General features: G+C 59.9%; 52 protein-coding genes, 2 tRNA genes, 1 pseudogene and 1 riboswitch (2 of these 56 running past the window's edge). Of the genes and pseudogenes, 29 read left to right on the forward strand and 26 right to left on the reverse strand.

Annotation, left to right across the window (positions count from 1 at the left end; genetic code table 11):
- Positions 1-392 carry the 3' portion of a 1-acyl-sn-glycerol-3-phosphate acyltransferase gene (locus CD58_RS23750; RefSeq protein ID WP_038436720.1) on the forward strand. It extends 775 nt beyond the left edge of the window, so only the last 392 of its 1,167 coding nucleotides appear in the window; its start codon lies beyond the left edge, outside the window; the stop codon is at positions 390-392.
- Between the two features lie 146 nt (positions 393-538).
- Here the strand turns inward: CD58_RS23750 and CD58_RS23755 are convergent, their stop codons facing one another.
- Entirely contained in the window at positions 539-820 is a 282-nt protein-coding gene (locus CD58_RS23755; protein ID WP_025215432.1) for a hypothetical protein, read from the reverse strand.
- A 231-nt stretch (positions 821-1,051) separates the two neighbouring features.
- Between CD58_RS23755 and CD58_RS29555 the strand changes: the two genes are divergently transcribed.
- Positions 1,052-1,258, forward strand: a complete 207-nt coding sequence (locus CD58_RS29555; RefSeq protein WP_025215433.1) for a hypothetical protein — start codon at positions 1,052-1,054, stop codon at positions 1,256-1,258.
- A 925-nt stretch (positions 1,259-2,183) separates the two neighbouring features.
- Here the strand turns inward: CD58_RS29555 and CD58_RS23765 are convergent.
- Positions 2,184-2,768, reverse strand: coding sequence for a YajG family lipoprotein (locus tag CD58_RS23765; protein WP_025215434.1), 585 nt, complete (start codon positions 2,766-2,768; stop codon positions 2,184-2,186).
- A 205-nt stretch (positions 2,769-2,973) separates the two neighbouring features.
- On the opposite strand from CD58_RS23765, the gene CD58_RS23770 reads away from it, so the two are divergent.
- The gene (locus CD58_RS23770) at positions 2,974-3,207 is read left to right on the forward strand and encodes a hypothetical protein (RefSeq protein WP_025215435.1); all 234 of its coding nucleotides are present in this window, start codon (positions 2,974-2,976) and stop codon (positions 3,205-3,207) included.
- Between the two features lie 737 nt (positions 3,208-3,944).
- A complete protein-coding gene (gene mqo, locus CD58_RS23775) occupies positions 3,945-5,453 on the forward strand; it encodes a malate dehydrogenase (quinone) (RefSeq protein WP_025215436.1) in 1,509 nt (502 codons plus the stop codon).
- A 120-nt stretch (positions 5,454-5,573) separates the two neighbouring features.
- Here mqo and CD58_RS23780 read toward each other — a convergent pair whose 3' ends face one another.
- Both CD58_RS23780 and CD58_RS23785 read right to left on the reverse strand, forming a co-directional pair.
- Positions 5,574-5,861 (reverse strand): PA4642 family protein, encoded by a 288-nt coding sequence (locus CD58_RS23780; RefSeq protein WP_025215437.1) that lies wholly within the window; start codon positions 5,859-5,861, stop codon positions 5,574-5,576.
- Positions 5,862-5,922: 61 nt separating this feature from the next.
- Complete coding sequence (locus CD58_RS23785; RefSeq protein ID WP_025215438.1) at positions 5,923-6,408, reverse strand: hypothetical protein; 486 nt, start codon at positions 6,406-6,408, stop codon at positions 5,923-5,925.
- A 314-nt stretch (positions 6,409-6,722) separates the two neighbouring features.
- Here CD58_RS23785 and dauA point away from each other — a divergent pair, with 314 nt between their 5' ends.
- Positions 6,723-8,444, forward strand: coding sequence for a C4-dicarboxylic acid transporter DauA (gene dauA, locus CD58_RS23790; protein ID WP_025215439.1), 1,722 nt, complete (start codon positions 6,723-6,725; stop codon positions 8,442-8,444).
- 8 nt (positions 8,445-8,452) lie between these two features.
- On the opposite strand, the gene CD58_RS23795 is transcribed toward dauA, so the two are convergent.
- Positions 8,453-8,926, reverse strand: a complete 474-nt coding sequence (locus CD58_RS23795; protein WP_025215440.1) for a WbuC family cupin fold metalloprotein — start codon at positions 8,924-8,926, stop codon at positions 8,453-8,455.
- A gap of 3 nt (positions 8,927-8,929) precedes the next feature.
- Positions 8,930-9,487, reverse strand: a complete 558-nt coding sequence (locus CD58_RS23800; RefSeq protein WP_025215441.1) for a hypoxanthine-guanine phosphoribosyltransferase — start codon at positions 9,485-9,487, stop codon at positions 8,930-8,932.
- A 176-nt stretch (positions 9,488-9,663) separates the two neighbouring features.
- Between CD58_RS23800 and upp the strand changes: the two genes are divergently transcribed.
- Entirely contained in the window at positions 9,664-10,302 is a 639-nt protein-coding gene (gene upp, locus CD58_RS23805) for a uracil phosphoribosyltransferase (RefSeq protein WP_018606486.1), read from the forward strand.
- Between the two features lie 2 nt (positions 10,303-10,304).
- Positions 10,305-11,579 carry a uracil-xanthine permease family protein gene (locus CD58_RS23810; protein WP_025215442.1) on the forward strand — a complete coding sequence of 425 codons (1,275 nt, stop codon included), beginning with the start codon at positions 10,305-10,307 and terminating at the stop codon, positions 11,577-11,579.
- A gap of 143 nt (positions 11,580-11,722) precedes the next feature.
- Here CD58_RS23810 and hemH read toward each other — a convergent pair whose 3' ends face one another.
- The gene (gene hemH, locus CD58_RS23815; RefSeq protein ID WP_025215443.1) at positions 11,723-12,748 is read right to left on the reverse strand and encodes a ferrochelatase; all 1,026 of its coding nucleotides are present in this window, start codon (positions 12,746-12,748) and stop codon (positions 11,723-11,725) included.
- Between the two features lie 13 nt (positions 12,749-12,761).
- A complete protein-coding gene (locus tag CD58_RS23820; protein ID WP_025215444.1) occupies positions 12,762-13,661 on the reverse strand; it encodes a TIGR01777 family oxidoreductase in 900 nt (299 codons plus the stop codon).
- A 196-nt stretch (positions 13,662-13,857) separates the two neighbouring features.
- On the opposite strand from CD58_RS23820, the gene CD58_RS23825 reads away from it, so the two are divergent.
- The 6 genes from CD58_RS23825 to CD58_RS23850 all read left to right on the forward strand — a co-directional run bounded on the left by CD58_RS23825 (position 13,858) and on the right by CD58_RS23850 (position 19,606).
- Positions 13,858-14,844: an NAD(P)/FAD-dependent oxidoreductase gene (locus CD58_RS23825; RefSeq protein WP_025215445.1), complete on the forward strand. Its 987-nt coding sequence runs from the start codon at positions 13,858-13,860 to the stop codon at positions 14,842-14,844.
- 171 nt (positions 14,845-15,015) lie between these two features.
- The gene (locus CD58_RS23830; RefSeq protein ID WP_025215446.1) at positions 15,016-15,978 is read left to right on the forward strand and encodes a YbgA family protein; all 963 of its coding nucleotides are present in this window, start codon (positions 15,016-15,018) and stop codon (positions 15,976-15,978) included.
- A complete protein-coding gene (locus tag CD58_RS23835) occupies positions 15,978-16,916 on the forward strand; it encodes a MerR family transcriptional regulator (protein WP_025215447.1) in 939 nt (312 codons plus the stop codon). Before CD58_RS23830 ends, CD58_RS23835 begins: the two co-directional genes overlap by 1 nt.
- A gap of 12 nt (positions 16,917-16,928) precedes the next feature.
- On the forward strand, positions 16,929-18,389 hold the full coding sequence (gene phrB, locus CD58_RS23840; protein ID WP_025215448.1) for a deoxyribodipyrimidine photo-lyase: 1,461 nt from the start codon (positions 16,929-16,931) through the stop codon (positions 18,387-18,389).
- A gap of 109 nt (positions 18,390-18,498) precedes the next feature.
- Positions 18,499-19,272: an SDR family NAD(P)-dependent oxidoreductase gene (locus CD58_RS23845; protein ID WP_025215449.1), complete on the forward strand. Its 774-nt coding sequence runs from the start codon at positions 18,499-18,501 to the stop codon at positions 19,270-19,272.
- Positions 19,273-19,300: 28 nt separating this feature from the next.
- Positions 19,301-19,606 carry a YkgJ family cysteine cluster protein gene (locus tag CD58_RS23850; RefSeq protein ID WP_025215450.1) on the forward strand — a complete coding sequence of 102 codons (306 nt, stop codon included), beginning with the start codon at positions 19,301-19,303 and terminating at the stop codon, positions 19,604-19,606.
- 129 nt (positions 19,607-19,735) lie between these two features.
- Here CD58_RS23850 and CD58_RS23855 read toward each other — a convergent pair whose 3' ends face one another.
- From CD58_RS23855 to hemA, 6 genes are all read right to left on the reverse strand, one after another.
- Positions 19,736-20,254: an acyloxyacyl hydrolase gene (locus tag CD58_RS23855; RefSeq protein ID WP_025215451.1), complete on the reverse strand. Its 519-nt coding sequence runs from the start codon at positions 20,252-20,254 to the stop codon at positions 19,736-19,738.
- 114 nt (positions 20,255-20,368) lie between these two features.
- On the reverse strand, positions 20,369-21,160 hold the full coding sequence (gene murI, locus CD58_RS23860) for a glutamate racemase (RefSeq protein WP_025215452.1): 792 nt from the start codon (positions 21,158-21,160) through the stop codon (positions 20,369-20,371).
- Positions 21,153-21,908 (reverse strand): molybdopterin-synthase adenylyltransferase MoeB, encoded by a 756-nt coding sequence (locus CD58_RS23865; protein ID WP_025215453.1) that lies wholly within the window; start codon positions 21,906-21,908, stop codon positions 21,153-21,155. The genes murI and CD58_RS23865 overlap by 8 nt, the downstream gene beginning before the upstream one ends.
- Positions 21,902-22,732 (reverse strand): peptide chain release factor N(5)-glutamine methyltransferase, encoded by an 831-nt coding sequence (prmC, locus tag CD58_RS23870; protein ID WP_025215454.1) that lies wholly within the window; start codon positions 22,730-22,732, stop codon positions 21,902-21,904. The genes CD58_RS23865 and prmC overlap by 7 nt, the downstream gene beginning before the upstream one ends.
- 14 nt (positions 22,733-22,746) lie before the next feature.
- On the reverse strand, positions 22,747-23,829 hold the full coding sequence (prfA, locus tag CD58_RS23875; protein ID WP_025215455.1) for a peptide chain release factor 1: 1,083 nt from the start codon (positions 23,827-23,829) through the stop codon (positions 22,747-22,749).
- Positions 23,826-25,115, reverse strand: coding sequence for a glutamyl-tRNA reductase (gene hemA, locus CD58_RS23880; protein ID WP_025215456.1), 1,290 nt, complete (start codon positions 25,113-25,115; stop codon positions 23,826-23,828). The genes prfA and hemA overlap by 4 nt, the downstream gene beginning before the upstream one ends.
- Before the next feature lie 172 nt (positions 25,116-25,287).
- Between hemA and CD58_RS23885 the strand changes: the two genes are divergently transcribed.
- The 8 genes from CD58_RS23885 (at position 25,288) to ychF (ending at position 32,208) form a co-directional block, all read left to right on the forward strand.
- On the forward strand, positions 25,288-27,012 hold the full coding sequence (locus tag CD58_RS23885) for a tetratricopeptide repeat protein (RefSeq protein ID WP_025215457.1): 1,725 nt from the start codon (positions 25,288-25,290) through the stop codon (positions 27,010-27,012).
- Between the two features lie 4 nt (positions 27,013-27,016).
- Positions 27,017-27,634 carry a lipoprotein insertase outer membrane protein LolB gene (gene lolB, locus CD58_RS23890; RefSeq protein WP_025215458.1) on the forward strand — a complete coding sequence of 206 codons (618 nt, stop codon included), beginning with the start codon at positions 27,017-27,019 and terminating at the stop codon, positions 27,632-27,634.
- A gap of 1 nt (position 27,635) precedes the next feature.
- Complete coding sequence (gene ispE / locus CD58_RS23895) at positions 27,636-28,487, forward strand: 4-(cytidine 5'-diphospho)-2-C-methyl-D-erythritol kinase (RefSeq protein ID WP_025215459.1); 852 nt, start codon at positions 27,636-27,638, stop codon at positions 28,485-28,487.
- Between the two features lie 37 nt (positions 28,488-28,524).
- Positions 28,525-28,599: transfer RNA gene (locus CD58_RS23900), tRNA-Gln, on the forward strand.
- 47 nt (positions 28,600-28,646) lie between these two features.
- On the forward strand, positions 28,647-29,588 hold the full coding sequence (locus CD58_RS23905) for a ribose-phosphate pyrophosphokinase (RefSeq protein ID WP_003171603.1): 942 nt from the start codon (positions 28,647-28,649) through the stop codon (positions 29,586-29,588).
- A 143-nt stretch (positions 29,589-29,731) separates the two neighbouring features.
- Entirely contained in the window at positions 29,732-30,334 is a 603-nt protein-coding gene (locus CD58_RS23910; protein WP_025215460.1) for a 50S ribosomal protein L25/general stress protein Ctc, read from the forward strand.
- Between the two features lie 166 nt (positions 30,335-30,500).
- Positions 30,501-31,085 (forward strand): aminoacyl-tRNA hydrolase, encoded by a 585-nt coding sequence (gene pth, locus CD58_RS23915; RefSeq protein ID WP_003185374.1) that lies wholly within the window; start codon positions 30,501-30,503, stop codon positions 31,083-31,085.
- A gap of 22 nt (positions 31,086-31,107) precedes the next feature.
- Positions 31,108-32,208: a redox-regulated ATPase YchF gene (gene ychF, locus CD58_RS23920; protein WP_025215461.1), complete on the forward strand. Its 1,101-nt coding sequence runs from the start codon at positions 31,108-31,110 to the stop codon at positions 32,206-32,208.
- Between the two features lie 9 nt (positions 32,209-32,217).
- On the opposite strand, the gene CD58_RS30880 is transcribed toward ychF, so the two are convergent.
- Positions 32,218-32,484 (reverse strand): hypothetical protein, encoded by a 267-nt coding sequence (locus CD58_RS30880; RefSeq protein ID WP_144238624.1) that lies wholly within the window; start codon positions 32,482-32,484, stop codon positions 32,218-32,220.
- A gap of 26 nt (positions 32,485-32,510) precedes the next feature.
- Between CD58_RS30880 and CD58_RS23925 the strand changes: the two genes are divergently transcribed.
- Positions 32,511-33,719 (forward strand): MFS transporter, encoded by a 1,209-nt coding sequence (locus tag CD58_RS23925; protein ID WP_025215462.1) that lies wholly within the window; start codon positions 32,511-32,513, stop codon positions 33,717-33,719.
- Positions 33,720-33,831: 112 nt separating this feature from the next.
- Here the strand turns inward: CD58_RS23925 and CD58_RS23930 are convergent, their stop codons facing one another.
- A complete protein-coding gene (locus CD58_RS23930) occupies positions 33,832-35,895 on the reverse strand; it encodes a calcium-binding protein (RefSeq protein ID WP_025215463.1) in 2,064 nt (687 codons plus the stop codon).
- A 304-nt stretch (positions 35,896-36,199) separates the two neighbouring features.
- Here CD58_RS23930 and CD58_RS23935 point away from each other — a divergent pair, with 304 nt between their 5' ends.
- A complete protein-coding gene (locus CD58_RS23935) occupies positions 36,200-37,324 on the forward strand; it encodes an IS481 family transposase (RefSeq protein WP_025213442.1) in 1,125 nt (374 codons plus the stop codon).
- 903 nt (positions 37,325-38,227) lie between these two features.
- Here CD58_RS23935 and CD58_RS23940 read toward each other — a convergent pair.
- A complete protein-coding gene (locus tag CD58_RS23940) occupies positions 38,228-38,815 on the reverse strand; it encodes a hypothetical protein (protein ID WP_025215464.1) in 588 nt (195 codons plus the stop codon).
- A gap of 3 nt (positions 38,816-38,818) precedes the next feature.
- Complete coding sequence (locus CD58_RS23945) at positions 38,819-39,262, reverse strand: DUF3592 domain-containing protein (protein WP_025215465.1); 444 nt, start codon at positions 39,260-39,262, stop codon at positions 38,819-38,821.
- 145 nt (positions 39,263-39,407) lie between these two features.
- Positions 39,408-39,603: riboswitch (cobalamin riboswitch) on the forward strand.
- A gap of 140 nt (positions 39,604-39,743) precedes the next feature.
- Between CD58_RS23945 and CD58_RS23950 the strand changes: the two genes are divergently transcribed.
- Genes CD58_RS23950 through CD58_RS23960 form a run of 3 tightly spaced genes read left to right on the forward strand, consistent with a single transcriptional unit; the run spans position 39,744 to position 42,558 of the window.
- Positions 39,744-40,757 (forward strand): ABC transporter substrate-binding protein, encoded by a 1,014-nt coding sequence (locus CD58_RS23950; RefSeq protein WP_038436722.1) that lies wholly within the window; start codon positions 39,744-39,746, stop codon positions 40,755-40,757.
- Positions 40,758-40,765: 8 nt separating this feature from the next.
- Positions 40,766-41,770, forward strand: coding sequence for an iron chelate uptake ABC transporter family permease subunit (locus CD58_RS23955; RefSeq protein WP_038436944.1), 1,005 nt, complete (start codon positions 40,766-40,768; stop codon positions 41,768-41,770).
- Positions 41,767-42,558, forward strand: a complete 792-nt coding sequence (locus CD58_RS23960) for an ABC transporter ATP-binding protein (protein ID WP_038436723.1) — start codon at positions 41,767-41,769, stop codon at positions 42,556-42,558. The genes CD58_RS23955 and CD58_RS23960 overlap by 4 nt, the downstream gene beginning before the upstream one ends.
- Positions 42,559-42,607: 49 nt before the next feature.
- On the opposite strand, the gene CD58_RS23965 is transcribed toward CD58_RS23960, so the two are convergent.
- From CD58_RS23965 to CD58_RS24000, 8 genes and pseudogenes are all read right to left on the reverse strand, one after another.
- On the reverse strand, positions 42,608-44,833 hold the full coding sequence (locus CD58_RS23965) for an OsmC domain/YcaO domain-containing protein (RefSeq protein WP_025215469.1): 2,226 nt from the start codon (positions 44,831-44,833) through the stop codon (positions 42,608-42,610).
- Positions 44,834-45,012: 179 nt separating this feature from the next.
- Complete coding sequence (metE, locus tag CD58_RS23970) at positions 45,013-47,301, reverse strand: 5-methyltetrahydropteroyltriglutamate--homocysteine S-methyltransferase (protein WP_025215470.1); 2,289 nt, start codon at positions 47,299-47,301, stop codon at positions 45,013-45,015.
- Between the two features lie 151 nt (positions 47,302-47,452).
- A complete protein-coding gene (locus CD58_RS23975) occupies positions 47,453-48,484 on the reverse strand; it encodes a sensor histidine kinase (protein ID WP_025215471.1) in 1,032 nt (343 codons plus the stop codon).
- A 9-nt stretch (positions 48,485-48,493) separates the two neighbouring features.
- The gene (locus tag CD58_RS23980; protein ID WP_025215472.1) at positions 48,494-49,954 is read right to left on the reverse strand and encodes an ATPase domain-containing protein; all 1,461 of its coding nucleotides are present in this window, start codon (positions 49,952-49,954) and stop codon (positions 48,494-48,496) included.
- Positions 49,951-50,385: a hypothetical protein gene (locus CD58_RS23985; RefSeq protein ID WP_025215473.1), complete on the reverse strand. Its 435-nt coding sequence runs from the start codon at positions 50,383-50,385 to the stop codon at positions 49,951-49,953. The genes CD58_RS23980 and CD58_RS23985 overlap by 4 nt, the downstream gene beginning before the upstream one ends.
- Before the next feature lie 219 nt (positions 50,386-50,604).
- A complete protein-coding gene (locus CD58_RS32010; protein ID WP_404942607.1) occupies positions 50,605-51,510 on the reverse strand; it encodes a methyl-accepting chemotaxis protein in 906 nt (301 codons plus the stop codon).
- A pseudogene (locus CD58_RS32015) lies at positions 51,505-52,767 on the reverse strand (HAMP domain-containing protein); the annotation flags it as partial. The pseudogene CD58_RS32015 and the gene CD58_RS32010, both read right to left, overlap by 6 nt.
- Positions 52,768-53,273: 506 nt before the next feature.
- On the reverse strand, positions 53,274-54,491 hold the full coding sequence (locus CD58_RS24000; protein WP_025215476.1) for an MFS transporter: 1,218 nt from the start codon (positions 54,489-54,491) through the stop codon (positions 53,274-53,276).
- A gap of 331 nt (positions 54,492-54,822) precedes the next feature.
- On the opposite strand from CD58_RS24000, the gene CD58_RS24005 reads away from it, so the two are divergent.
- The 3 genes from CD58_RS24005 to ggt all read left to right on the forward strand — a co-directional run.
- The gene (locus CD58_RS24005) at positions 54,823-56,880 is read left to right on the forward strand and encodes a methyl-accepting chemotaxis protein (protein ID WP_025215477.1); all 2,058 of its coding nucleotides are present in this window, start codon (positions 54,823-54,825) and stop codon (positions 56,878-56,880) included.
- A gap of 103 nt (positions 56,881-56,983) precedes the next feature.
- Positions 56,984-57,060: transfer RNA gene (locus CD58_RS24010), tRNA-Met, on the forward strand.
- Between the two features lie 182 nt (positions 57,061-57,242).
- A protein-coding gene (gene ggt, locus CD58_RS24015; RefSeq protein WP_025215478.1) for a gamma-glutamyltransferase crosses the window boundary here: on the forward strand, positions 57,243-57,249 show its beginning. The gene runs 1,835 nt beyond the window's last position; only the first 7 of its 1,842 coding nucleotides appear in the window; it begins with the start codon at positions 57,243-57,245; the stop codon falls past the right edge of the window.

The following is a 57,249-nucleotide window of genomic DNA, read 5'->3' on the forward strand; positions in this document are numbered from 1 at the left end:
CCTACACCAAGGTACCGGGCGAGGACGACGTGAGCATCGCCAAGGGCATCACCGGCTACAAGGGCCGGGTCCACGTGAACTTCGCCGCGCCGATCACCGAACTGTTCGAGGACACCAAGCAATTGGCCCTGGAGATGGACCGGCAGATTCTCGGCGGCTATCGCCTGTTCCCGGCGCATTACCTGGCTTACGCCCAATGGGCCGACGCCGACCCGCAGTTGCAGGTGCCGACGGCGGCCGAGGTGTTTGGTGCCGATGAACTGGCCAAGGCCGAGGAAGAATGGCAGCGCCGGCTGGATGCTTGCCCGCCGGAACACCGGCCGTTCCTGGTGCAGCAGTATGCGACGCCGGTGCGTAATCAGTACCGGGTCAAGGCGGGGCTGGCGTTGTAAGGCTGTGGCGAGGGGATTTATCCCCGCTCGATTGCGCAGCAATCGCAAAAAACAGATTTGTGCTTAATCTGGGGTTGGATTGGCCTTTTCAAGAGGGGCAGCTTCACGCCCAGCGGGAGCAAGCTCCCTCGCCACGGGCTATTTCATCAGAACTGCGTGCTGATCCAAGACATCAGCAGCGCCAACGCCAGGCAGGCAAAACCGAAACGATAGAAAAACCGGTTCATGCGCTGCGTGGCCAGGTCCAGCAGCGCTTCGAATCGCTCGTTGCCTCCGCGATTACGCGCTTCCAGGCAAGCCCGCGCCCGTTGTTCGCGGCGGCGCGTAGCGTGCAGCACCCAACCGCCAGGGCAGGCAAACAGCAACGCCAGCAGGTTGATCAGTTTGGCGGGGTGGGCAGCGAACAACGAAAGCACATGCAGCGACATCACAAACCTCAAGCGAAAAACGGGCAAGACACGCCCGGGACCTACGAGCAGGGCGCGGATTCTACCGAAAGCCTTCCGTCCTGCGCCGTTTTTTCCGACCAGTAACGATCCCGCCGCAGCGCTTGGTTCTTTTGTGACGAGGGGATTGAGCCTTGGGTTAATTTCGTCCGTCACGGTTTCGTCATCTGATTAGGCCACTCTGTCGCCCTTCAAACCTGCACGGAATCCGTCATGCTTCACGCCGAGAACCAGGATCGTCTCTATCTCATCAGCCCGAGCGAAGAACAACAGAACCTTGTTGGCAGTCTGTCCTTTAATGTGCAGGATCGACATTGGCTGGTGTATTGCGCCCTCGGTGGTCATCAGCATGCTGACTTGCCGGAGACTGATCTGCTGACTGGGATTAGTGTTTTGGAGCTGTATTCCCAGGCGGCATGAAGTCCGCGCTTACAGATGCCAGCGGGGAGTTGATCTTCCCGTTCCTGGACTGGATATCTCTTTGCGGTTGGGGTTTCTTGGTTTGTGTGTATATCCGTTGCTGCGGTAACGGCCACTTAGGGTTCCGCCCTTACGGCGGGTCACTTTCGAAAAGCGCGAAAGTAACCAAAGCGCTTTTGCCCCACCACTCGGTGCCTCGCCTAGGCTCGGCATACCCTCACTCCGGCATTGCTCCGTGGGCCGCCGCGAAGGGCCATCCATGGCCCAGCGCGGCTACCTCGGCATCCATGCCGAGGTGCCCACTGCGCAATGCCTACGTTCGGCCAGCGTGGTTAATGGGGCATCCAGATCAAGATCAAGATCAAGATCAAGATCAAGATCAAGATCAAGATCAAGATCAAGATCAAGATCAAGATCTAAAGCAGAGCAAGAACGGGGTATATATCCAGCATCTATGTGAGTGGACCACCGCTATCGCGAGCAAGCCCGCTCCCACAGGAGGAACGCGTTCATCCCCAAATCAGGTCGGCTATCAGGCCGCCTCGCGTGTGCTTTTGATCTCGGGCGCCCCGTTAAACCACGCTGGCCGAACGCAGGCATTGCGCAGTGGGCATCCCGGCATGGATGCCGGGATAGCCGCGCTGGGCCATGGATGGCCCTTCGCGGCGGCCCACGGAGCAATGCCTGCGTTCGGGCACACCGAGCCTAGGCGAGGTGCCGAGTGGTGGGGCTGAGCGTTTTGCTTACTTTTGCGCTTCTCAAAAGTGAGCCGCTGTAAGAGCGGAACCCTAAGTAGCCGTTACCGCAGCAACGGATATACACACGAACCCCACCCCAGAAAGCCGAGCAAAAAAAACGGCGCTTCCTCATCCCAGAAAAAGCACCGTTTTTCTTGAATCACAGTTTCTACATACGGACCGAAACGTTACTCAGCCAGTATCTGGCCAATAGTCGGATCCTTGAACAACCGGGTCAACGCATCACTCAACACATCGCTGACCAACTTGGTATTGGTGTCCTGATTGGGCGCCATACCAAAGCGCTGATCCAGCGAAGCACCGTAACGACCACTGTAGCGACGGTTAGCATTCTGCACATCGGAACGGAAAGTCGCGCCAATGGTAGCTTCAGTCACATACATGCCTTCCTTGGGCGACTGGTACTTGAGCTCGGCCAGGGTCACCGTCAGTTGTGGGGCATTCATGGCGTTGGCGGTAGGCGTGAAGCCCAGCAAACGCACCGCGGCTTCAGCCTGGGCCTGCAACTTGGGCAGGATCTGCGCGCCCTGCACCGTGATCACGCTGGTTTCCGGATACAGCCCGCCACGGGTGCCAAGCGTCGGCGACGGGCGACCATCCACCACCCGCACCACCACCGGCTGGCCGCGACCTACAGGCGCCAGTTGGGCATTGAGCGTGGGCTCCGGGTTAAGTTGTTGCGGGCTGTGGGCGCAGCCGACGAGGGTCAGACTGGTCACAGCGATCAAACCGAACAACAGGCGTTGCAACATGCTCTTCTCTCCAGAATCGGGCACAAACAGGCCGGCAGTATAGCGGTGCGCCATCGCAGTGAACTAGCGCCTTACGATGAATACTGAAATGTCTGACACGGGGCGTGATTGCCGGTTCCTGTCACCCCATTGTCACGGACCTTACACCGGCCTGTCATGGCCCGCTGTCAGGCTTCTCACAAGCTCCCCGAACCGGTATCCGACCATGCGCTTTCTTATTTCCCTGTTCACCCCGCGCCCACATCACCGCAGTTTCGCCCTGCTGGATCGCGACGGCCGCTGCCAGGCGTTCAAGCAGTGCAGCCTGCAACCCATGGGCGAAGGCTGGGTGGAAATCGAAGAGATCCGGCTCAACTGGCTGCACCAGCCATTACCCGCCAGTGCCCGTGTGCAACCGCTTCGTGCCCAGGCACGTAACCGGCAACTGTTGGTCATCTGACCGGACGGCTAATAAAAGTCATTAAACACGACCATTTCCCTGCGTTTCTTCGATACAATCTCCCCCCGATTATAAGGACGTCTCCTGATCGGGCCTCGCAACACCGCTGATGCGCTTGTATTGGCACCCCGCAACGCCCACAGAGAGCCGCCCACACAGATCGAGTGAAGCTGGCGCGCTTGCTGTTCTTCAGGCAAATCCCCACTTTTCGCGAATCTGCAGAGCTGTCATTACGCTCGGTCACTGAGCTGTCTGCCCGTTTTGCCTGTCATGTATTACATGGGGGCAACCAATCCGGGCGCGGTGCCAGGCTGGGACAGCCCTTTTTTGAGGTTCACGTCTTCAAAAGAGCGTGAAAAAACGGGTTTTCACAACTTCACGAGAGTGTGGCGAGCAAATGAAGAGTTTTGCGTCTGAACAAGCACCATTAGCGTCTGAAACAGCCCAACGACACAGGACCGGATATCGCTCAAGAGCCGGCGCCTGAAGCCTGTCCGCTACGGATTTGGTTGCACGAACGGATGTCTCGGCCATAAGTCGAATTGCCTGCCCGGCGCTTAAATGAGTTCATGTGACTCTTGAGGCCAGGCTGCATGCATCCGCAGTAGGTGCGAAAAATTGCGAAGATTCGGACATGGCGATCCTGGCCATGGATACCTGGGGCGCAACTGACCTGCCCCGCCAATCCTGGCCGCTATGCCGACAATTTGGTGCTGCAGATTTTGGAGACGCGTTAAATGGCGCATAACGAAGCAGTCGATGTAGTTCTGGTAGGGGCCGGCATCATGAGTGCCACCCTGGCCGTACTGCTCAAGGAGCTCGACCCCGCGATCTCGCTGGAAGTCGTCGAGCTGATGGATTCCGGCGCTGCGGAGAGTTCCAATCCGTGGAACAACGCCGGTACCGGCCACGCCGGGCTGTGTGAGCTCAATTACACGCCCCAGGCAGCCGATGGCAGTGTCGACATCAAGAAAGCCGTGCACATCAACACCCAGTTCGAGGTGTCGAAGCAGTTCTGGACGTACCTGACCCAAAAAGGCACGTTCGGTTCATCCAAATCGTTCATTGCCCCAGTGCCACACCTGAGTTTCGTGCAGGGCGAGAAAGGCGTGTCGTTCCTGAAGAAGCGCTTCGAACTGATGAGCCAGCACCACGCCTTCGCTGATATGGAATACACCGAGGACAAGGCCAAGATGGCCGAGTGGATGCCGCTGATGATGCCAGGCCGGCCGGCTGACGAAGTCATTGCCGCCACCCGTATCATGAAGGGCACCGACGTCAACTTCGGCGCCCTGACCAATCAGTTGCTCAAGCACCTGACCAGCGCCCCGGACACCCAGGTCAAATACTGCAAGCGCGTCACAGGTCTCAAGCGTAATGGCAGTGGCTGGACGGTGAGCATCAAAGACGTGAATTCCGGCAGCAGCCGTGAAGTCGATGCCAAATTCGTGTTCCTGGGCGCCGGCGGCGCGGCGTTGCCGCTGCTCCAAGCCTCGGGTATCGAAGAGAGCAAGGGTTTCGGCGGTTTCCCGGTCAGCGGCCAGTGGCTGCGTTGCGACAATCCGGAAGTGGTCAAGCACCACCAGGCCAAGGTCTACAGCCAGGCAGCGGTGGGCTCGCCGCCGATGTCGGTGCCGCACTTGGACACCCGCGTGGTCGATGGCAAGAAATCCCTGCTGTTCGGGCCTTACGCCGGTTTCACCACCAAGTTCCTCAAGCACGGTTCGATCATGGACCTGCCGCTGTCGGTGCGCGCTGGCAACATCGGCCCGATGCTGGCCGTGGCCCGGGACAACATGGACCTGACCAAGTACCTGATCAGCGAAGTGATGCAGTCCATGGAGCAACGCCTGGAATCCCTGCGCCGCTTCTATCCTGAAGCGAAAGCCGAGGACTGGCGCCTGGAAGTGGCCGGCCAACGGGTGCAGATCATCAAGAAAGATCCGAAGAAAGGCGGCGTCCTGCAGTTCGGCACCGAACTGGTGGCGGCCAAGGACGGCACCCTCGCCGCCCTGCTCGGCGCATCGCCAGGCGCTTCGGTGACCGTTTCGATCATGCTGGAACTGATCGAGCGCTGCTTCCCGGACAAGGCCAAGGGTGAGTGGGCTGCCAAGCTCGCACAAATCTTCCCGGCCCGGGAAAAAGTGTTGGAAACCGACGCAGCGCTGTATCGCAAGATCAACGCGCAGAACAACATCGCCCTGGAACTGGTTGAAGAAAGCAGCGAGACCCAAAGCTACGCTTGATTCGACCGCATAAAAAGAACGCCCCTGTCTCCATGAGAGCGGGGCGTTTTTTTATGGGAGAAGCTTATCGTGGCGAGGGAGCTTGCTCCCGCAGGCCCTGCGAAGCAGGCCCAGGATCAATCAGCCGCGAGCCTTCTCGATCAACTCGATGTATTCCTCGGCATTACGCTGGTCGCGCACCTGCGCCACGAAATCGTTGCCCTGCTCATCCTTGCCATTAAGGTCGTAACCGGCCTCGACGAAAAACGTCAGGAAGCGCTCGAAGTCGTCGACCCGCAAGCCACGGTAGGCCTTGATCAGCTTGTGCAGCGACGGCGAAGTGGCATCGATCGGCTCGAAATTGAGGAACAGCTTGATCTGTTCATCGCCAATCTCGTCACCAATCACTTGTTTCTTGTCTTTACGCATTGCCGGCTCCAGCTCGCACAGTTCACGGGGCGGGCAGTTTACCCCCGGCGGGCCTCAAGGCTCAACGCGGGCGTTCGGCGCCGGTGTGCAGGTCGGCCCAGATATGGCCGTTGGCGTAGCTGAGAAACTGCACATACACCGTGTCGTTGCGCAGCAGATCGATGATTACCCGGTACTGAGCCTGTGGATAAGACAGGGTCAGGGTCCTGCTCGCTTCGTCAAACACCGGTTTTTTCAGGCTTTTGTTCTCGCCATCAAAGTTAAGGATCACCTGGTTGATGGTGGCGCCTTTATTCATGGGCTTGCCCTTGAGGCGTACCAGCAGCGGCGAAGTCACAGGGATCGGTTGTTGGTTGGACTGGCGCTGATTACCCAGTACCACCGAGTATTCGGTAACTTGCAGCAATTGCTGCTGTTGCGGCTGCTCCTGCCGCACCATCAGGTCATCGGGCGGCAGGAACTGGCTGTGCATCGGCGCGGCAACGGCCACCAGGGGCAGGCTGGACATTAGCAGCAGAGCGGCGCAGCGGCGGATCGATACACTCATGACAGGCTCCGGGGTCTTGGACCGGCACTCTAGCATGAGCAAGAACGGTAGAAATAAACGATCCAGGTCAATACATCGGCGCAACGGGCGCGGCATACTCAAGGAGCCATCAGCCCTGATGTCATCGTGGCGAGGGAGCTTGCTCCCGCTGGGTGGCGAAGCCGCCCCAAAATGGATTGACGCGATCCTTCAGACGGAACGCGTCAGCCGGTTTTACGACGGCTGCGCCGCCGAGCGGGAGCAAGCTCCCTCGCCACAGGGGACTGTGTCCGGCAGGTTCAGCTGCAGTGTTCCGTTCCTTTCGTGGAGTGCCCATGTCTTTCTCCGCCCCACCGTTATTCGCCGCCTGGCGCCAAGCCTGGCGCGCCGGTTATACCCTTGAGCGCCTGCGTGGCGATCTCGTGGCCGGGCTGACCGTCGGTATTATCGCCATCCCCTTGGCAATGGCCCTGGCCATTGCCGTTGGGGTTCCTCCGCAACATGGCTTGTACACGGTACTGGTGGCCGCGCCGCTGATCGCCCTTACCGGCGGCTCGCGCTTCAACGTCAGCGGGCCAACGGCAGCCTTCGTCGTGATCCTGTTGCCCATCACCCAACAATATGGCCTGGGCGGCCTGCTGTTGTGCACGATGCTCGCCGGCCTGATTCTGATCGCCCTGGGCCTGATGCGGGCCGGGCGACTGATCCAATACATTCCCTATCCAGTCATCCTTGGCTTTACCGCCGGCATTGGCGTGGTCATCGCCACCTTGCAGTTGAAGGATCTACTGGGCTTGACCACCGTCGGCCAGGCCCAGCACTACATCGAACAATTGGGTGCGTTGATCGTGGCATTGCCCAGTGCCCGACTGGGCGATGGCATCGTCGGCATCACCTGCCTCGCGGTGCTGGTGATCTGGCCGCGCTGGGTCCCGCGTGTCCCGGGTCATTTGGTCGCCCTGCTCATCGGCGCGCTCTTGGGTCTGGTGCTGGAGTTCAGTGGCTGGCCCATTGCGACGCTGGGCGAGCGCTTCAGCTATGTGGTCGACGGCATTAACTATCCCGGTATCCCGCCATTTCTGCCCACCTTCGACTGGCCGTGGAATCTGGCGGACGGCAATGGCCAGCCACTGCATCTTTCCTATGACCTGATCCGCCAACTGCTGGCCCCAGCCTTCGCCATCGCCATGCTCGGCGCCATCGAATCGCTGTTGTGCGCGGTGGTGGCCGACGGCATGACCGGCAGCAAGCACGACCCCAATGCCGAACTGATCGGCCAGGGCCTGGGAAATCTGGTGGCGCCGCTGTTCGGCGGCATCACGGCCACTGCGGCGATTGCCCGCAGCGCCACCAATGTGCGCAGCGGGGCGTTTTCACCGATGGCCGCCATCATTCATAGCCTCGTGGTGCTGCTCGCCATGCTGCTGTTGGCGCCATTGTTCAGCTACCTGCCCATGGCCGCGCTGGCGGCGCTGCTGGTGATCGTGGCCTGGAACATGAGCGAAGCCGGGCACGTGCTGCACACCTTGCGCATCGCCCCGCGCAGCGACGTGCTGGTGCTGCTGACCTGCCTGAGCCTGACCGTCTTGTTCGACATGGTCATGGCCGTCGCCGTTGGCCTGCTGCTGGCCGCCGGGCTGTTCATCAAGCGCATGAGTGAGCTGACAGACAGCGCCGAACTGCCGCGCCACTTCCATCAAGCCTTGCTGGACATGCCTGAACATGTACGTTGCTACGGGATTCGCGGGCCGCTGTTCTTCGGCGCGGCAGAAAAGGCCCTGGATGTGCTGCGCAAATTCGATCCGGGCGTTCGGGTGGTGGTGGTGGAAATGAGCGCCGTGCCGATGCTGGACATGACCGCGCTGGCTGCTTTTGAGAATATCCTGAAGGACTACCGCAAGCAGGGCATCGGCTTGATTCTGGTGGCAACCGCGCCACGGGTGCGCCTGAAACTGCGCCGCGCCGGCATTCATCGCGAGCAGCGGCAATTGGCGTATGTACAAACCCTGGAGCAGGCGCGGGTCAAGAGCGAGCAATGGCTCGCCTCCAAGCCGTGACGCAGCGCTCAATCGAACTGAGCGCGCATCCAGGCTTGATATTCGGCCGCGCCCGCCTCGCCTTCGCGGGGCGCCCAGTGGGCCAGTTCGCCTTCGCCCACGGGCCGGTAGGGACCGGCCTTGCATTCGAACATCAGGCTGTCGGCCTCCAGCACCACTAAACCGTGATACACACCGGCCGGCAGGTCGACACCAAGACAATCGCCGCCGGCCTGCAGGATGCGCTTGTCCACCACCACACCGGTTTCATCGAAGAGCAACACACCGAGCCGCCCCCTGAGCACCAGCAAGGTTTCAGCCTTGTCGGCACTCAGATGGCGATGAGGTGGGATGTACGTCGAGGGTTGCAAGCCAACCGCCATGCGATGGCAAGGTTCGTCCATCTGATGAAAATTATGATGCTGCCGCCCGCGAGGGTTGGCCGCGGCTTTCTCGGCCAACTCATCGAACAACGCTTGATCCAGAAAGCCCGGCCGTGTCATCGATTACATTCCCTTGACGGCGAAAATCCCATTGGCGTTGCGCCAGTAACCTTTGTAGTCCATGCCGTAGCCAAAGATGTAGCGATCGATGCACGGCAGGCCAACGAAGTCGGCCTTGAGGTCAGGACGGGCCTTGCGGTCGTGGTCCTTGTCGATCAGTACGGCGGTGTGCACGGCGCGGGCACCGGCGTGTTTGCAGAAGTCGATGATGGCGCCCAGGGTATGACCTTCGTCGAGGATATCGTCGATGATCAGCACATCGCGATCGATGAACGAGACTTCCGGCTTGGCTTTCCAGAACAGGTCACCGCCGCTGGTTTCGTTGCGATAACGGGTGGCGTGCAGGTAGGACGCTTCCAGTGGGAAGTCCAGATAGGTCAGCAGCTTGCCGGAGAAGATCAACCCGCCGTTCATGACGCAGAACACCACCGGGTTGGTATCGGCCAGTTGCTCGTTGATTTGGGCACCGACACGGGCGATGGCCGCTTCGACTTCAGCTTCGGTGTACAGGCAGTCAGCCTCTCGCATGATTTGACGGATATGCTCGAGATCAGCGGACATGGCGCTCTCCAGGGGAGGTTGGGGGGAGGGACGGGTTCGGAAAAACGGGCAAAGGTACGCATCCCGCCCGGCCAGATCAAGCGTTTGTGGACTAACGTTCTGTATTGTCTATAGGACAACACCCTCGGATAGATTAATCTAGGCCGGTTTTTTTGCCCGCCGCCGGAGCCTTTCCCATGCCCATCCTCGAGATCCGCCATCCGCTGATCAGACACAAACTCGGCCTGATGCGCCGCGCCGACATTAGCACGAAGAACTTCCGCGAACTCGCCCAGGAAGTCGGTGCACTGCTCACCTACGAAGCCACCAAGGACCTGCCGCTGGAGTCCTACGAGATCGACGGTTGGGCCGGTACGGTCCAGGTGGAAAAAATCGCCGGCAAGAAGATCACCGTGGTGCCGATCCTGCGCGCCGGCATCGGCATGCTCGAAGGCGTGCTGAGCCTGATCCCGGGCGCCAAGGTCAGCGCCGTGGGCGTGGCCCGCAACGAGCAGACCCTGCAGGCTCACACTTACCTGGAAAAACTGGTACCGGAAATCGACGAGCGCCTGGCCATGATCATCGACCCGATGCTCGCCACCGGCAGCTCCATGGTCGCCACCATCGACCTGTTGAAAAAAGCCGGCTGCCGGGACATCCGCGCCATGGTGCTGGTCGCCGCCCCCGAAGGCATCAAGGCTGTGCACGACGCGCACCCTGATGTGACCATCTATACCGCGTCCATCGACCAGAAACTCAACGAGCACGGCTACATCATTCCGGGCCTGGGTGACGCTGGCGACAAAATCTTCGGCACCAAGCAGAAGGACGCTTGAGCATGTCGGATGAGTTCAACGATCCGCTCTGGCGCCAGGTGCTGTCCGGTGCACAGATGCTGTTCGTCGCCTTCGGCGCGTTGGTATTGATGCCGCTGATCACCGGTCTGGACCCGAACGTGGCGTTGTTCACCGCCGGCCTGGGAACGATTCTGTTCCAGATCGTCACCCGTCGGCAGGTGCCGGTATTCCTGGCCTCGAGCTTTGCCTTCATCACCCCGATCATCCTCGCCAAGGGCCAGTTCGGCCTCGCGGCGACCATGGGCGGCGTGATGGCGGCCGGTTTCGTCTACACCTTCCTGGGCCTGGCGGTGAAGATCAAAGGCACCGGGTTCATTGACCGGCTGCTACCGCCGGTGGTCATCGGTCCGGTGATCATCTCCATCGGCCTGGCGATGGCGCCGATTGCCGCGAACATGGCCATGGGCAAGGCCGGCGATGGCACCGAGCTGGTTGCTTATAAAACCGCGATGCTGATTTCGATGCCGGCGTTGCTCACCACCCTGATCGTCGCGGTGTTCGGCAAAGGCATTTTCCGCCTGGTACCGATCATTTCCGGCGTGCTGGTGGGCTTTGCCATGGCGTTTTATTTCGGCGTCGTGGACACCGCGAAAATCGCCGCCGCACCGTGGTTCGCCCTGCCGAACTTCACCGCACCGGAATTCAACTGGCAGGCGATCCTGTTCATCGTGCCGGTGGCCTTGGCACCGGCCATCGAGCACATCGGCGGCGTCATTGCCGTGGGCAGCGTGACCGGTCGCGATTACCTGAAAAACCCCGGCCTGCACCGCACCCTGTTCGGTGACGGCATCGCCACCACCGCCGCCGGCCTGTTTGGCGGCCCGCCCAACACCACCTACGCCGAGGTGACTGGCGCGGTGATGCTGACCAAGAACTACAACCCCAAAATCATGACCTGGGCGGCGATCTTCGCCATCAGCCTGGCGTTCATCGGCAAGTTCGGCGCGCTGCTGCAAAGTATCCCGGTACCGGTGATGGGCGGGATCCTATGCCTGTTGTTCGGTTCGATTGCCGCGGTGGGCATGAACACCCTGATCCGCCACAAGATCGACCTGGGCGAAGCACGCAACCTGGTGATCGTCTCGGTGACGCTGGTGTTCGGCATCGGCGGGGTGCTGGTGGGCACCGGCACGGGCCCGGACGACTTCGGCCTCAAGGGCATTGCGCTGTGCGCAGTGGTGGCGATCGCGCTGAACCTGCTGCTGCCGGGTAATGACAGTTGGAAGCACAAGAAGGCGGATGAGCCGCTGATTTGATGGGGACTTGAAGTTTTTGCCTTCTGTCAGATCGCTATCGCGAGCAAGCTCGCTCCCACAAGGGTTCTTGCTGTGAACACAAATTTTGTGAACACACGAGATCCACTGTGGGAGCGAGCTTGCTCGCGATGGGGCCCTTGAATTTATAGCGCGATCGGCGCCCGCTCACACAGCGTACTCAACGCCTTGGCCCACTGCGGCTCGTCATTGAGGCACGGCACCAGCACCAACTCTTCCCCGCCCGCCTCGCGGAACTGCTCGCGCCCACGATCACCGATTTCCTCCAGGGTTTCGATGCAGTCGGCGACGAATGCCGGGCACATCACCAGCACTTTCTTCACACCACTTTTGGCCAATTCATCCAGGCGCGCCTCGGTGTAGGGTTCGATCCACTTGGCGCGGCCCAGTCGCGACTGGAACGACACCGACCACTGGCCATCCTTCAGGCCCATGCGCTGGGCGAACAGTTCGGCGGTGCGAATGCATTGCGCGCGGTAACACGTGGCCATGACCTCTGGCGGCGCGTTCTTGCAGCAATCGGCATCCTTGAAGCAATGAAATCCGGTCGGGTCGAGCTTGGTCAGGTGCCGTTCCGGCAAGCCGTGGAAACTCAGCAGCAGATGATCGTAATCCTGCATCAGATACGGCTTGGCGCTGGCGACCAAGGCATCGAGGTATTCCGGCTGATCGTAGAACGGCTGGAGAATCGAGAGCTGCACATTGAGTTTCTTGACCCGCACCACCCGCCGGGCTTCCTCGATCACCGTGGTCACGGTACTGTCGGCAAACTGCGGATACAGCGGTGCCAACGTGATGTTCTTGTGGCCCTGGCTCGCCAGGCGCACCAGCGTCGACTCAATGGACGGCTCGCCATAACGCATGGCCAGCTCCACCGGGCCCTGAGTCCATTGCGCGGTCATGGCGTGTTGCAGCCGACGGCTGAGCACTACCAGCGGCGAACCCTCGTCCCACCAGATCGAGGCATAGGCGTGGGCCGACTGCTCAGGACGCTTGATCAGGATCAGCGACACCAGCAAACGGCGCACCGGCCAAGGCAGGTCGATGACGTACGGGTCCATCAGAAATTGATTGAGGTAGCGGCGCACATCGGCCACCGAGGTGGAAGCAGGCGAACCCAGATTCACCAGAAGCAACGCGTGATCGGTCATGCAACGTCCTATTTCAAAGGCGGCCCGACAAATCGTCGAGGGCCGCAGGCAAATCAGTGAACCGAAAAGTGAAACCCGCTGCCTGCAATCGGACCGGCGTGGCCCGCTGGCCGCCCAACAGCAGCAATGACAATTCTCCCAGCGCGATTTTCAGTGCCAGTTCCGGCATCGGCACCACGGCAGGCCGATGCAGCACACGCCCCAGCGCCTTGGCAAAATCGCGGTTACGCACCGGGTTCGGAGCGCAGGCATTATAAGGACCGCTGACATCAAAACGGTGCAGAAGAAAGTCAATCAGGGCGATTTGATCGTCAATGTGAATCCACGGCATCCATTGCCGACCATTGCCGATACGCCCGCCCAGCGCCAGTTTGAACGGCAACAACAGGCGCGACAAAAAGCCGCCCTCGGCGGACAAGACCAGGCCGGTGCGCACCAACACCACGCGTATGCCCATGGCCTCGGCCCGTTGCGCGGTTTCTTCCCAAGCAATGCACAACTGACTGGCGAAATCCTCGCTGACCGGCCCCGACTCCTCAGTCAACTCACGCTCGCCGCCATCGCCGTACCAACCCACTGCGGAACCTGAAATCAGCACCTGCGGTTTCGGCTCGCAACGCTCCATCCACGCCAGTAAAACTTCAGTCAGGGTGATGCGGCTGCTCCACAGCAACAGTTTGCGTTTATGGGTCCAAAGCCGGTCGGCAATCGGAGCGCCAGCGAGGTTGACCACCGCGTCCACCGGCTCGCCAATCTCGTCGAGCTTGGCCACTCCGCGCACCTGCGCGCCGCAGATTTTCGCCACTTCTTCGGGTCGCCGGCTCCAGACCGTCAAGCGATGTCCCTGTTCCAACCAGAGGCGGCAGAGCTGACGTCCGATCAAACCAGTACCGCCGGTCAGCAATATGTGCATGAGATGTTCCTCGCATCGCGTTTTAATCGGCCCACTAGTCTATTTTTATAAGCAGGGATTTTTCGTATCGGACAGGGTCTGTGTTTAACAATAGGACAACCTGTCCAAACGCGAACGGTAAAACTTATACCAAAAACCCGAATTGTACAGGTTTAAACGACGGCGTAGCCTGTACAGAAAGGTAAACGAGGCCCTCATGACTGTACCTATCGCAATCATCGGCACCGGCATCGCCGGACTCTCAGCCGCCCAGGCCCTGACGGAGGCCGGGCATATCGTTCAACTCTTCGATAAAAGCCATGGCAGCGGCGGGCGGATGTCAAGCAAACGCAGCGATGCCGGCGCGCTGGACATGGGCGCGCAATACTTCACCGCCCGCGATCGACGCTTTGTCATGGAAGTCCAGCGTTGGCAAGCCAACGGCTGGGCGGCGGAATGGAACCCGCAACTCTATAATTTCCAGGGTGGGCAACTGAGCCCTTCACCGGATGAACAGACCCGCTGGGTCGGCACTCCGCGCATGAGCGCCATCACCCGCGCCCTGCTCGGCAAGTTGCAGGTGCAGTTCTCTTGCCGGATCACCGAGGTGTACCGTGGCCAGGAACACTGGCACCTGCAAGACGCAGAAGGTTTCACCCATGGTCCCTTTGGCCAGGTGGTAATCGCCACGCCCGCCCCCCAGGCCACCGCCTTGCTGGCCGCCGTACCGAAGCTGGCCGGCGTGGCAGCCGGGGTGAAAATGGACCCGACCTGGGCGGTGGCGCTGGCCTTCGAAACAGCGCTGGATACTCCCATGGAAGGCTGCTTCGTCCAGGACAGCCCGCTCGACTGGCTGGCCCGCAACCGCAGCAAACCAGGGCGCGACAGTCAGCTCGACACCTGGGTGCTGCACGCCACCAGCGAGTGGAGTCGGCAACACATCGACCTGTCCAAGGAAGCGGTGATCGAACAACTTCACGGTGCCTTTGCCGAACTTCTGCACAGCGCGATGCCTGCCCCGAGCTTCAGTGTCGCCCATCGCTGGCTCTACGCCCGCCCTGCTGGCAGCCATGAATGGGGCGCCCTGGCCGATGCCGACCTGGGTTTGTATGTCTGCGGCGACTGGTGCCTGTCCGGACGGGTCGAAGGGGCATGGCTCAGCGGCCAGGAGGCCGCGCGTCGTTTGCACGCCAGCCTGCAGTAAATCGCATCACCCTGCGCCATCCGCTGCTGTCGAGAGAGACAGCAGCCCATCTGCGAAAAACTCAAAGCGCTTTCCCTGCACAAACCGATTGACATGGGCAGGTTCGGATCTATGATGAAAATATTGTACAAGAATAGTTTTCTGTACAACATTGAGCAATCAGAGGTCCCCATGCCCAACGAAACCGCCACCAAACCGAAAATCGCCATCAGCGCTTGCCTGATGGGGGCTGAAGTTCGCTTTAACGGCGGGCACAAGCAATCGCAGCTGTGCAGCCGCACCTTGATCGATTATTTCGATTTTGTGCCGGTATGCCCTGAAGTTGCCATTGGCCTGGGTATCCCTCGGGAGCCGATCCGGCTGGTGGGCGACCCAGCACACCCCAAGGCGCTCGGCACGGTGGACCGCGACCTCGACGTAACCCGGCCACTGGCCGATTACGGACAGCAGATGGCGCAGGAACTGGATGACCTCTGCGGCTACATCTTCATGCAGAAATCGCCGTCCTGTGGATTGGAACGGGTGAAAGTCTACGACCACAACGGCATGCCCCAGGACGGCGGTGGACGCGGTATTTATGCCCAGGCCTTTTGCGAGCGCCATCCCGATCTGCCGGTGGAGGAAGACGGCCGCCTCAACGATCCGGTGCTGCGGGAGAACTTCCTGACCCGGGTATTCGCCTATGCCGCCTGGCAGTCGTTGCGCCGCCAGGGCCTGACCCGGCGCGGCCTGGTCGAATTCCACTCGCGCTACAAATATCTGCTGATGGCCCATAACCCGGTGCAATACAAAGCGCTGGGGCACTTGCTGGGCAGCATGGGCAAGATCGACGCCGGTGAACTGGGCCCGCGCTATTTCAGCGCGCTGATGGCGGCCCTGAAAAAATGCGCCACCCGCCGCACGCACACCAACGTGCTGCAGCACCTGAGCGGTTACCTCAAGCGCGCCATCAACGCTGAAGACAAACAGGAAGTGCAGCACCTCATCGGGCAATACCGACTCGGCATCGTGCCATTGGTGGTGCCGCTGACCTTGCTCAAGCATCACTTGCGCCAGCACCCCGATCCTTATCTGGCGCAGCAGGTGTACCTGCAACCGCACCCGGAAAACCTCAGCTTGCGCAACGCCATCTGATGGACCGCGAGCCCGACTCCAGTGCCAGCGAAGACCTGGGGGCCGATTTCGCCAAAGCCCTGGCAGAGGGCTGGCTGCCCATACGCGAAGTCGCCCGGCAAACCGGTGTCAACGCCATCACGCTGCGGGCCTGGGAGCGCCGTTACGGATTGATCGTGCCGCACCGCACGCCCAAGGGCCACCGGCTGTTCAATGCCGAGCATGTGCAACGAATCCAGAGCATCCTTACCTGGATCAATCGCGGTATGGCGGTGAGCAAGATCAAGCCCTTGCTCGACACGCCACAGCCACTGGCCGAAGCGCTGGAAGACGACTGGCAGCGTCAGCGTCACGCCCTTGTGCTGGCAGTGAGGGAACTGGCCGAGCGCCAGGTCGATGAGCGGGTCAACCAAGCGATGGCGCTGTACCCACCCCGGACCGTGTGCGAGCAATTGCTGCTGCCGTTGCTGGCCGAGCTGCAATTGCGCTGGCAGGGCCAGTTCGGCGCGCAGTTGGAACGGGTGTTCCTGTACTCCTGGCTGCGCAGCAAATTCGGTAGCCGGATCTACCACAACAACCGTCAGCTGCGCGGCGCACCGTTGCTGTTGATCAACCATTCGGACCTTCCCATGGAACCGCACCTGTGGCTCATCGCCTGGCTGAGCAGCAGCGCCGATTGCCCGGTCGAAGTGTTCGACGCCCCCCTACCCGCGGGCGAACTGGCCCTGGCGGTCGAGCGCCTCAAGGCGCGCGGCGTGCTGCTGTATTCCAGCAACGCCCTGAACCTGTCCCAACTGCCCAAACTGCTGGGCGGAATCGATTGCCCGATCATCATTGCCGGCCCGGCCGCGTCCATTCATCAGGCCAAGTTATCCACAAGTGTCTCGATGATGAACCTCACCTGGGCTGAAGATCCGTTATCGGCTCACCGCGAACTGAGTCGCAGAAAACTCCTTTAAATGGAAAACACCATGCAACTGATCTGGCTGCGCAGCGACTTGCGCCTGCACGACAACACCGCCCTCGCGGCCGCCGCAGCCCGGGGCCCATGCGTGGCGGTGTACCTGCCAAGCCCGGAACAATGGCGTGCCCATGACGATGCGCCGTGCAAGATCGATTTCTGGCTGCGCAACCTCGCATCCCTGGGCGCGGCCCTGGACGAACTGAACATCCCGCTGCTAATCCGCCACGCGTCGCGCTGGGAACAGGCACCACAGGTGCTCCTCACGCTGTGCCGCGAGCTGAAGATCAGCGCCGTTCACGTCAACGAAGAATACGGCCTGAATGAAACCCGCCGCGACGCCGAAGTCGCCCAGGTCTTGAGGGGCCAGGGCATCGAGTTTCACAGCCACCTCGACCAGTTGCTGTTCAAACCCGGCAGCGTGCTAACCAAGACCGGCACCTACTTCCAGGTGTTCAGCCAGTTCCGCAAGGTCTGCTACAACCGCCTGCATGTCTCGCTGCCGAGCCTGGTCGCCACACCAGCCCGCCAAGCACCCACGGGGATCGTCAGTGATCCACTACCGACGCAAGTCGAAGGGTTCGCGCTTCCCGGCGAGGCGTTGCGGGCGCTCTGGCCTGCCGGTGAAGACGAAGCCCGGCGGCGCCTGGACACCTTTGTCGATCAACACCTCGACGATTACCAGAGCGAACGGGACTTTCCGGCCAAACCGGGCACCAGCCAGCTTTCGGCTTATCTGGTGGCTGGCGTGGTCTCACCGCGTCAGTGCCTGCACGCCGCACTGCACGCCAACCAGGGTGAATTCGAGAGCGGAAGTGTCGGTACTGTGACCTGGATCAACGAATTGCTCTGGCGTGAGTTCTATAAACATATTCTAGTGGGCTATCCACGCGTGTCGCGCCATCGCGCGTTCCGCCCGGAAACCGAGGCATTGGCCTGGCGCCAGGCCCCTGAAGAACTGGAGGCCTGGAAGCAAGCCCGCACAGGCCTGCCTATTATCGATGCGGCCATGCGTCAATTGCTGGAGACCGGCTGGATGCACAACCGTTTGCGGATGGTGGTGGCGATGTTTCTCACCAAGAACCTGCTGATCGATTGGCGCGAGGGCGAGCGTTTTTTCATGCGGCACCTGATCGACGGCGATCTGGCCGCCAACAATGGCGGTTGGCAGTGGAGCGCCTCCACCGGCACGGACGCGGCGCCCTGGTTCCGGATATTCAACCCGTTGAGCCAGTCGGAAAAATTTGATCGCGAGGGGTTGTTCATCAAACGCTGGTTACCTGAGCTGAACGATCTCGACAAGCAACAGGTCCATAACCCAAAGACTCAGGGCGGATTATTTGAGGTAGTGGATTACCCGTCTGCGATGGTCAATTTGAACGAGTCCCGGGTACGTGCGTTGGAGGCATTCCGAAATCTGCCGGCGCGACAAGACGTTGCAGTTGTAAAAATGGGCGGTGAGCGAACATGAAATTGTTGCCCCATATGACGCGTTGCTACCTCCTTGGCATATAGTCTTACTAATCAAAGGGTCTCCCTGAAAGCCGCCTATCGAGGCGCCTGATCGAAAGGAGTATGGAATGGGTCTACGGCCTCCACGGCGATATTGGCTGACCGGTGCCGGTAACGGCCTCGGTACGTCGTTGGCCGAAGCGATACTCGGCAGCGGTGCGCACTTGGCCATGAGTTCACGCTCGGCTCACTCCTGTGAAGCCCTTTCGGCGCGTTATCCAGGACAAGTACTGGCGCTGGCTGGCGATTTGACTGACAGCCAAACCGTGCGTGAGATCGGCGAGCAAATCGCCCAACAGTGGGGCTCCCTGGACACCGTGATTCTCAACGCCGGAACCGCTGAATACACCAGAGGCCAGCCCGGCGACCACACGATCATCGAACACATCGTACGCAGCAATCTACTGGCCGCCAGCCTCTGCATCGAAACAGCCTTGCCGTTATTACGCGCGGGTACCGAGCCTCATCTGGTGGGTATCGCCAGCCCGGCGACTTACCTGCCGCCCTCACAAACGGAGGACGGTGGCAGCGGGATGCGTTATCTGTTTGAGTCGGCCCGGCTTGGCTTCGCCTCGGACGACATCGATGTGACACTGGTTCACCCTGGCTACGACAATTCGTCGTTGAGCCACGACGACTGTTTTCCGAGCCCGGTCCAGTGGTCGGCCGAAACGGCGGCCAATCACATATTGTCGCAATTGATCGAGCGCCCTCAGGAAGTGGCTCTCCCTGCCGCATCCATGACGGTGCTCTGGCCGTTGCCTTCATCGACCGATACGGAGCAAACAGACGTGGCCCCCTGTCAGGCGAGTGTCTGGTCACCGATCAAGGGTCGACCTTGAGCAGCCCGGTTGCCTTACACTGCGCGCCATGAAAACCATCCCCCTCCATGAAATCGCTGCACCGGCCGTCACTTGCTCGACGTGCGCGGCGTGCTGCTGCCAGCTGGAAGTGATGCTGATCACCGACACCGGCGTCCCGGAACGCTTTATCGACACGGATGATTGGGGCGGGGAAGTGATGTTGCGGCTCGACGACGGCTGGTGCGCGGCCCTGGATCGCGACAGCATGATGTGCACGATCTACGAAAAACGCCCGCTGATCTGCCGCGAATTCGAGATGGGCGCGCCGGAATGTATTGAAGAACGGCTGGGGATTGCGACGGCGTATCGGTAGGCATCGGATTCGACGGGGAATCTGAATTCTGTGGGAGCGAGCTTGCTCGCGATAGCGGTGGGTCAGACAACTTCATGTTGAAAGGTCTATCGCTATCGCGAGCAAGCTCGCTCCCACAGTGTCTGAACGTTACAGCGGCATCGTGTAATGCAGCGCGTAGCTTTCCACACCGTCGTTGGTCGACTTGATGCCGGCATTGGAGTAGTGAGTGGCGCGAATACCCACTTCATGTCCGCCATTGAAGCGCAGGCCGAAACCGATGCGATCCTCGAACTGGAAAGCCGTTCCGAGTTTGTTGTCTTCCACTTCGGTATTGGCAAACAGCGCAACACCTACACCCGCCTCGATGTAAGGCTTCACGTTCTGGCCGGAAAATTCATATACGAAGACCGGCGAGAACGACAGGCTGTGGTTGCTGGAGGTCTCGTCCCCTTCCCAATAGGTATAGGCACCGCTCCAGTAGCCGGTCAGGCGCCCAACATCGCTCTGCAACCAACTCTTGTCCCAGTCGAACTGCATGCCCAGGCGATAGGTCATGGTCGAGTCACTGGTCTGGCCAACCCCAAACTCCACGCCCGCCGCCTGAGCGGTGTAGGTGTGCCCCAGCAATGCAGCCGCAAATGCGGCAAAGCAGAATAAGCGCTTCATTAGAAACATCCTTTTCCGAACAGACTTAGTTAGTTTTGTTACAAACAGACAAAGCTATAGAAATCCGCGGTAAAACAGAAGTTCAGCCCGTTTCACACAATTTTCACGTTTTTCTTACAGATCGAAGCTTCGCACAACGCCAGACGAATGCCAGAGCAACGGTAGGATTTTTCTTAAATGTATCGGATCTGCGCTAGTCCAGAATTGGGTTTCGCTGGCTGGCCCTTCGGCCAATAGCGCCCGCTCGGCTAACAGCCGCTGAAGCTGCCGTGCCACGGCCGCACCGGTGTCGATCAGGCTGATGTGTTCCGGAATCATTTGCTTGAGCAGCGGCTTGAGAAAGGGATAGTGCGTGCAGCCCAGGATCAGCGTGTCGCAGCCGGCGGCGAGCAACGGGTCGACGTAATGCTGCAGCAATTGATGCAAGGCCGGGCTGTGCAGGTCACCCGCTTCGATCAGCTCCACCAGCCCCGGACACGGTTGGGTGATAACCCGCACATCGGTGGCGAAACGGTCGAGCAAGGCGGCGAACTTGGCGCTTTGCAAGGTGCCAGTGGTCGCCAGTACACCGACGATACCGCTGCGGGTCGCGGCCGCCGCCGGCTTGACCGCTGGCTCCATGCCGACAATGGGCCAGTGGGGAAAGTCACGACGCAGATCGGCCACTGCGGCGACCGTTGCGGTATTGCAGGCCACCACCAGCGCCTTGGCGCCCTGCCCCATGAGAAAGTCGGCGATGATCGCGCTGCGCTGTCGGATGTATTCCGGGGTTTTCTCACCGTAGGGAATATGCCCACAGTCAGCCACGTAAAGTAGCGACTCATTGGGCAGCAACTGACGGATCTCTTCCAGCACCGACAGCCCGCCGACGCCCGAGTCAAGTACACCGATTGGCGCTTCACTCATGCTGGCCACCGCAGACGCTGCAACCGGGGTCGCGCTTGACTCGCAATTCGCGAAAACGTGTGCCCAAGGCGTCGATCAGCAACAGGCGTCCCACCAGCGGCTCACCGAAACCGGCCAACAACTTCAAGGCTTCAAGGGCTTGCAGGCTACCGACCAATCCCACCAGTGGCCCAAGCACACCGGCTTCGCTGCACGTCAACTCGGCTTCGCTGCCATGGCCGTAGAGGCAGTGGTAGCAAGGGCTCTCGGGGCGGCGCGGATCGAACACCGACAACTGCCCTTCCAGGCGAATCGCCGCACCGCTGACCAGCGGTTTACCCGCAGTGACACACGCCGCATTCACCGCTTCGCGGGTCGAGAAATTGTCGGAGCAGTCCAGCACCACATCCACCGTCGCAACCACGGCGGCCAGGCTGTCTTCGTCCATGGCCGTCGGATGAGGCACCAGGCGAATCTCGGGATTGATCGCCGTCAGGCGACGCATCGCCGAATCGACCTTACTCAGGCCGACGCTGTCGGTGTCGTGAATGATCTGGCGCTGGAGGTTGGTCAGATCGACGCTGTCGAAATCCGCCAGATGCAACTCGCCGACGCCAGCGGCAGCCAGGTACAACGCCACCGGAGCGCCTAAACCGCCGAGACCGACGATCAACACGCGGCTTTGCTTGAGGCGCAACTGGCCGTCGATGTCGACGTGCTGCAACAGAATCTGCCGACTGTAGCGCAACAGCTCCTGGTCGTTCAGCACGGCAGGCACCCCAGGCTGATGCGCTCGTGACCGCCCAGGTCCTTGCGGCTGTGGACTTGCGTAAAACCTCGGGCTTGCAGCAACTCGCGCACCGCCCCGGCCTGGTCGTAACCGTGCTCAAGCATCAGCCAGCCGGCCGCTTCGAGGTGACCCGGTGCCTGGTCAATGATCTGGCGCAGGTCATCGAGCCCATCTTGTCCCGCAACCAACGCACTGGCCGGCTCGAAACGCACGTCGCCCTCGGCCAGATGCGGATCGGCGGCGGCGATATAAGGCGGGTTGCTGATGATCAACTCAAAACGCTCGCCGTCCAGCGCGCTGAACCAATGACTGCTCAACACCGTGACGTTGCGCAGATCCAGGCGTTGACGATTGCGCTCGGCCAGGGCCACGGCTTCCAGCACACGGTCGACCGCGGTGACCTTCCAGGCCGGGCGCTCGCTGGCCAATGCCAGGGCAATCGCGCCACTGCCCGTGCCCAGGTCCAGGACCCGGGCCGGCGTGGCCGGCAACAAGGCCAGCGCGGTTTCCACCAGCAGCTCCGTGTCGGGACGCGGGATCAGCGTATGGGGCGCGACTTCCAGATCGAGTTTCCAGAAGCCTTGCTGCCCGAGGATGTAGGCCACCGGTTCGCCGGAACGACGGCGCCGCAGATATTCGGAAAACAGCAACGCCGCCTCGCTCGGTACGATCCGCTCGGGCCAGGTGTGCAGGAAGCTGCGGGACTTGCCCAACGCAGCGGCCAGCAGCAACTCGGCATCCAGCCGGGGCGAGGGCGAATCCGGAAGCTCGGCGGCGCGTAACAGACTGGCGATGATGGTCATTGATTCACCTGTGCTTACTCGCCAATCGCAGCCAATTGGTCGGCCTGGTATTCGGCCAACAACGGCTCGATGACCGCATCGACACCACCGGCAAGAATTTCGTCGAGGGAATACAGGGTCAGGTTGACGCGATGGTCGGTGACCCGGCCCTGAGCGAAGTTGTAGGTACGGATTCGCTCGGAACGATCGCCCGAACCCACCAGCAATTTGCGCTCACTGGCGATGGCGTTGGCCGCAGCGCTGGTCTGCTGGTCGTTGAGCTTGGCCGACAGCCAGGCCATGGCTCGCGCCCGGTTCTTGTGCTGGGAGCGTTCTTCCTGGCACTCGACGACAATGCCCGAGGGCAAGTGAGTGATGCGGATCGCCGAATCGGTCTTGTTGACGTGCTGGCCGCCCGCGCCGGAGGAGCGGTAGGTGTCGACCCGCAGGTCCGCCGGGTTGATCTCGATGGTCTCCTGCTCGTCCGGCTCGGGCAATACCGCCACGGTGCAGGCTGAAGTGTGGATGCGACCCTGGGACTCGGTGGCCGGCACACGCTGCACACGGTGGGCGCCGGATTCGAATTTCAGCTTGCCATAGACGTTGTCACCCTCGACCCGGGCGATGACTTCTTTATAGCCACCGTGTTCGCCTTCGTTCTCCGACAGGATCTCCACGCGCCAACCACGGCGTTCGGCGTAGCGCGAATACATGCGGAACAGGTCGCCGGAAAAAATAGCCGCCTCGTCACCGCCGGTGCCGGCACGAATTTCAAGAAACACGTTACGCCCGTCGTTCGGGTCCTTGGGCAGCAGCATACGTTGCAGATTGCCTTCCAGTTCGAGCAACAGCTCCTTGGCTTCGCGGACTTCCTCCACCGCCATTTCGCGCATGTCCGGATCGCTGTCCTTGAGCAGCGCCTGGGCGCCTTCGAGGTCTGCCTGCACTTTGAGTAGCTGTTTATACGCGGCGACAATCGGCTCGACTTCCGCGTATTCCTTGGAATAAGTGCGGAATTTGTTCTGGTCGGAAATGACTTCGCCATCGCCCAGCAAGGCGGTCAGTTCTTCGAAACGGTCCTGGAGGATGTCCAGCTTATTAAGCAGTGACGCTTTCATTGCGGTTTTTTATCCGAAAAGCTATCCGGTGAACCCTCACCGAGGGCAAAGAGCTCCTGGGCCATGGCCAGCGCATCGAGGCGGCCTTCGGCGGTCAGCTTCTTGAGCTGGACACTGGGAGCGTGGAGCAATTTGTTGGTCAGGCCGCGAGCCAACTGCACCAGCACCTCTTCGGCGCTGCTACCGTTAGCCAGCAGGCGCTGGGCTTTCTGAAGTTCTTCGTCGCGCAGGCGCTCGCTCTGTTGACGGTACGCCTTGAGCACATCCACCGCCGCCAGCTCGCGCAGGCGCACCATGAAATCGTCGGCGCCGATGGTAATCATCTCTTCCGCCGCCTGGGCCGCGCCTTGCCGGCTCTTGAGATTCTCGGCAACCACCTCGTGCAGGTCGTCGACGCTGTAGAGGTAAACGTCGTCCAGTTCGCCGACTTCCGGCTCGATGTCCCGCGGGACGGCAATGTCCACCATGAAAATCGGTTTGTGCTTGCGCAGCTTCAGGGCACTTTCCACCGCGCCCTTGCCCAGGATCGGCAACTGGCTGGCGGTGGAACTGATGACGATGTCGCTGTGCACCAGCTCAGCCGGGATGTCCGACAGCAACACCGCGTGAGCGCCAAACTGCTCGGCCAGGATACTGGCCCGCTCCAGGGTCCGGTTGGCGACGACAATGCGCTTCACACCCAGGTCATGCAGATGACGGGCGACCAGGGTGATGGTCTCGCCGGCGCCGATCAGCAGCGCCTGGCTGCGTTGCAAATCGCTGAAGATCTGTTTCGCCAGGCTGACGGCGGCAAACGCCACGGACACCGGGTTCTCGCCGATGGCAGTGTCGGTACGCACCTGCTTGGCAGCGTTGAAGGTGGCCTGGAACAGACGGCCCAACAGCGGACCGACGGTGCCGGCCTCCCGCGCCACGGCGTAGGCCGACTTCATCTGGCCGAGAATCTGCGGTTCACCCAATACCAGCGAGTCGAGACCCGAAGCGACGCGCATCATGTGACGAACGGCCGCATCATCCTCATGCACATAGGCACTGGCGCGCAGCTCTTCAAGACTCAGGTCGTGGTAGTCGGCCAGCCAGCGCAGCACCGAATCCGGCGAAACGTGATCCTGCTCTATATAAAGCTCGCTGCGATTGCAGGTGGAGAGGATCGCAGCTTCGCGACTGTCGGTCAGTCGGCAGAGCTGCTGCAGGGCCTCAACCAGCTGCTCAGGCGTAAAGGCCACGCGCTCGCGGACGTCTACTGAAGCAGTCTTGTGGTTAATACCAAGTGCAAGGAAGGCCATTCAAGGTCGCTGATAGTGACGTGAAGCCGGCAATTGTCCTACTTCGCCAGATTCAGAACAACCACTCGATCTCTATCGCCCCGAGCCGTGCCGTAAATCGACGGGGCGGTTATGTTTGACCCAAGGCTTGTGTCATGATGATCCGACCGCAGGTTAGTCGTCCTCTTCCTATATGAATAGATCTTCCGCGTTGCTCCTCGCTCTTGCCTTGCTCAGCGGCTGCCAGTCCATGGCCCCCGTTTCGACGGACGGTACGCCGCCGGTCGAAGACAGCACTCCGGCGCCTGAAAAGCCCAAGGTCTACGGCTCGTTCAGCGAAGAAACCATCTTCAGCCTGTTGAGTGCCGAATTGGCTGGCCAGCGCAATCGTTTCGACATTGCGCTGGACAACTACGTGACCCAGGCCATCAATACCCAGGATCCGGGCATTTCCGAGCGTGCGTTTCGCATCGCCGAGTACCTGGGGGCCGACCAGGCCGCGCTGGATACTGCATTGATCTGGGCCAAAAACGCCCCGGACGACCTCGAAGCGCAGCGCGCCGCGGCCGTGCAGCTGGCGCGTGCCGGGCGCTACGACGACTCCATGGCGTACATGGAGAAAGTCCTGCTGGGCAAGGGCGACACCCACTTCGACTTTCTGGCGCTGTCCGCGGCTGATACCGATCAGGAAACCCGCAACGGCCTGACCAAAAGCTTCGATCGGCTGTTGCAGCGTCATCCGAACAATGGCCAGCTGATTTTCGGCAAGGCCCTGCTGCTGCAGCAAGACGGCGATGCCCAAGGCGCCCTCACCCTACTGGAAGACAATCCGCCTGAAGCCGGCGAAGTGGCGCCGATCCTGCTGCGCGCGCGCCTGCTGCAAGGCCTGGACCGCGGTGACGAAGCACTGCCGCTGCTGGAAAAAAGCATCAAGAAATACCCGGACGACAAACGCCTGCGCCTCACCTACGCCCGCATGCTGGTGGAAAACAACCGCATGGACGACGCCAAGGTGGAGTTCTCCAGCCTGGTCCAGCAATACCCGGAAGACGACGAGTTGCGTTACTCCCTGGCACTGGTGTGCCTGGAAGCCAAGGCCTGGGACGAGGCCAAGGGTTATCTGGAGGACCTGATCGCCCGCGAGAGCCATGTCGATTCGGCCCACCTGAACCTGGGGCGCATCGCCGAAGAACGCAACGACCCGGAAAGCGCACTGATCGAGTATGCCCAGGTTGGCCCGGGCAATGACTATCTGCCGGCACAGTTACGCCAGGCCGATATCCTGATGGGCAACGGCAAGACGGCCGAGGCCCAGAGCCGCCTCGCCGTACAGCGCGATTCCCAACCGGACTACGGCATCCAGCTGTACCTGATCGAAGCCGAAACCCTGTCGGCCAACAATCAGGGCGACAAAGCCTGGAATGTGCTGCAAAAAGCGTTGAAGCAGTACCCGGACGATCTGAACCTGCTGTACACCCGCGCCATGCTGGCGGAGAAGCGCAATGACCTCGCCCAGATGGAAAAAGACCTGCGCCTGATCATCCAGCGTGATCCGGATAACGCCATGGCCCTCAATGCCCTCGGCTACACCTTGTCGGATCGCACCACCCGCTACGACGAGGCCAAGGTGCTGATCGAACAGGCCCATCAGATCAATCCCGAAGACCCGGCGGTGCTCGACAGCCTCGGCTGGGTGAATTTCCGCCTGGGCAACCTCGATGAAGCCGAGCGCTTGCTGCGTCAGGCCCTGGAGCGCTTTCCCGATCAGGAAGTCGCCGCTCACCTGGGCGAAGTCCTGTGGGCCAACGGCAAACAGCGCGAAGCCCGGCAGATCTGGAGCCGATTCCTCAAGGACCAGCCTGACAGCCCCATTTTGCGCAGCACCATCAAACGCCTGACCGGATCAGAGACCCTTTAAGATTATGTTTTTGCGCCATTTCATCGTGTTCAGCTTTATCGCCCTGCTCGCCGGTTGCGCGGGTTTCGGCGCCCGTGAATCCGTCCAGGGCCAGGGCAACCAGGCCCAGTGGCGCGAGCATAAGCAACAACTGAGCGGCCTCGACGGCTGGCAGATCGACGGCAAGATCGGCATCCGCGCCCCGAAGGACTCGGGCAGCGGCACACTGTTCTGGTTGCAACGCCAGGACTACTACGACATTCGCCTGTCCGGCCCACTGGGGCGCGGCGCGGCACGCCTGACCGGCCGGCCGGGCCAGGTCTCGCTGGAGGTTGCCAACCAGGGCCGCTACGAGGCCCCCACCCCCGAAGCGCTGCTGGAAGAGCAACTGGGCTGGAAGCTGCCGGTGTCCCACCTGACCTGGTGGGTTCGCGGGCTGCCGGCACCGGACAGCAAAAGCCGCCTGGTCCTCGACGCCGACAGCCGCCTGTCCAATCTGGAACAGGATGACTGGCAGATCGAATACCTCAGCTATGCCCAGCAGAACGGCTACTGGCTGCCCGAACGCATCAAACTGCACGGCAGCAACCTCGACGTCACGCTGGTGATCAAGCAATGGCAGCCGCGCAAGCTGGGGCAATGAAATGACCGCTGCACGCCTGACCCTGCCCTCCCCGGCCAAGCTCAACCTGATGTTGCACATCCTGGGTCGTCGACCGGACGGCTATCACGAATTGCAGACGATTTTTCAGTTCCTGGACTATGGCGATGAAGTCACCTTTGCCGTGCGCGACGACGGCGTGATTCGCCTGCACACCGAATTCGAAGGCGTCCCCCACGACAGCAACCTGATCGTCAAGGCCGCGAAACAACTTCAGGCACAATCCGGTTGCTTGCTGGGCATCGATATCTGGATCGAAAAAATCCTGCCCATGGGCGGCGGCATCGGCGGCGGCAGCTCGAATGCGGCGACGACGTTGCTCGGCCTCAACCACTTGTGGCAGCTGGGCTGGGACATGGATCGACTGGCCGCGCTGGGCCTGACGCTGGGCGCCGACGTGCCGGTTTTCGTGCGTGGCCACGCCGCTTTCGCCGAGGGCGTCGGGGAAAAACTCACGCCGGTTGAGCCTGAGGAACCCTGGTACTTGGTACTGGTGCCGCAAGTATCTGTAAGTACAGCAGAAATTTTTTCAGATCCGCTGTTGACACGTAACTCTCCTCCCATTAAAGTGCGCCCCGTTCCCAAGGGAAACAGTCGAAATGACTGCTTACCGGTGGTAGCAAGGCGTTATCCAGATGTTCGTAACGCTTTGAATTTGTTAGGTAAATTTACCGAAGCAAAACTCACCGGAACTGGAAGTTGTGTGTTTGGGGGCTTCCCAAGCAAAGCTGAAGCTGATAAAGTCTCGGCCCTTCTGACAGAGACCCTTACGGGGTTTGTAGCAAAAGGAAGCAACGTTTCGATGTTGCATCGCAAGCTGCAAAGCCTGCTCTAAAAGGAATCGAGTGCTGGGCACTCGCAGCAACAGATACAGGGGCGTCGCCAAGCGGTAAGGCAGCAGGTTTTGATCCTGCCATGCGTTGGTTCGAATCCAGCCGCCCCTGCCATTTTCCTATACTCATCCAGGTATACCCTCAGCCTTCAGGTACTGCGCGTGTCCAAGATGATGGTCTTTACGGGGAACGCCAACCCCGATCTGGCTCGGCGTGTCGTACGTCAGCTGCATATCCCTCTCGGTGACATTTCTGTCGGTAAGTTTTCCGACGGCGAAATCACTGCCGAGATCAATGAAAACGTTCGCGGTAAAGACGTCTTCATTATTCAGCCGACTTGCGCTCCGACCAACGATAACCTGATGGAACTCGTCGTGATGGCTGATGCCTTCCGCCGTTCCTCGGCTACTCGTATCACTGCTGTTATTCCTTACTTTGGTTATGCCCGTCAGGATCGCCGTCCGCGTTCCGCACGTGTGGCAATCAGCGCGAAAGTCGTGGCTGATATGCTGACCGTAGTCGGCATCGACCGTGTCCTCACGGTTGATCTGCATGCTGACCAGATCCAGGGCTTCTTCGATATTCCCGTGGATAACATCTACGGCTCCCCAGTCCTGGTGGATGACATTGAAGATCAGCGCTTCGAAAACCTGATGATCGTGTCCCCGGACATTGGTGGCGTCGTGCGTGCACGGGCCGTTGCCAAATCCCTGGGCGTGGATCTGGGTATCATCGACAAACGCCGCGAGAAGGCCAATCACTCCGAAGTGATGCACATCATCGGCGATGTCGAAGGGCGTACCTGTATTCTGGTCGATGACATGGTCGATACCGCCGGCACCCTGTGCCACGCGGCCAAGGCCCTGAAAGAGCATGGCGCTGCCAAGGTCTTTGCCTACTGCACACACCCTGTGCTGTCGGGTCGAGCGATCGAAAACATTGAAAATTCCGTGCTGGACGAACTGGTGGTGACCAACACCATCCCGTTGTCCGCTGCTGCACAGGCCTGTGCGCGTATCCGTCAACTGGATATCGCACCGGTTGTTGCCGAAGCGGTTCGCCGCATCAGCAATGAAGAATCGATCAGCGCGATGTTCCGCTAAGGGCCCTGCCCTTGCCGTGACATCTCGTTGACGAAAAGCGCCCCGCCCCGGCATTCACTGTCGGGGCGGGGCTTTTTTGCCCATATCGCCTTTAGCGCTGGTCGCAAGCGCTGGGGTGAATGTGGTTACTTTGGAGATACAACATGAACGAATTTACCCTGAATGCTGAACTGCGTTCCGACCTGGGGAAAGGTGCGAGCCGCCGCCTGCGTCGTCTCGCAAGCCTGGTTCCAGCTGTAGTCTACGGTGGCGAGAAAGCCCCTGAGTCCATCAGCATGCTGGCCAAAGAAGTTGCCAAACTGCTCGAAAACGAAGCGGCCTACAGCCACATCATCGAGCTGAACGTTGGTGGCACCAAGCAGAACGTCGTGATCAAGGCCCTGCAGCGTCACCCGGCCAAAGGCCACGTGATGCACGCTGACTTCGTACGCGTAGTAGCTGGCCAGAAACTGACCGCTATCGTGCCTGTACACTTCGTTGGCGAAGCTGCACCGATCAAGAAAGGCGGCGAGATCTCGCACGTGACTTCGGAAGTCGAAGTGTCCTGCCTGCCGAAAGACCTGCCTGAATTCATCGAAGTCGACCTGGCTAACGCCGAAGTCGGCACGATCATTCACCTGTCCGACCTCAAGGCTCCTAAAGGCGTTGAGTTTGTTGCCCTGGCACACGGCGATGACAAGGCTGTTGCCAACGTCCACGCTCCACGTGTTGCTCCAGAAGCGACTGAAGAAGGCGCTGCAGAGTAATTTCACTCTGTCGCCGGAGTGATCGGAAACATCGCGGACTGGAACGTAGCGAAACAGCGGGCGAGAACGCGAAGTTTACTTAACGGTAGATCCGCACTTTTCGTCCACTGTCGCCACACCGTTTGAGCGCGACGTTGTTATCCACACTCCAGGAAGGGCCCCTATCGTGACTGCCATTAAACTGATCGTTGGCCTGGGAAATCCAGGTGCCGAATACGAACAGACCCGGCATAACGCAGGGGCCCTTTTTGTTGAGCGCATCGCGCACGCACAAGGCGTCAGCCTGGCGGCCGATCGCAAATATTTCGGCCTGACCGGGCGTTTTTCGCATCAGGGTCAGGATGTTCGCCTGTTGATTCCCACCACCTACATGAACCGCAGCGGCCAGGCCGTGGCGGCATTGGCCGGTTTCTTCCGCATCAAGCCTGAAGAAATCCTGGTGGCCCACGACGAACTCGACCTGCCTCCGGGCGTTGCCAAGCTCAAGCAGGGCGGCGGCCATGGCGGTCACAACGGGTTGCGCGACATCATTGCGCAACTGGGTAATCAGAATACCTTTCACCGCTTGCGGCTTGGCATTGGCCACCCGGGCGTTGCCAGTATGGTTTCAAACTTTGTCCTGGGTCGTGCGCCTCGCGCCGAACAGGAAAAACTCGATGCCAGCATCGACTTTGCCCTCGGCGTGCTGCCGGATATCCTCGCCGGTGAATGGAACCGCGCGATGAAAAACCTGCACAGCCAGAAGGCCTGACACTTATCCGAGGGGAAACACCATGGGATTCAATTGCGGCATCGTCGGCCTGCCTAACGTCGGCAAGTCCACCCTGTTCAACGCCCTGACCAAATCCGGTATCGCGGCCGAGAACTTCCCCTTCTGCACCATCGAGCCGAACACCGGCATCGTGCCGATGCCCGATCCGCGCCTGGACGCCCTGGCGGCCATCGTGATCCCGGAGCGCGTACTGCCGACCACCATGGAGTTCGTCGACATCGCCGGCCTGGTGGCCGGTGCCTCGAAGGGTGAAGGCTTGGGCAACAAGTTCCTGGCCAACATCCGCGAAACCGATGCCATCGCCCACGTGGTCCGCTGCTTCGAAGACGAGAACGTGATTCACGTTTCCAACAGCGTCGACCCGAAACGCGATATCGAGATCATCGACCTGGAACTGATCTTCGCCGACCTCGACAGCTGCGAGAAGCAACTGCAAAAAGTCGCTCGCAACGCCAAGGGCGGCGACAAAGACGCCGTCGCCCAGAAAGCCTTGCTCGAGCAACTGATCGCCCACTTCACCCTGGGCAAACCGGCACGCAGCCTGATCAAGAACATGGGCGCCGATGAGAAGCAAATCATTCGCGGCTTCCACCTGCTGACCACCAAACCGGTCATGTACATCGCCAACGTTGCCGAAGATGGTTTCGAGAACAACCCGCTGCTGGACGTGGTGAAAGCCATCGCTGAAGAAGAAGGCGCGATGGTCGTACCGGTCTGCAACAAGATCGAAGCGGAAATCGCCGAGCTTGAAGACGGCGAAGAAAAGGACATGTTCCTGGAGGCCCTGGGCCTGGAAGAACCTGGCCTGAACCGCGTAATCCGCGCCGGCTATGAAATGCTCAACCTGCAGACGTACTTCACCGCTGGCGTAAAAGAAGTGCGCGCCTGGACCGTACGCGTCGGCGCCACCGCGCCACAAGCCGCGGCCGTGATCCACACCGACTTCGAGAAAGGCTTCATTCGCGCCGAAGTCATCGCCTACGACGATTTCATCCAGTACAAGGGCGAAGCCGGCGCCAAGGAAGCGGGTAAATGGCGTCTGGAAGGCAAGGAATACATCGTCAAGGATGGCGACGTGATGCACTTCCGCTTTAACGTCTAACCCGCCCCGCTACGCCGCTTCCACGCAGCATTCAAAAAGCCCCGTTATCGCCTCGCGATGCGGGGCTTTTGTGTTGGAGCAACTCATTGCAATTTCAGAACCGTCCGACATCAATCCGTCGCCCGATCCCCTAGCCTTCGTTTGCTTGAACAGCAGCGACGTGTACCGTGTTGTCCTGCCCAAATAAGGTGTAACAGCCCATTCGTAGGCGTGCTCAAATGACCAGCCGCCGGTTTGCCATCCCATAGTTTGTGTTACAGGCAGCGGGTTATTCATCAGTGTCACATGATAAAGGAAGCATCATGGCAAACCCCTACCGCGAACTTTTCTCCACCCCGGGCGCCATCGGGCTAGTGATTACGAGCGCCATTGCCCGTCTGCCACAGGCAATGATCGGCATTGGCATCATCACCATGTTGGTGCAGCAGACAGGACTTTATTGGCTGGCTGGCGCGGTCGCCGGTACTTATACCCTGGCGACTGCGCTTATCGGTCCGCAAGTATCGAAACTTGTCGACCGGCGGGGGCAACGCCGGGTTCTGTCCCCTTTGGCGACCTTCAGCACCAGTATGCTGCTCGCGCTGATCATTGCCGTGTATATGAGCGCTCCGGTCACACTACTATTTATTCTCGCGGCATTGGCAGGCACGATGCCAAGCATGCCCGCCATGATAAGGGCACGCTGGATACAGCTTTTCCGTGGCAAGCCACAGCTACACACAGCCTTTTCCCTGGATACAGTCATAACTGAACTAGCCTTTGTCATCGGCCCACCACTTGCCATTGGTTTGAGCATCAACTTTTTCGCCCAAGCCGGGCCCCTTGCTGCGGTCTTGTTGTTGGTGGTCGGCGTGACGGCGTTTCTTATGCAGCGGCAGACGGAACCGAAGGTGGTCGTGGGCACGGCAAGGAGCACAGGGTCGACCTTGCTTATCCCCGGTGTTCCTACCATCGTGCTCGCACTGTTGGCGATGGGCGTAATTGGAGGATCCGTTGACGTGGCGGTTGTCGCCTTCGCCAACGCACAGGGCTGGCCGGCGTCTGCCAGCTTCATCCTGGCAGCCTATGCCCTCGGCTCACTGATCGCAGGCCTGACGTTCGGCGCCTTAAGGGTTTCCATGCCGATTGATCAGCAGTTTTTTATCGGGTCGCTGGTAACGGCAGTCACTGCTGTGTTGCCCATTCTTTCACCGAACGTCTATGTCCTTTCCGGGATGCTATTTGTGGCAGGCGTGTCGTTTGCGCCAACGATGGTCATCATCATGAATCTCGGTACGATGATTGTTCCGCCTTCCAGGATCACCGAAGGGTTTACGTGGATGTCGACCGGCGTCAGCATCGGCGTAGCGCTCGGCGGTGTATTGGCGGGCTTGGTCATCGACGTTTGTGGCGCGCAGGCAGGGTTCGGCGTCGCGATTGTCGCGGGCCTGGCCATGGTGCTCATAGTGCTTCTAGGGCTGCGCACACTGCGCACTTCGTCTGCAACTAGTCACGAAATCACCTTCCAGTGATATGCATTACTGGACTTGATGCATGCCTCGATTTCCAGAACCCTTTCAGCGTGGAGGCGCTAGCCGGCGGGGCGTGGCAGCAATCACTGCCACGCCACTTCTCATGTGGCCGTCAAGTCAATAGATGCCCTGGATCGATCTCCGGGGCAACCCCAATCAGCCCTACCTGCGCGTCGGGCGCAAAGATCATGTCGTCGTCTTCAAGGTTTTCCCGCCAGTCCCCGACAAGCGCGATCTGGAACCAGTGGCCTTGTGCGTCCGCTTCCGCATCCTTCAGATAAGTGCGGTCCAGCTCCTTGTTGTAAACCATCTCCAGCGTAGTGCCCGTTCCATCTCCGAAAGCGGTATAGCCCAGGGTCGATACATCGATCTTGTCGTCAACCGTAAAGCCTTCAATAAGGTCGGCAAAGCTCTGGTTGTCAGTGCGGTAGCTGTCCTCGGTAGAGGTATAGCGGAACACGTCGTCGTTTTGGTGGTTATCTGTCCACAACGAGATGTCGCTTCTATCCCCGCCGTTGAGGCGGTCGGCGCCCGCCCCGCCAATGATGACATCAGCTCCAGCACCGCCGTTGATACGGTCATTGCCGCCCAGGCCATAGATGATTTCCGACAAGGCAGAACCGGTAATCGTATTGTTGGCCGACGTACCTTCAACAGTGGGCGAGGTGAACACCAGGTTGGTGCTGTCCAGTTGCCCCACCAGGTTGCCGTCCAAGGCCAATTCAAACCGTTGCCCGGAGGCATCCGCGTCGTAGCTCTTGAGGTAGGTGCGAGTGCCGTCTGCGCTGGCCACAACAGCCAAGGTGCCGTCATGGCCGTTGCCAATGCCGGTGAAGCCCAGGGCAGTCAGGTCGATGCGGTCCTCAGAGGCGTCGAAGTCCTGGACCCGGTCGCTGTTGTTTTGCGTGGCCGTGCGGAAACTGTCGTTCAGTTCGGTAAAGCGGAAGATGTCAGCGCCAGCGCCACCTTGCAGAAAGTCGCGTCCACCGTTGCCTTGGAGTACATCATCACCCGCCAAGCCGTGGATGATTTCGGTGGCATCGGTCCCCTGCAAGATTTCTTCACCCGCATACCCGTCCACATGGAGCTTGCCGTCCTGGCTGCCGAAACTAGTATCCACACTGCCATCCGCGTTCAAGCGGATGACGCTGAAGTCCCCATTGCTCGTGCCGGCAGCCAGGATCTTGCCATCGCCTTGTACCGTCAGAGCCACAGGCGTGTCGGCCTCGAAGGTCACCATGCCATTGGAGCCAAAGCCGGTATCAAAGGAGCCGTCAGCGTTAAGCCGCGCTACAGTCGCCAAGGTGCTGCCTTCGCCATGGCCCATGACGATGATCTTGCCATCAGCCTGCACGGTGACCACTGAATCTTCGCCAAACCCCATGGCGCTGCTCAAGTAGAGGACACCGTCATCACCGAAATGGGTATCTGGCTGGCCGTCGGGGTTGAAGCGCTGCAGGGCGTACATTGGATCACCCGCGCCGGCGGCATTGTACGCAGCCCCGATCACAACACCTCCATCTGCCTGCACCGCAGTGGAAATCCCGCCGTTGTAGTAGGCGTCTTCGGGAATGTTGACGGTCAGCACGCCATGGTTACCGAAGCCGTCGACGAAGGTGCCGTCATTGCCGATCCTGGTCACTGTGGCCTGGTCAAACCCGCGGGCACTGACCTGGAATGTGCCATCGGTATTGGCCGTCAGGTCGATGTCCTTGAAGGCGTGGTTGATGTCGACCGAGATAGCGCCGTTTTGGCCGAAGGTGGCATCGCGTGTTCCGTCGCTGTTGAAGCGCTCCACCTGTAGGCCGGTTTCCAGCGCGATAGCGATAAGCACCTTGCCATCGGGCTGCACCGCCGTCAGCTCGTAGCGCGACGCTGGGGCTATGGCAGCCGGTATGCTGTCGACGCCACCCTCATGGAAGCTGGTGTCCAGGCTACCGTCCGCGTTCAGGCGGATAACGGAATGGTTCTGTTCGTAGCCGTAGCTTTCCTCGCCTGGCGCCCCGGGGTATCCCCATGCCAGGTACTCGGTATAGCCGCCGACCAATATCTTGCCGTCGGGCTGGATAACGATGCTCTGGTTATCATCGAACTGGCCGGTGAGGTCGACCTGGACAGTGCCCGGGCCGGTTCTCACGGTATGGGTATTTGCCATCGTGCTGTCGGTGGTTGCCATGGGTTAATCCTTTAACGGGTGTTGAATCCGTCACTCTAGTAGAGCGATAAGGAATCGCACGCGGCTCCATCGTTGGCACCAGCAGCGTCCGACCGGTGGTTTGTTGTAGGCGCTTGGCTTCGCTGATTCTTCTCAGGACTTAGATTTGGGTGTATATCCTTTTTTTTGGTAACGGCCACTGGCGGTTCCGCTCTTACAGCGGGTCACTTTTGGAAAAGCGCTGTACGGACCGGACACATGGTTGACGGGTGTGCGGGGACATGGTGGACACTTTCCAGCGAGCCAATTTCGCCGGAAAGCCATCATGCCCTGGACCACGAGAGACGCCATGAGCCTGAAAGAAGAGTTCGTTGCCTTAGCACGGCAACCCGGCAGCAATAAACGTGAGCTGTGTCGACGATTCGGCATCAGCCCGCAAACAGCCTACAAGTGGCTAGATCGCTACAAGGCGCATGGTCAGCAGGGTCTGCAAGAGAAGTCCCGCAGACCCGCGACCAGCCCCAAACTGACCCAGGCCGCCATGGAGGCACAAGTCGTCGCCCTTAGGCAGGCCCATCCGGCATGGGGCGGACGCACGATTAGCAGCCTGTTGGAAAAGCGTATCGCCCCCAGCACCGTCACCAATGTCTTGCACCGGCACGGCCTGATCCAGCCTTCTCAGAGAGAGCAATCGGCAACGCTGAGATTTGAACACGACGCGCCTAATGATCTTTGGCAGATGGATTTCAAAGGGCATTTTGCGCTGCAACAAGGTCGATGCCATCCCCTGACCCTGCTGGACGATCACTCTCGGTTCAGCCTAGCCATTGAGGCTTGTGACAACGAACGGGGAGCCACGGTGAAGGAGAGGATGATCGAGGTTTTTCAACGCTATGGCTTGCCGGCGCGTATCAACGTCGATAACGGCCCACCTTGGGGCTCGCCACGCAATCCGGGTGAAGTGACAGAGCTGAGTATCTGGCTGATTCGCCTGGGGATCCGGATCAGTTTCAGCCGTCCTCGCCATCCTCAAACCAATGGAAAGATCGAACGTTTCCACCGCTCACTCAAAGCAGAGGTGCTGGATGGGCGTCATTTTTCCACGCTAATGGACGCTCAATCGGCTTTTGATCGATGGCGTGAGGTTTATAACCTGCAGCGCCCCCATCAGGCGCTGGGCTACAAGGTGCCTATGGACCGCTATCGGAGCAGCCCCTGGGCGTATCCGCAGCAACTGTCAGAGTTTGAATATGGTCCGGATGATGTGTTGGCCAAGGTGTATCACAGTCGATTTCGCTTCCAGAAACGCTACTTCAGCATCGCCAAAGGACTGGTAGGACAGCACATCGCAATACGCCCTAACGCTGAAAGCGATGGCTTGTTTGACGTCTATTTCTGCCATCACTTTTTACGGACCTTCGACGTGAATAACCCTGACTACGGCGCATAATGTGTCCACTATGTCTCCGCACAGGTGTCAACCATGTGTCCGGTCCGTACAGAAAAGCGCCAAAAGTAACCAAAAACGCTTTGCCCCACCACTCGGTGCCTCGCTAGGGCTCGGCATGCCCGAACGTAGGTATTGCTCCGTGGGCCGCCGCGAAGGGCCATCCATGGCCCAGCGCGGCTACCTCGGCATCCATGCCGAGGTGCCCACTGCGCAATACCTACGTTCGGCCAGCGTGGTTAATGGGGCGTCGAGATCAAGATCAAGATCTAAAGCAGAGCAAGAGCGGGGTATATCCAGCATCTATGTGGCTGGACCACCGCTATCGCGAGCAAGCTCGCTCCCACAGGATACGCAGGTGTTCACAGCATCTGCACACGACACAAAAAAACTGTGGGAGCGAGCTTGCTCGCGATGAGGCCAGCCCCTTCAACATCTTCATCGACAGTGACATCGCCTTCGCGAGCAAGCCCGCTCCCACAGGAGGAACGCGTACACCCCGAACCAGGTCGGCTATCAGGCCGCCTCGCTTTGGCTTTTGATCTGGGGCGCCCCGTTAAACCACGCTGGCCGAACGCAGGCATTGTGGAGTGGGCATCCCGGCATGGATGCCGGGATAGCCGCGCTGGGCCATGGATGGCCCTTCGCGGCGGGCCCACGGAGCAATGCCGGAGAGAGGGCATGCCGAGCCCTAGCGAGGCACCGAGTGGTGGGGCAAGAGCGTTTTGCTTACTTTTGCGCTCCTCAAAAGTGAGCCGCTGTAAGAGCGGAACCGCCAGCAGCCGTTACCGCAGAAACGGATATACACACAAACCCAAAAATCCAAGACGAGCCCCAAAAAAAGGTGCCATCCCCCTCAGGAAGAAGCACCGTTTTTTCTAATCGGCACCGTGGCCTCGCCCCAGGCTAGAACAGATAGCCTATGTAAATCGCAGCGCCACCACCGGCCTGCAGGCCAGCGTTCATGCCAGCCATGACCACCGCCCCCTTGGCCGACTTCGCCAACCGCTGGTTGACCAGCGTAGAAGCAATGAGCGAGGTCGCCGGGTTGGCACTCAGCGCCATCGACAACGCCAGCAACTTGGGATCAAGCCCAAACAACAGCGCCGTGGCCGAACCACCGATGCCCAGGCCCACCCCTACTTCGGTGTACATGCAAGGCCCGGTGATGTCGTCACTGGTCAGGTCGCGACTGACCAACGCATCGCTGACAAACACCTTGCCGGTGCTGGGAAATGCCTCCGCCGCGCCGGCCGCAGCTACACCCTTGCCCTTGATCTGGATATTGATCTTGCCGAAACGCGGCAGCCGCGCACCAAATCCGACACCCACCCCGACGCCGCCGTAGCGGTAGCTGATGTCCTCGCCCTCGGGCGAACGCAGGATGATCGAACCGCCACTGCCCGCCACCATGACCACGGTCAGGCCACCGCCGCTGGCGGTCTGATACTGCCAGCGACTTTCGTTGACCGGGATCGGGATGTTGTTGCTCATACCTTAAAGTCCTTTATGTGAATGAACCGCACCGCGACCGCGCTGACGGATAGCCTTTGCCAGACCGACAAGCGTGAACACCAGGCCGATAAGCCCCAGGACTCCGGAAGTGCCCCACAGCGCGGCCGAGTCATCGACGATGGCGCTGTTGGCCGGCTGCTCGGGCAGGTAATGCACCCGCACCGGCTGCCCCTGCTGATAGCCGAAGATGAAGCCGCCCTGGGGGTAGGAGATTTTTTCACCACTGCCCGTGGTGAAGGCGATCTCTGGATGCGAACCACCGGCATTCAAGTGGCTGACGATGCCATCGGCGGTCTGTGCGCGGTCGAGAAACTCGCGTCGCTCAAGCGTGAGATTGATGGCAATGCTCAACAAGCCGATACCAATCAGGGCAAACAGCAGGCCCAGCAATATCTTCCCGATGTGTGACGGGGTGTAGTTAGCCATGGCTTGTCTCAGTGTTCGTCCATGAAGAGGGCCGTCAGGATAGCAAGAAGCGACGCTGTGCCGCACCTCCAGAAAATCATTCCCGGAATCGCACGACGCCAGGAGAAGGCCTCTCAGAGGTCAGTGGTGATAAACACCCTGATCGACTACCATGCCGACCGCCGGTTCCCCAACGGGACTAATAGGGAATCCGAGATGCCTCGCACGGCATCAAACGGAACTGCCCCCGCAACTGTAGGTGCTGAGCCTGCTCCACAATGGCCACTGGGATCGCCCCGGGAAGGCTGGAGCCAGGCGATGACGCATCAGTCAGGAGACCTGCCGGCCAAGTCAATCACTAACCGGCGGGGTGTCCGGGAAGGACATCCTTGCGCTGCGCGTCACTGGGCCGATCGGCACTTCAGTGCTTTAGCGGCAGCGTTCGATGATGTGTTTTCCAGTCCGTCCCCTGCTCCGTGTACGGTCAACTGGAGATTGCATCATGCTGCTGCCCCGCCTTGTCCCCCTCGTCATTGCCCTGGGTCTGCCGTGCCTCGCCCATGCGGCCCCGACTCAATACCCCCTGACCCTCGAGAACTGCGGCAGCACGCTGACCTTTGAGCAATCACCCAGTCGCGCCGTGACCATCGGCCAGGCCGGCACTGAAATGCTCTATGCCATGGGGTTGAGCGACAAGGTGGTCGGCACTTCGCTCTGGTTCAACGATGTGCAGGTGAAATACAAGGCGCAGGACGACAAGATCGAACGCCTGGCCGATAACGAGCCGAGCTTCGAGGGGGTGATCGGCAAACGTCCGCAGTTGGTGGTGGCGGAACTGGAATGGACGGTCGGACCGCAAGGCGTGGTCGGCACCCGCCAGCAGTTTCACGAACTGAAGATCCCGACCTACTTGATGCCCTCCGATTGCGAGGCCAAGGATAATCTGGTCGGTGCGGATGGCACGCGGCTGGAGGCGTTTCGCATCGACAGTATCTACAAGAGCATCAGCCAGTTGGCTGAAATCTTCGACGTACAGGAGCGTGGCCAGCAGTTGAACGCTCAACTCAAGGACAGCCTGGCGAAGTCTATCGCCACGGTGCAGGCCAAGGACCTCAAGCAGACGAGCGCGCTGTTCTGGTTCTCCAGCGCCAGTTTGGACATCGACCCCTATGTGGCTGGGCACAAGGGCGTTCCTGACTTCATGCTCAGTACCCTGGGCGTGCGCAACGTGATCGAGTCCGACGAGGAATGGCCGACCGTCGGCTGGGAAACCATCGCCAAGGCCAACCCGACCTTCCTGGTCATTGCCCGCATGGATCGCCGACGCTTTCCGGCTGACGACCATGAAAAGAAGCTGCAATTCCTGCGCAGTGACCCGGTGACCCGTAATATGGACGCGGTGAAAAACAACCGCATCATCATTCTCGATGCGATGGCCATGCAAGCCAGCATCAGAATGTTCGACGGCCTGGAAACCCTGGCAACGGCCATCAGCGGCTACGACCTGCCGAAATGACTTCGACGCTGATTCGAACGTTGCTGGCATTGGTCACGCTGCTTCTGGCGGTGATTGCCGGCGTGACCATCGGTGAAACGAGCATTGAGCCGAGCGTGGTGTTCCAGGTGCTGGCCAACAAACTGTGGGCCGCAGGTTATGCCCTCGACCCGATAGACGAAGGCATCGTCTGGAACTACCGCCTGACCCGTGCGCTGGTGGCGGCGGCCTGCGGCGCGGGCCTGGCGACCTGCGGGGTGATCTTGCAATCGCTGTTGCGTAACCCGTTGGCCGATCCTTACCTGCTCGGCATCTCCGCCGGCGCCTCGACAGGCGCGGTACTGGTGGCGCTGCTGGGCATTGGGGCGGGGCTGGTTTCGTTGTCGGTCGGGGCTTTTGCCGGGGCCGTTGCCGCGTTCGCCGTGGTTGTTTTGCTGGCCCGTGCCAGCCGCTCACCCGCAGGCACCGGGCAGATCATCCTGGCCGGGATTGCCGGCTCGCAGTTGTTCAATGCGCTCACCGCGTTTCTGATTACCAAGTCTGCCAGCTCCGAACAAGCTCGCGGCATCATGTTCTGGTTGCTGGGAAATCTCAGTGGGGTGCGTTGGCCGTCGGTGTGGCTGTCGGTGCCCGTGGCATTGATCGGTCTCGCGGTGTGCCTGTGGCATCGACGAGCGCTGGACGCCTTTACCTTTGGCGCCGACTCGGCCGCCTCCCTTGGCATTCCGGTACGCCGGGTGCAATTTCTGCTGATCAGCTGCGCGGCACTGGTGACTGCGGTGATGGTGTCGATTGTTGGCTCCATCGGTTTCGTCGGGCTGGTCATTCCCCATGCCGTGCGTTTGTTGCTGGGTACCCGGCATGCGCGCCTGTTGCCGGCGAGTGCGTTGGGTGGCGCGGTGTTCCTGATCGCCGCCGACGTCTTCTCTCGAACGCTGATCAAAGGCCAAGTGATCCCGGTCGGCGTCATCACCGCACTGGTGGGCGCTCCGGTGTTCGCGTTGATCCTGATCGGTCGGAGAAATGCCCGATGAATGCCGTCACCTCTGTTATCGGCGAACCCGTGCTGAGTTGCTCCGGCCTCGGGTTCCAGATACGCGACGCCGAGTTGCTACACGATATCCACCTGGACATCCGTCGAGGCGAAACCCTGGGCCTCGTCGGGCCCAACGGTTCGGGAAAATCCACACTGCTCAAACTGCTGGCGGGTGTGCGTACGCCCAGCCGGGGCGACATTCACCTCAACAACCAGCCCCTCAAGACACTGGCACGGCGAACCGTCGCGCAGACCCTGGCCGTGGTTGAGCAACAGGCCGACACACTGGATGCGATCAGCGTGTTCGACGCCGTTGCGTTGGGCCGAACGCCGTGGTTATCGGCCTTGAGTCCGTGGTCACACGAAGACGCGGCCATCGTCCAGCAGGCGCTGTGGGACGTCGATGCGGCACACTTGAAAAACCGCACCTGGCACAGTCTGTCCGGCGGTGAACGCCAACGTGTTCACATCGCTCGGGCACTGGCCCAACGTCCGCAGATTCTATTGCTGGACGAACCCACCAATCACTTGGATATCCAGCATCAGCTCGCCATTCTAAAAGTGGTGCAAGCGCTACCTGTCACGACGGTCATCGCCCTGCATGACCTGAACCAGGCGTTAACCTGTGACCGCCTGGCAGTACTGGAATGGGGCCGGCTGGTGGCCCTCGGCAAACCTCTGGAGGTGCTGACTCCGCAACGCTTGCAGGATACGTTCGGCGTGCACGCCCATTACCTGATCGACCCTTTCGACGGCGCGCAGATCCTGCGATTTCGTTCCGTTTGACTGAATCCCGGGGTCCGGAAAAAACCGAACCTCATGCAAGTGCCGGGATTTAGCCAATCGACGGGGCGAGTCCAGAAGATAAAGCCGACACATTGGCCCGCGCCGCGTGCAGTTTTTTGTAGCTGTCGATCAGGCGCAGGTGTCTATCGAGACCCTCCAGTTTCATGCTGGTCGGCGTCAAGCCATGGAAGCGCACGCTGCCATCCACCGAGCCGATCGCCGCATCCATCCGTTCGTTGCCAAACATCCGGCGGAAATTGGCCTCGTAGTCTTCCAGTTCCAGGTCTTCGTCCAGCTGCATCTCCAGCACCACATTCACGGCCTGGTAGAACAACCCGCGCTCAACCGTGTTGTCGTTGTACTGCAAGAAGGTTTCCACCGCTTCCTTCGCCTCTTCAAACTGCTGCAAGGCCAGATAGATCAGCAGCTTCAACTCCAGGATCGTTAACTGGCCCCAAGCCGTGTTGTCATCGAACTCGATGCCGATCAAGGTGGTGATGTCGGTGTAGTCGTCCAGCTCGCTTTCCACCAGACGCTCGACCAGCGCTTGCAGTTCGTCTTCGTCCAGGCGATGCAGGTTCAGGATGTCGGCGCGGAAAAACAGCGCTTTGTTGGTGTTATCCCAGACCAGATCGTCCACGGGATAGATTTCCGAATAGCCCGGCACCAGGATGCGACACGCTTTCGCGCCGATATGCTCGTAGACCGCCATGTACACTTCCTTGCCCATGCCTTCGAGAATGCCGAACAAGGTCGCGGCCTCCTCGGCATTCGAGTTTTCACCCTGGCCGGAGAAGTCCCACTCCACGAACTCGTAATCGGACTTGGCGCTGAAAAAGCGCCACGACACCACGCCGCTGGAGTCGATGAAGTGCTCGACGAAGTTATTCGGCTCGGTCACCGCATGACCTTCGAACGTCGGCTGGGGCAAGTCATTGAGGCCTTCGAAACTGCGGCCCTGCAACAATTCGGTCAGGCTGCGTTCCAGCGCCACTTCCAGGCTCGGGTGTGCGCCGAACGAGGCAAACACACCGCCGGTACGCGGGTTCATCAACGTGACGCACATCACCGGGAATTCCCCTCCCAGGGATGCATCCTTCACCAGGACGGGGAACCCCTGCTCTTCCAGCGCCTGAATACCGGCCATAATTCCCGGGTACTTCGCCAGCACACTGGACGGTACATCTGGCAGGGCAAATTCACCTTCGATGATCTCGCGTTTTACCGCACGCTCGAAAATCTCCGACAGACATTGCACCTGAGCTTCGGCCAGGGTGTTACCGGCGCTCATGCCGTTGCTCAGGAACAGGTTTTCAATCAGGTTGGACGGGAAATACACCACCTCGCCGTCCGACTGGCGCACGTACGGCAGCGAGCAGATGCCGCGCTCTTCATTACCCGAGTTGGTGTCGATCAGGTGGGAGCCACGCAGCTCGCCGTCGCGGTTGTAGATTTTCAGGCAGTACTCGTCGAGGATTTCCGCCGGCAGCGCATCTTTACGGCCAGGCTTGAACCAGCGTTCGTCCGGGTAATGCACAAACGCCGCGTTGGCGATGTCTTCGCCCCAGAACTGATCGTTGTAGAAAAAGTTGCAGTTCAGTCGCTCGATGAATTCGCCCAACGCCGACGCCAGTGCGCTCTCTTTGGTCGCGCCCTTGCCATTGGTAAAACACATCGGCGAGTGTGCATCGCGAATATGCAGCGACCACACATTGGGAACAATATTGCGCCACGAAGCGATCTCAATCTTCATGCCCAGGTCCGCCAAAATACCCGACATATTGGCGATGGTTTGCTCCAGCGGCAGGTCCTTGCCGGCGATATAGGTGCCGGCTTGGGAAACCGAGTTCGGCATCAGCAACGCCTGGGCATCGGCGTCGAGGTTTTCCACCTCTTCAATGACGAACTCAGGTCCGGCTTGCACGACCTTCTTCACCGTACAACGGTCGATGGAACGCAAAATGCCTTGGCGGTCTTTGTCGCTGATATCTGCCGGCAGCTCGACCTGGATCTTGAAGATCTGGTTGTAGCGATTTTCCGGGTCAACAATATTGTTTTGCGACAGGCGAATGTTATCGGTGGGGATATTGCGCGTCTGACAATACAGCTTCACAAAGTAAGCCGCGCACAACGCCGATGAAGCCAGAAAGTAATCGAACGGCCCGGGGGCCGAGCCATCGCCTTTGTAGCGGATAGGTTGATCGGCCACCACCGTAAAGTCATCAAACTTGGCTTCAAGTCGAAGGTTGTCGAGAAAGTTGACCTTGATTTCCATACGGGATTACCAGCATAACGAGCAAAAAATAGGCGGCCATTATCCGCTTTTTCAATCGGAAGTCTTGTGCTTTAGCCCACCATCGCCAAGCGGGTTGCACTCGCGCGCCATGTCCGGTGCTCAATGAAAAAACCGAAGCACAGTGAAGTGCTTCGGTTGGGTGTCATGCTGGTAAAGCGTCAAGCCAACTCTTTACGCAGACGCCGTGCCGCGCTGACCATGTGCACCAGCGCCGCTTCGGTTTCCTGCCAGCCGCGGGTTTTCAGGCCGCAGTCGGGGTTGACCCATAGACGCTCGGCGGGAATACGCTTGGCGGCTTTACGCAACAAGTTGGCCATTTCCGAGGCATCCGGAACCCGGGGCGAATGGATGTCGTAGACCCCGGGGCCTATGTCATTCGGGTAGTCGAAGGCTTCGAACGCATCCAGCAATTCCATGTCCGAACGCGAAGTCTCGATGGTGATGACGTCGGCATCCATGTCCGCTATGGACTTGATGACGTCGTTGAACTCGCTGTAGCACATGTGTGTATGGATCTGCGTTTCGTCACGCACGCCAGATGCGCTCAGACGGAACGCCTCCACCGCCCAGTCCAGGTACGCCTGCCATTGCGCCCGGCGCAGCGGCAGACCTTCACGGAACGCCGCTTCGTCGATCTGCACGATCTTGATGCCGGCCGTTTCCAGGTCGAGCACTTCATCTCGCAGGGCCAGGGCCAGTTGTTGGGCCTGGACTTTGCGCGATACATCTTCGCGCGGGAACGACCACATCAGCATGGTCACCGGTCCGGTCAGCATGCCCTTCATGACTTTGTCAGTCAGGCCTTGGGCATAGCGAATCCACTCCACCGTCATGGCTTTCGGACGACTCAGGTCACCGACAATCACCGCCGGCTTAACACAACGCGAACCGTAGCTTTGCACCCAACCGAAACGGGTGAACGCATAGCCGTCCAGTTGCTCGGCGAAGTATTCGACCATGTCGTTACGCTCGGCTTCGCCGTGTACCAGCACATCCAGCCCCAAGCGTTCCTGGACCAGGACGGCGTGGCGGATCTCGCTGTGCATCGCGTCGGTGTATTGCGCTTCGCTCAGCTTGCCTTGTTTGAACGACTGGCGAGCGAGGCGAATAGAGGCGGTTTGCGGGAACGATCCAATGGTGGTGGTCGGGAACAACGGCAAGTTCAAACCCGCGCGTTGTTTCTCGATTCGTTGGGCAAACAGGGAATGGCGCTGACTGTCCTTGGCGGTGATCGCGGCAACACGAGCCTGAACCGCCGGCTTATGAATACGTGGCGAGGCCACACGGTCAGCCTGGACGGCGCGACTTTGTGCCAGTGCCTGGAGCACCTTCGCAGCCTCCGGCTCATTCACGGCCAGAGCCAACACCGCGACTTCTTCGCACTTCTGCACGGCAAAGGCCAGCCAGCTTTTCAGTTCGGCATCGAGCTTATCTTCACGGTCCAGGTCGACCGGGCTGTGCAACAACGAGCAGGACGGTGCGACCCACAAGCGATCCCCCAGACGCTCGCTGGCATGTTGCAGCGTGGCCAATGCGGCTTCCAGGTCGCAACGCCATACGTTGCGGCCGTTGACCACGCCCAGCGACAGCACTTTGTAGGCGGGCAAGCGATCCAGAATCGTCGGGTACTGTTCCGGGGCACGCACCAGGTCGATGTGCAAGCCATCGACCGGCAGGTTGGCGGCCAGGCCCAGGTTCTCCTCCAGACCACCGAAGTAGGTGGCGACCAGCTTTTTCAACGGATCACGCTGAATCAGGTTGTAGGCACGCTCAAAAGCGTTTTTCCATTCTTGCGGCAGATCGAGGACCAGGATCGGCTCGTCGATTTGCACCCACTCGACACCCTGTGCGGCCAGGCGCTGGAAGATCTGGCCGTACAGCGGCAGCAGACGATCCAGCAGTTCAAGCTTGTCGAATTCGGCACCCTTGGCCTTGCCCAGCCACAGGTAAGTCAGCGGGCCAATGATCACTGGCTTGACGTTGTGACCCAGTGCAAGCGCTTCTTCGACTTCTTCGAACAGTTGATCCCAGCCGAGCTGGAACTGCTGGTCTGCACTGAATTCAGGGACAAGGTAGTGGTAGTTCGTGTCAAACCACTTGGTCATTTCCTGGGCATGCGCACCGCCACAGCAGCTGTCGCTGACGCCGCGAGCCATGTCGAACAGGGTGTGCAACGAAGCCTGGCCATCCGCCGGACGGAAGCGTTCAGGGATCACACCGAACATCAGGGAATGGGTGAGGACCTGGTCATACCAGGCAAAGTCGCCGACCGGCAACAGCTCAATGCCAGCGTTTTTCTGCAAGTCCCAGTGGGTTTTGCGCAGCTCACGACCAACGGCACGCAAACCCTCTTCGTTTAGCTCGCCCTTCCAGAAAGCCTCTTGTGCTTTCTTCAGTTCGCGGTCGCGGCCAATGCGCGGAAATCCAAGGGAATGGGCCAATGCCATGACAAATATCTCCAATGTGCTTGATAGGCGCCATTGTCGACAGTTACCAGCCAGTGAGACAAACTCATTTTAATCCGAATGATCACAAGTTCTCCTCATGATCGTGGAGTCGATATTCGCCACCTGAAAACTCGTTTACGCCGCTATTAGTTCAGGTGGTTTGACTCACCAACGGCAACCGCACCACGAACTCGCTCCCCTGACCGTCGCCCGCGCTCTTGCCAATCACCGTGCCACCGTGGCTTTCGACCAACTCGCGCACCACCGTAAGACCAATGCCCAGGCCTGCGCCGTTGAAACCGACGGCGTGAACGTCCTGCACAAAGGGTTCGAAGATGAACGGCAGCGCCTTGGCCGAGATGCCTATGCCGGTATCGCGGATGCTTATTTCCACTACGTCGACTTCGACGGTGACCGAAAGTGCGATGGTGCCGCCCACCGGGGTGTACTTGGCCGCGTTGCCCAGCAGATTGCCGAGAATCTGCGCGAGCCGCACCGGATCGCCATTCACCGACAAGGCGCCCCCCGGCAGTTTGGCGCTGAAGTGCAAATCCCCAGAAATCATGACCGGCCCAAAAATTTCCATGGCCTCATGAATGATCTGGACCAGATCGACAATATGGCAATCGAGGCGAAGTTTGCCGGTCTTGACGCGAGAGACATCAAGCAAGTCTTCGATTAATCGGGACATGTGCCGCACTTGGCCTTCGATTAACGTTTGCATGCGCGGCAGCTCCTCACTGGGCACCCGCGCCAGTCGGCCGGCAATCATGCTGATGGGGGTCAGCGGATTGCGCAGTTCGTGGGCCACCAGGGCAAGAACGCTACGTTGGCGCTCCAGCGCGCGTTCGGCCGAGGTTCTCAGGTGTTGCGCACTGAGGGCGGCGATGACCAAGAGCTCATTGGCTTCACGCATTTCCAGGTACAGCTGTTGCTCTGCTTGCGTGGGTTTTGGCTTTTCCGCCTCGGACTGGGCCGACAGAATCGCCAGGACCAACTGCTGGTTGGCCTCGATCAATTGCTCGATCTGTTGCTTATCGGCAATTTGGGTGTTGGCGTCGCTCAGCTCCTTGCGCAACGCCGCCAGCACCGCCCTCGCCTCGACGGTTTTCTGGCCAAGCAGGAACAGCTCGCGAGCGACCGTGGCCATCGCTTGCTCATTCTTGTCATTGGCCTCATCCATGATGTTGTCTCATCCACTGTCTTTGACAGCAAGCTGCCGGGTTGGCCGGCCGCCGAGCAATCCTTCCCGGTCCGGCAACATTTCACCGATCTGCAAACCGCTATCGTCGATGCGATACAGGCGTAACTCATCGGAATGGGCGCTGGCCCGCACCTTGACCACCGCCATGATGCGCAATAGACGACTCTGCACTTCAATGTAGCGCTGAACGATGATGGCGTCGGTGAGAAAAGCCGTGCCGTAAGGACTGAAACGCAGGTCGGTGTAACGGTCTTCCAGCTCCGAAGTCAGCAAGACACTGACACCGGCGCTGGTCAATGCGGTGACCAAGCGCGACAGCGATTCGCGAAAGTCCTCGCGAAAGGTCGGCGCCAGCGCCAGTTCGAAACCCGACAGCGAATCAATGACCACCCGGGTCGCTTTCAAGCGGGTGATCTCGCTCAACAGCAATTGCACGATTTCATCGATAGACAGGTCCGGTGCCCGGCTATCCACCAGCCCGACCTTGTCGCATTGAATCAAGTTGGCCAGGGTGGCGTTCTGGGAATGATTGGGACGTTGCTCGAACACTGCGATCACGCCGGTTTCGCCGTTTCGCGCGCCTTCGGCGAGGAAGGACGCCGCCAGGATGCTCTTGCCCGAACCGGACGGGCCCGCCACTAACAAGGAATAACCACACGGCAACCCACCGCCGAGCATCTCATCGAGCTGCGGCACGCCCATGGCCAGGCGCTTGATGGGGAATTCCAGCGGGGCCTCGACCGGATTGAAGGGCGCCGGGGCAAAGACCTTGATCCCCGACGAGGCGATACGGAAGGTGTGCAGCCCCGGCAACGTCGGCTGGCCACGCATCTTCATGATTTCCATCTTGCGCACCATGGAATTGCGCTGAACGCTCTGGCGCAGCCAGATCAGCCCATCGGCCACGGTGAAAATCGGGTTGGTATCGGTTTCGGTGAAGTACTCGCCGATCAGGAACGTCGTGGCCTGCCAAGTGGTCATCAGCATGCCCAGTTGCTGGACGAACTGCGGCAGGTTGTTATTCGGGTTGTCCTGGGTCTGGCTGGCCAGCACCACCGAACGGAACGAATCAACGAACACCAGCGCCGGGGAGTGAGCCTCCACCTCGCTGACAATGCGTCGCAGCACTTCGTCCAGGTCCCCGGCCAGGGTGTCGTCAGCCAGGTTGACGTAGCGGATCGACTGATTGATCGCGTCGCTGTCGAAAAAATCGAACTGCTGCTGGTAACGCAGCATCTTCAGCGGCGGCTCGCCCAGTACAGTAAAAAATAGCGCGGGACGCTCGGGGGTGGCCAGGGCAAACATCATCTGGTGCGCGAGGGTGGTCTTGCCACAACCCGGCGGACCGGCGATCAGATTGAACGAAAACTCCGGCAATCCTCCGCCCAAGACCTCGTCCAGCCCTGGCACGCCGGTGGCCAAGCGGTTGATAGTCACTTTGGTGCTCATGGCGAATTTTCCTGCGAAGGGGTGTCGCTCAAGGAAGGTTCCCACACGCCACGAAGCAAACGTGCGGTGAGCGAGGGCCCGATCAACGTGGTCAGCAATTCGTAGAAGATGGTCAGCAACATTTCACCGAAAAACAGCGCATCGGCTTCGCTTTGCTCAACGAGTACGGATTTAAGGGCCGTCAGGACCTGGCCGGCCTGCACCCTATCGCAGGGGCCGGTCAGACGCGGATGAGTGGACCCACACAGATGCAAGCTGCGGCGATAGAGCGCGGCAACTCCTTGTTGACCAATGACGGGCGTAAGGGCCGCCTCTATATCCTGCAGAATTGAAATGATCGCGTGGGCGGTCTTTGCAATGTCAGCGTTGGGGCCAACGCGGTGCGTCAGAGAAGCTACGATCTGACGGCTCTCTTCGCTTAGCGTGGACATGGCTAACTGATATCCGATGGGCGAGTATCGATAGTACACCCTCAACGGCGTCATCGAGATCCAATTGGCCAAAGCAATGTAATTGCGATCATTTACGGCAAGTCAGTCAAGCCAGCCCGGCCAAGCGCAGAAACAGAAAATCCCCGTCAACATTGGCTGATACGGGGATTTTGCGTCATTACATTGCAGATTCGCCTGGAGTCGGCTGGAAAAACCTCGTTAACCCCTTTTGACTTTAAAGCGACCCAGCACACGCTGCATCAGTGAGGCCCGCTCCGAAAGGTCCTTGGCCGCCACCGCGCACTCTTGCGAGTTGGACTGGTTTTTCTGCGTTACTTCATCGATCTGTTCCAAGCCGATGCTGGCCTGCTGCAAACCGGAAGCCTGCTCGCTCGAGGCCTGGTAGATCAGCGAAACCAGGTTGGAAACCGCGCTGGTTCCATTGACGATGTTTTTCAACGATTCGGCGGTCCGGCCCGCGATGATCATGCCGCGCTGGGTCTTGCTTGAGGAGTCGGCGATCAACGCGGCTGTCTGCTGGGCGGCTTCGGCGCTGCGGGCGGCCAGGCTACGCACTTCATCGGCGACCACGGCAAAACCGCGCCCAAGCTCACCGGCCCGGGCCGCTTCGATGGCCGCGTTCAGGGCCAGCAGGTTGGTTTGTGCGGCAATGTTATCGATGGTGGTGATGATCGCGGTGATGTCCTTGCCCGAATTGTCGATTTCGGCCATGGCGGCAATCAGCTCACTCATCAGTTTGTCGCTTTCCCCCGCATCGGCGCGCGAGGCTTGGGATTGCTCATCGGCTTTCTTGGCGTTGGCGGCGTTGTCCCGGGTCTGCGCGGCCATTTGTGTCATCACCGCGCTGATCTCGGTGATGGACGAGGCAGAGTTGGACGCGCCATCGGACAATGACTGGCTCAGATCGGTGACCTGCGCCGAGCTGCCGGTGATCTGGGTGGCGCTGGTCTGGACCTCGGAAATCAGCTGGTTCAGGTTACTGACCATCTTCTCCAATGACTTGCCAAGGGTATCGTGGGGCGAAGACAAGCGGACCTCCAGGTCCAGATCCCCTTCGGAAATACGCTCGGCCACCCTGACCTGCCGTTGCAGGCTTTCAGACATGTCGTTGAGCGCCACAGACAGTTGCCCGACTTCATCCTCGGATTTCTGCACCAGGCGCCGAGAGAAATCCCCCAGGCTGATGTTGGCGGCCAAGGCCGCAGCCTCGCGAATCGGCCCGACGATTTTCGCGGCGGCAAACCACAGGGCGGCCAGGGCCAGCAGCGAAATACCTAGCCCTACCGACACTTGCCAGATGCTGTTGCTGATACTGCGCGCCTGCAGCTCCTGCTCCAGGGCAATGGCCTGGGCCATCACCACGGCCTTGGGCAAGCGAATCAGCACCGCCCAGGGCTTGCCTGTGCGACCGAGTGCAATGGGCATCAGCACTTCGATATTCTGTGTTTGTGGATTGAGCAGGCCGTCACCACGACCGCCCTGGATATCGCCGAGGACTTTTTCCCAAGAGTCAGGCAACAAAGCCTTGATGGATTGGCCAATCAGGTCAGTGCGCTGGCTATCCGCGACCACCAGCCCCTGGTTACTCAAGATCGAAACCGAGCCCTTGCCACCGTAGAGATCGGCCGACATCTGCTCACTGAGCTTCTGGATGAAGGCGATATCGAAGTCCGCCCCGACCACACCGTAGAACTTGCCGTTGGCCACGATGGGCACGGACAAGGTGGTCAGCCAGACGTTTTTACCCTGGACCACGTATGGAATAGGGTCCAGCACACTTTCCTTAAGGGTGTCCCGTGGGCCGCTGTACCAACCGCCTTTGGGCACACCATTGGGGTGACGGTCCAGGGAGTCGTACTCGACCAACGGCTGCACCGCGACATGGCCACCGGCGCTGCGTGTCCAGTAAGGCGTGAAACGTCCTGTCAGCGGATTATTGCCATCTTGAGCATTACGGAACGCGAGATCCTGTCCGTCCAGCGCATCCGGTTCCCAGCAGGAATAGCTGCCGTTGAAGTCGGGGTTGTCCTTGAGGACGCTGAGCAACACGGTGTTGATCTGTTCACGCCCCAATGCCAGAGGGCTTTGCGCAGCCTTGCTGGCGGCAAAGGCATTGGCCATGGTGCGGGCGGCGTCCAGCGCATTCTGCAGCTTGGCCTGGATAGCATTGGCCCGGGACTCGGCCAGGTTCTGGATTTCCCGGATCGTTGATTTTTCTACCAGCGCGCTGACTTCGGTCGCGACATATTGCTCGTTAGCCCGAGCAGTGAAGAGCCCGTAGACAACCAGGCTGATGGATGAAATAAACAGGCAAATGCCTGCCGTGACACAAATGCGTGCCTGCAATGATTTGAACTTCATATCATCCCCTGCCTGATTCTATTTATTGCCAACGTTAAAGACGACGGCCTCTAACTTTTGCACGACGCGGCGAATAACAATCACTCATGGCTGTTTACGCTGCCCACAAGACAATCGCCTTGAAAGGCACGGCGATACAGCTGCTTTATAAGTATTTGAAACGTGGCAGGTGGGGCGTAAATCCACTCTATTTGCCTGAAAAGCAGATAGAGGTATTCAAATCAAGAACCGAGGGCCTTAGGTGCCAGAGCAATAAGGGCGATAGGTGGAAAGAATGCGCGATCCCTGCTTTTCCAGCAACCATGGAGGTCACTCTTGAATAACGTCGCAGAATCCATTCAGACCAATAACCACAACAGCAAATTAACACGGTCGAGTTTTATACAAAATCGAACTTAGGAGTTATACAAAACAGTACTTTGGTCGTAATCAACGAGCGAACGCCCAGGAAAAAGCCGCGATTCAACGCGGCTTTTTTGCGGCCGATGATTAGGCGTCGCTGCGGTTCAGGCTTTTTTAGTCCTCGGCAGGAAAATCGCCAATACCCCTAACAACGGCAGGAACGAGCACAACCAATACACGTACTCGATGCCACGAATGTCCGCCAGATGCCCCAGCAGCGCGGCGCCAATCCCGCCGAAACCGAACATCAGGCCAAAGAACACCCCGGCGATCATCCCGACATTGCCCGGCACCAGTTCCTGGGCATACACCACGATGGCCGAGAACGCCGAGGCCAGGATGAAGCCGATCACCACGCTGAGGATGCTGGTCCACAGCAGGTCGACGTGAGGCAGGATCAGGGTGAACGGCGCCACGCCGAGGATCGAGAACCAGATCACCGCCTTGCGTCCGATCCGGTCACCGATCGGACCGCCAAAGAACGTCCCCGCCGCCACCGCGCCGAGGAACAGGAACAGGTGCAACTGCGAGGAGGCCACTGTCAGGTCGAATTTTTCGATCAGGTAGAAGGTGAAGTAACTGGTGAAACTGGCCATGTAGAAATACTTGGAGAACACCAGCAGCCCCAACACCACCAGCGCACTCAAGACCCGGCCCTTGGACAAACCGTGGGTGGCCGCCTGGCCTTGCTTGAGCTTGAACAGGTTCAGGTGGTTGGCGTACCAACGGCTGATGCGGTACAGCACGAACAACGCAAACAGGGCGAACAACCCGAACCAGGCCACATTGCCCTGCCCGTAGGGAATGATGATCGCGGCCGCCAGCAGCGGGCCGAAGGCCGAACCGGCATTACCGCCGACCTGGAACGTCGATTGCGCCAACCCATAACGACCGCCCGAGGCCAGTCGCGCGACTCGCGAGGCTTCCGGGTGAAAAGTCGACGAGCCGATGCCGATCAACGCGGCGGCCAGCAGGATCAAGGTAAAACTGCCGACCATGGACATCATCACGATGCCGATCAGCGTGCATACCGTCCCAGCCGGCAGCAACCAGGGCTTGGGATGTCGATCCGTGTGGTAACCGACCCAGGGTTGCAGCACAGAGGCCGTCAGTTGGAAGGTCAGCGTGATCAGGCCAACCTGGGTAAAGGTCAGGCCATAACTGTCCTTGAGCATCGGGTAAATGGACGGCAGCACCGCTTGAATCAGGTCGTTGATCAAATGTGCCAGCGCCACGGCACCGATAATGCGCATGACCAACGGGCTGCTTTGGGGCGTGGCGGGGACCGCCGTCGTATCGGCGTGGGTATTGCTGATAGCCATGGGAGTTTCCATACAGCAGATGGGTGCACACGGGCAGGTTCATCAATGTGCCATTTTTCGGTGCAGCAAGGCTATCCCCTTAGCTTGCTATCGACCTTAAAAAATTGTCGCCCAACAAGGTGATAGCGCAAAGCCATGGTCTGAATCTTGCCTTGTTTGTCGTCTAGAACGCGGCCCCTTACAAAGGGGACCGAGAATGGGAAGTTTCGCTACACAGCTGGCCTACAGAGCCGGCCAGGACAAACTTTCGAGGCCTTTTAAAAGGGCACCTGTTTCGGCACTGTGTCGAAACGCACAATATTAGTGCGAGGGTGTTCAGGGGAGTATGGGCATGCAGGCTTTTCTATCACCGGGAATCGGATTGCTGGGACGTTTCGGCTTCGCCCGTAAATTCCAGTTGTTATTCCTGCTTTTCATCCTGCCGCTCATGGGCAGCCTATGGCTCATTGGCCAGGACTATCGCGACAAGCTCAGCCTGATTTCCGGGGAACGCGCTGGCGTGCGCCAGTTGCTGGCCCTGGATAACCTGGACAACCTGCTCACCGCCCAGCGCAACCGTGCGGCCCGTTGGCGCGCCACGGAAACCAATCGCCAGCCAACGCCCGCGACGCTGTCGGCGATGGCGGCTTTCGATGCCGTGCAACCGGCCCTCAACCAGGCCGCCAATGACCTGGGCGCCACCTTGCAAACCGAAGGTGCCGAAGCCGATACCCTCGCCCGCTATCAAACCCTGCAGACCAGCCTCAATGGCCTGGACTCAAAAAGCCTGGGCGCCGTGGGCTGGTGGCCAGACGGTTATGACCGTTTCACCGCCGCCCTGAGCGCGCTGCAAGCCTTGCGCGAACAGATCGTCATGGACAATCGCCTGACCCTCGCTTCCTGGCTGGAAACCTACCTGCTGACCCAGATATCCACCCAGCAGACGCCGGACCTGATCGAACGGGTTGGCCGCCTGGCCAGTGTCGGCCAGGCCTCCGTAGTGTCGGGTCAGTTCACCCTGCAGAGCCGCCTGCAATTGCGAGACCTGCGCAGCCGTATTGGTGATGCCCGGGATCAACTGGTCAAGACCGGCGCCCTGCTGAAAACGCGTCTGCCCAATGAACTGCAAACCTGGGCCGGGCAATTCCAAGACAGCCTCGATCATCTGGATGCCGGCCTTAAAGTGCTGGATGACGGCGTGTTCGGCGGCTCCATCAATCTCAAGCCGCAAGATTTCGAAACCCACCTCGATGCCCTCCTGAGCAACCTGGCCACGCTGCGCCAACAATCCCTGGTGGCCTTGGATACACGACTGGACCACTACCACGGCTCGGCGATCCGCCAGTTCACGCTGGTGGCGACGGTGCTCGGCTGCCTGGTATTGGCCGCGCTGTACCTCTTTATCTGCCTGCAAGCGTCCATCCGCCGCAGCGCCAGCGGCATCACTCTGCTGGCCGAGGCCTTGCGGGACGGGAACCTGAGCTTGCAAGTGCCGGTTCATGGGCGTGACGAGCTGGCGGCCATCAGTACCGCCCTCAATGTCGCCGTGGTGCAGTTGCGCAACAGCCTGCTGGGGGTGGACCACGAAACGTTGCAACTGAGCAATGCCGTGCGCACCCTCAATACGCATTCCAATGGCGCCCTGGGCGAGGTCGAAGCGCAGCAGATGCAGATCAGCCAGATCGCGGCCGCCGCAACGCAACTGGCCGCTACGTCTCAAGGTGTGGCAAGAAGCTGCGAACAGGCATCCGACAGCGCCCAGCAAACCCGGCGCATCGCCGCCGACAGCAGCCGCGATAGCCAGCGCACCACGGCGAGCATCCAGCAGCTCAACCAGCGTCTCAACGAGACCGCCGCCGCACTGGGCCGGGTCAGCGAACAGGGGCAGCAAATCCAACTGGTGGTCGACACCATCCGTGGCGTGGCCGAGCAGACCAACCTACTGGCCCTCAACGCCGCCATCGAAGCTGCTCGCGCCGGGGAACAGGGGCGTGGTTTCGCGGTAGTGGCCGATGAAGTACGCAGCCTGTCGCAACGCACCCAGTCCTCCACCCAGCAGATTGCCGGCACCGTCGACAGCCTGCGCGCCACGGTCAATGAAGCGGTCAGCCTGATGGAAGCCGCCTGCGGCCAGGCTCAGATCGACGCGCAAGCCGTCACTGGCCTTGGTGAACGCCTGGGAGAAATCGCCAGCGCGGTGCAAAGCGTCACCGATACCCTGGCGCAGATCGCTACCGCAGTGGATGAACAAGCCAGTACAGCCGATGAGGTCAGCGGCAATATCCAGCAGGTCGATCAGGCGGCCATGCGCTTGCTTGATGGCGCACGGGCCGTGAACCTGGCGGCGGATACCCTGAGCAAGGGAAGCCAGGCCTTGAGTGCCAATACGGGGAGATTTCAACTCGGTTGAAGGGCATTTGCAGCGAGGATGGATAAGCGGTTGAAAGCGCAGAGAAATATTTCAGATTTACGCTTGACACATCTTCGCTAGCGGCGAATAATGCGCGCCACTTGGCTACATAGCTCAGTTGGTTAGAGCATAGCATTCATAATGCTGGGGTCCGGGGTTCAAGTCCCTGTGTAGCCACCAAGTACTAAAAACGGCTTATCGAAAGATAAGCCGTTTTTTTATGCCTCGAGAAAAGGACTCCTGCCCTTTAGGACCCGACCAGCCTGACCACCGGGCTTTGCCCTGGCTCGTGTTGATTTGCGCCCGGCGCCTCGCATCGCTACAGTCGTTCTCCATACCCCAGGCCACGGATGGAGCGACACATGCTTG

Origin of the sequence: Pseudomonas brassicacearum (assembly GCF_000585995.1) — a bacterium.
Lineage (GTDB): Bacteria > Pseudomonadota > Gammaproteobacteria > Pseudomonadales > Pseudomonadaceae > Aquipseudomonas > Aquipseudomonas brassicacearum_A.

Excerpts from the sequence above, each read along its gene's own strand:
- CD58_RS23755 (WP_025215432.1), bottom strand. The coding sequence starts at position 820 with ATGTCGCTGCATGTGCTTTCGTTGTTCGCTGCCCACCCCGCCAAACTG.
- CD58_RS29555 (WP_025215433.1), top strand. The coding sequence starts at position 1,052 with ATGCTTCACGCCGAGAACCAGGATCGTCTCTATCTCATCAGCCCGAGC.
- CD58_RS23765 (WP_025215434.1), bottom strand. The coding sequence starts at position 2,768 with ATGTTGCAACGCCTGTTGTTCGGTTTGATCGCTGTGACCAGTCTGACC.
- CD58_RS23770 (WP_025215435.1), top strand. The coding sequence starts at position 2,974 with ATGCGCTTTCTTATTTCCCTGTTCACCCCGCGCCCACATCACCGCAGT.
- mqo (WP_025215436.1), top strand. The coding sequence starts at position 3,945 with ATGGCGCATAACGAAGCAGTCGATGTAGTTCTGGTAGGGGCCGGCATC.
- CD58_RS23780 (WP_025215437.1), bottom strand. The coding sequence starts at position 5,861 with ATGCGTAAAGACAAGAAACAAGTGATTGGTGACGAGATTGGCGATGAA.
- CD58_RS23785 (WP_025215438.1), bottom strand. The coding sequence starts at position 6,408 with ATGAGTGTATCGATCCGCCGCTGCGCCGCTCTGCTGCTAATGTCCAGC.
- dauA (WP_025215439.1), top strand. The coding sequence starts at position 6,723 with ATGTCTTTCTCCGCCCCACCGTTATTCGCCGCCTGGCGCCAAGCCTGG.
- CD58_RS23795 (WP_025215440.1), bottom strand. The coding sequence starts at position 8,926 with ATGACACGGCCGGGCTTTCTGGATCAAGCGTTGTTCGATGAGTTGGCC.
- CD58_RS23800 (WP_025215441.1), bottom strand. The coding sequence starts at position 9,487 with ATGTCCGCTGATCTCGAGCATATCCGTCAAATCATGCGAGAGGCTGAC.
- upp (WP_018606486.1), top strand. The coding sequence starts at position 9,664 with ATGCCCATCCTCGAGATCCGCCATCCGCTGATCAGACACAAACTCGGC.
- CD58_RS23810 (WP_025215442.1), top strand. The coding sequence starts at position 10,305 with ATGTCGGATGAGTTCAACGATCCGCTCTGGCGCCAGGTGCTGTCCGGT.
- hemH (WP_025215443.1), bottom strand. The coding sequence starts at position 12,748 with ATGACCGATCACGCGTTGCTTCTGGTGAATCTGGGTTCGCCTGCTTCC.
- CD58_RS23820 (WP_025215444.1), bottom strand. The coding sequence starts at position 13,661 with ATGCACATATTGCTGACCGGCGGTACTGGTTTGATCGGACGTCAGCTC.
- CD58_RS23825 (WP_025215445.1), top strand. The coding sequence starts at position 13,858 with ATGACTGTACCTATCGCAATCATCGGCACCGGCATCGCCGGACTCTCA.
- CD58_RS23830 (WP_025215446.1), top strand. The coding sequence starts at position 15,016 with ATGCCCAACGAAACCGCCACCAAACCGAAAATCGCCATCAGCGCTTGC.
- CD58_RS23835 (WP_025215447.1), top strand. The coding sequence starts at position 15,978 with ATGGACCGCGAGCCCGACTCCAGTGCCAGCGAAGACCTGGGGGCCGAT.
- phrB (WP_025215448.1), top strand. The coding sequence starts at position 16,929 with ATGCAACTGATCTGGCTGCGCAGCGACTTGCGCCTGCACGACAACACC.
- CD58_RS23845 (WP_025215449.1), top strand. The coding sequence starts at position 18,499 with ATGGGTCTACGGCCTCCACGGCGATATTGGCTGACCGGTGCCGGTAAC.
- CD58_RS23850 (WP_025215450.1), top strand. The coding sequence starts at position 19,301 with ATGAAAACCATCCCCCTCCATGAAATCGCTGCACCGGCCGTCACTTGC.
- CD58_RS23855 (WP_025215451.1), bottom strand. The coding sequence starts at position 20,254 with ATGAAGCGCTTATTCTGCTTTGCCGCATTTGCGGCTGCATTGCTGGGG.
- murI (WP_025215452.1), bottom strand. The coding sequence starts at position 21,160 with ATGAGTGAAGCGCCAATCGGTGTACTTGACTCGGGCGTCGGCGGGCTG.
- prmC (WP_025215454.1), bottom strand. The coding sequence starts at position 22,732 with ATGACCATCATCGCCAGTCTGTTACGCGCCGCCGAGCTTCCGGATTCG.
- prfA (WP_025215455.1), bottom strand. The coding sequence starts at position 23,829 with ATGAAAGCGTCACTGCTTAATAAGCTGGACATCCTCCAGGACCGTTTC.
- hemA (WP_025215456.1), bottom strand. The coding sequence starts at position 25,115 with ATGGCCTTCCTTGCACTTGGTATTAACCACAAGACTGCTTCAGTAGAC.
- CD58_RS23885 (WP_025215457.1), top strand. The coding sequence starts at position 25,288 with ATGAATAGATCTTCCGCGTTGCTCCTCGCTCTTGCCTTGCTCAGCGGC.
- lolB (WP_025215458.1), top strand. The coding sequence starts at position 27,017 with ATGTTTTTGCGCCATTTCATCGTGTTCAGCTTTATCGCCCTGCTCGCC.
- ispE (WP_025215459.1), top strand. The coding sequence starts at position 27,636 with ATGACCGCTGCACGCCTGACCCTGCCCTCCCCGGCCAAGCTCAACCTG.
- CD58_RS23910 (WP_025215460.1), top strand. The coding sequence starts at position 29,732 with ATGAACGAATTTACCCTGAATGCTGAACTGCGTTCCGACCTGGGGAAA.
- ychF (WP_025215461.1), top strand. The coding sequence starts at position 31,108 with ATGGGATTCAATTGCGGCATCGTCGGCCTGCCTAACGTCGGCAAGTCC.
- CD58_RS30880 (WP_144238624.1), bottom strand. The coding sequence starts at position 32,484 with ATGAATAACCCGCTGCCTGTAACACAAACTATGGGATGGCAAACCGGC.
- CD58_RS23925 (WP_025215462.1), top strand. The coding sequence starts at position 32,511 with ATGGCAAACCCCTACCGCGAACTTTTCTCCACCCCGGGCGCCATCGGG.
- CD58_RS23930 (WP_025215463.1), bottom strand. The coding sequence starts at position 35,895 with ATGGCAACCACCGACAGCACGATGGCAAATACCCATACCGTGAGAACC.
- CD58_RS23935 (WP_025213442.1), top strand. The coding sequence starts at position 36,200 with ATGCCCTGGACCACGAGAGACGCCATGAGCCTGAAAGAAGAGTTCGTT.
- CD58_RS23940 (WP_025215464.1), bottom strand. The coding sequence starts at position 38,815 with ATGAGCAACAACATCCCGATCCCGGTCAACGAAAGTCGCTGGCAGTAT.
- CD58_RS23945 (WP_025215465.1), bottom strand. The coding sequence starts at position 39,262 with ATGGCTAACTACACCCCGTCACACATCGGGAAGATATTGCTGGGCCTG.
- CD58_RS23950 (WP_038436722.1), top strand. The coding sequence starts at position 39,744 with ATGCTGCTGCCCCGCCTTGTCCCCCTCGTCATTGCCCTGGGTCTGCCG.
- CD58_RS23960 (WP_038436723.1), top strand. The coding sequence starts at position 41,767 with ATGAATGCCGTCACCTCTGTTATCGGCGAACCCGTGCTGAGTTGCTCC.
- CD58_RS23965 (WP_025215469.1), bottom strand. The coding sequence starts at position 44,833 with ATGGAAATCAAGGTCAACTTTCTCGACAACCTTCGACTTGAAGCCAAG.
- metE (WP_025215470.1), bottom strand. The coding sequence starts at position 47,301 with ATGGCATTGGCCCATTCCCTTGGATTTCCGCGCATTGGCCGCGACCGC.
- CD58_RS23975 (WP_025215471.1), bottom strand. The coding sequence starts at position 48,484 with ATGGATGAGGCCAATGACAAGAATGAGCAAGCGATGGCCACGGTCGCT.
- CD58_RS23980 (WP_025215472.1), bottom strand. The coding sequence starts at position 49,954 with ATGAGCACCAAAGTGACTATCAACCGCTTGGCCACCGGCGTGCCAGGG.
- CD58_RS23985 (WP_025215473.1), bottom strand. The coding sequence starts at position 50,385 with ATGTCCACGCTAAGCGAAGAGAGCCGTCAGATCGTAGCTTCTCTGACG.
- CD58_RS32010 (WP_404942607.1), bottom strand. The coding sequence starts at position 51,510 with ATGTCTGAAAGCCTGCAACGGCAGGTCAGGGTGGCCGAGCGTATTTCC.
- CD58_RS24000 (WP_025215476.1), bottom strand. The coding sequence starts at position 54,491 with ATGGCTATCAGCAATACCCACGCCGATACGACGGCGGTCCCCGCCACG.
- CD58_RS24005 (WP_025215477.1), top strand. The coding sequence starts at position 54,823 with ATGCAGGCTTTTCTATCACCGGGAATCGGATTGCTGGGACGTTTCGGC.